Source organism: Pseudoxanthomonas sp. Root630 (assembly GCF_001427585.1).
Lineage (GTDB): Bacteria > Pseudomonadota > Gammaproteobacteria > Xanthomonadales > Xanthomonadaceae > Pseudoxanthomonas_A.
In genome coordinates, this window is sequence record NZ_LMGY01000012.1 from 361,346 (window position 1) to 417,619 (window position 56,274).

At 62.8% G+C, this 56,274-nt stretch carries 54 protein-coding genes and 1 pseudogene (1 of these 55 running past the window's edge); 27 read left to right on the forward strand and 28 right to left on the reverse strand.

Annotated features, from left to right (window positions below; all coding sequences use genetic code 11):
* Positions 1–2,062 precede the first annotated feature (2,062 nt).
* Positions 2,063–3,357 (reverse strand): annotated as a pseudogene (locus tag ASD72_RS20490) (winged helix-turn-helix domain-containing protein); the annotation flags it as partial.
* 510 nt (positions 3,358–3,867) lie between these two features.
* Here ASD72_RS20490 and ASD72_RS07790 point away from each other — a divergent pair.
* From ASD72_RS07790 to ASD72_RS07810, 5 genes are all read left to right on the forward strand, one after another.
* On the forward strand, positions 3,868–4,821 hold the full coding sequence (locus ASD72_RS07790) for a hypothetical protein (protein WP_162250362.1): 954 nt from the start codon (positions 3,868–3,870) through the stop codon (positions 4,819–4,821).
* Positions 4,799–5,617, forward strand: coding sequence for a hypothetical protein (locus tag ASD72_RS07795; protein ID WP_155944531.1), 819 nt, complete (start codon positions 4,799–4,801; stop codon positions 5,615–5,617). The genes ASD72_RS07790 and ASD72_RS07795 overlap by 23 nt, the downstream gene beginning before the upstream one ends.
* Position 5,618: 1 nt before the next feature.
* The gene (locus ASD72_RS07800; RefSeq protein ID WP_155944532.1) at positions 5,619–5,924 is read left to right on the forward strand and encodes a hypothetical protein; all 306 of its coding nucleotides are present in this window, start codon (positions 5,619–5,621) and stop codon (positions 5,922–5,924) included.
* A gap of 68 nt (positions 5,925–5,992) precedes the next feature.
* Entirely contained in the window at positions 5,993–6,265 is a 273-nt protein-coding gene (locus ASD72_RS07805; protein ID WP_056879360.1) for a DUF4282 domain-containing protein, read from the forward strand.
* A gap of 178 nt (positions 6,266–6,443) precedes the next feature.
* The gene (locus ASD72_RS07810) at positions 6,444–7,454 is read left to right on the forward strand and encodes a hypothetical protein (RefSeq protein ID WP_155944533.1); all 1,011 of its coding nucleotides are present in this window, start codon (positions 6,444–6,446) and stop codon (positions 7,452–7,454) included.
* A gap of 144 nt (positions 7,455–7,598) precedes the next feature.
* Here ASD72_RS07810 and ASD72_RS20495 read toward each other — a convergent pair whose 3' ends face one another.
* Positions 7,599–8,123, reverse strand: coding sequence for a GMC family oxidoreductase N-terminal domain-containing protein (locus tag ASD72_RS20495; protein ID WP_343123682.1), 525 nt, complete (start codon positions 8,121–8,123; stop codon positions 7,599–7,601).
* Positions 8,124–8,129: 6 nt separating this feature from the next.
* Positions 8,130–8,912, reverse strand: coding sequence for an alpha/beta hydrolase (locus tag ASD72_RS07820; protein WP_056879363.1), 783 nt, complete (start codon positions 8,910–8,912; stop codon positions 8,130–8,132).
* Between the two features lie 417 nt (positions 8,913–9,329).
* Here ASD72_RS07820 and ASD72_RS07825 point away from each other — a divergent pair, with 417 nt between their 5' ends.
* Positions 9,330–9,629 (forward strand): hypothetical protein, encoded by a 300-nt coding sequence (locus ASD72_RS07825; RefSeq protein WP_056879364.1) that lies wholly within the window; start codon positions 9,330–9,332, stop codon positions 9,627–9,629.
* A gap of 579 nt (positions 9,630–10,208) precedes the next feature.
* On the opposite strand, the gene cydX is transcribed toward ASD72_RS07825, so the two are convergent.
* The 4 genes from cydX to ASD72_RS07840 form a co-directional block, all read right to left on the reverse strand.
* A complete protein-coding gene (gene cydX, locus ASD72_RS20500; protein ID WP_081420215.1) occupies positions 10,209–10,322 on the reverse strand; it encodes a cytochrome bd-I oxidase subunit CydX in 114 nt (37 codons plus the stop codon).
* Between the two features lie 64 nt (positions 10,323–10,386).
* A complete protein-coding gene (locus ASD72_RS20880) occupies positions 10,387–10,791 on the reverse strand; it encodes a NifB/NifX family molybdenum-iron cluster-binding protein (RefSeq protein WP_155944534.1) in 405 nt (134 codons plus the stop codon).
* A 10-nt stretch (positions 10,792–10,801) separates the two neighbouring features.
* Positions 10,802–11,947: a cytochrome d ubiquinol oxidase subunit II gene (cydB, locus tag ASD72_RS07835; protein ID WP_056879366.1), complete on the reverse strand. Its 1,146-nt coding sequence runs from the start codon at positions 11,945–11,947 to the stop codon at positions 10,802–10,804.
* Positions 11,948–11,957: 10 nt separating this feature from the next.
* Complete coding sequence (locus ASD72_RS07840; protein WP_056879367.1) at positions 11,958–13,526, reverse strand: cytochrome ubiquinol oxidase subunit I; 1,569 nt, start codon at positions 13,524–13,526, stop codon at positions 11,958–11,960.
* Between the two features lie 256 nt (positions 13,527–13,782).
* On the opposite strand from ASD72_RS07840, the gene ASD72_RS07845 reads away from it, so the two are divergent.
* Positions 13,783–15,093 (forward strand): sigma-54-dependent Fis family transcriptional regulator, encoded by a 1,311-nt coding sequence (locus ASD72_RS07845; RefSeq protein WP_200948847.1) that lies wholly within the window; start codon positions 13,783–13,785, stop codon positions 15,091–15,093.
* On the opposite strand, the gene ASD72_RS07850 is transcribed toward ASD72_RS07845, so the two are convergent.
* Positions 15,090–16,067, reverse strand: coding sequence for a hydrogen peroxide-inducible genes activator (locus ASD72_RS07850; protein WP_056879369.1), 978 nt, complete (start codon positions 16,065–16,067; stop codon positions 15,090–15,092). The genes ASD72_RS07845 and ASD72_RS07850 overlap by 4 nt on opposite strands.
* 141 nt (positions 16,068–16,208) lie before the next feature.
* On the opposite strand from ASD72_RS07850, the gene ASD72_RS07855 reads away from it, so the two are divergent.
* The 4 genes from ASD72_RS07855 to ASD72_RS07870 all read left to right on the forward strand — a co-directional run bounded on the left by ASD72_RS07855 (position 16,209) and on the right by ASD72_RS07870 (position 19,155).
* Positions 16,209–17,102, forward strand: a complete 894-nt coding sequence (locus ASD72_RS07855) for an MBL fold metallo-hydrolase (protein ID WP_056879370.1) — start codon at positions 16,209–16,211, stop codon at positions 17,100–17,102.
* A gap of 91 nt (positions 17,103–17,193) precedes the next feature.
* Positions 17,194–17,937 carry a peroxiredoxin gene (locus tag ASD72_RS07860; RefSeq protein ID WP_056879371.1) on the forward strand — a complete coding sequence of 248 codons (744 nt, stop codon included), beginning with the start codon at positions 17,194–17,196 and terminating at the stop codon, positions 17,935–17,937.
* A gap of 88 nt (positions 17,938–18,025) precedes the next feature.
* A complete protein-coding gene (locus ASD72_RS07865; protein ID WP_056879372.1) occupies positions 18,026–18,367 on the forward strand; it encodes a TIGR01244 family sulfur transferase in 342 nt (113 codons plus the stop codon).
* Positions 18,368–18,372: 5 nt separating this feature from the next.
* Positions 18,373–19,155: a sulfite exporter TauE/SafE family protein gene (locus ASD72_RS07870; RefSeq protein ID WP_056879373.1), complete on the forward strand. Its 783-nt coding sequence runs from the start codon at positions 18,373–18,375 to the stop codon at positions 19,153–19,155.
* Positions 19,156–19,432: 277 nt separating this feature from the next.
* On the opposite strand, the gene ASD72_RS07875 is transcribed toward ASD72_RS07870, so the two are convergent.
* The 10 genes from ASD72_RS07875 to ASD72_RS07920 form a co-directional block, all read right to left on the reverse strand.
* Complete coding sequence (locus ASD72_RS07875; protein ID WP_081420216.1) at positions 19,433–20,380, reverse strand: TlpA disulfide reductase family protein; 948 nt, start codon at positions 20,378–20,380, stop codon at positions 19,433–19,435.
* Between the two features lie 54 nt (positions 20,381–20,434).
* Positions 20,435–21,184: an SDR family NAD(P)-dependent oxidoreductase gene (locus ASD72_RS07880; protein WP_056879374.1), complete on the reverse strand. Its 750-nt coding sequence runs from the start codon at positions 21,182–21,184 to the stop codon at positions 20,435–20,437.
* 97 nt (positions 21,185–21,281) lie between these two features.
* A complete protein-coding gene (locus ASD72_RS07885) occupies positions 21,282–22,409 on the reverse strand; it encodes an FAD-dependent oxidoreductase (RefSeq protein ID WP_056879375.1) in 1,128 nt (375 codons plus the stop codon).
* Between the two features lie 145 nt (positions 22,410–22,554).
* Positions 22,555–23,010 carry a thioredoxin TrxC gene (gene trxC, locus ASD72_RS07890; RefSeq protein ID WP_056879376.1) on the reverse strand — a complete coding sequence of 152 codons (456 nt, stop codon included), beginning with the start codon at positions 23,008–23,010 and terminating at the stop codon, positions 22,555–22,557.
* Positions 23,007–23,486 (reverse strand): OsmC family protein, encoded by a 480-nt coding sequence (locus ASD72_RS07895; protein ID WP_056879377.1) that lies wholly within the window; start codon positions 23,484–23,486, stop codon positions 23,007–23,009. The genes trxC and ASD72_RS07895 overlap by 4 nt, the downstream gene beginning before the upstream one ends.
* Complete coding sequence (locus ASD72_RS07900) at positions 23,483–24,169, reverse strand: DUF3365 domain-containing protein (protein WP_081420217.1); 687 nt, start codon at positions 24,167–24,169, stop codon at positions 23,483–23,485. The genes ASD72_RS07895 and ASD72_RS07900 overlap by 4 nt, the downstream gene beginning before the upstream one ends.
* Positions 24,166–27,420, reverse strand: a complete 3,255-nt coding sequence (locus ASD72_RS07905; RefSeq protein ID WP_056879379.1) for an efflux RND transporter permease subunit — start codon at positions 27,418–27,420, stop codon at positions 24,166–24,168. Before ASD72_RS07905 ends, ASD72_RS07900 begins: the two co-directional genes overlap by 4 nt.
* A 1-nt stretch (position 27,421) precedes the next feature.
* Positions 27,422–28,483, reverse strand: a complete 1,062-nt coding sequence (locus ASD72_RS07910; RefSeq protein WP_155944591.1) for an efflux RND transporter periplasmic adaptor subunit — start codon at positions 28,481–28,483, stop codon at positions 27,422–27,424.
* Positions 28,484–28,509: 26 nt separating this feature from the next.
* Positions 28,510–28,713: a DUF2892 domain-containing protein gene (locus tag ASD72_RS07915; RefSeq protein WP_056879380.1), complete on the reverse strand. Its 204-nt coding sequence runs from the start codon at positions 28,711–28,713 to the stop codon at positions 28,510–28,512.
* 30 nt (positions 28,714–28,743) lie between these two features.
* Positions 28,744–30,060, reverse strand: coding sequence for an FAD-dependent oxidoreductase (locus ASD72_RS07920; protein ID WP_343123678.1), 1,317 nt, complete (start codon positions 30,058–30,060; stop codon positions 28,744–28,746).
* Between the two features lie 58 nt (positions 30,061–30,118).
* On the opposite strand from ASD72_RS07920, the gene ASD72_RS20505 reads away from it, so the two are divergent.
* From ASD72_RS20505 to ASD72_RS07940, 5 genes are read left to right on the forward strand one after another with little or no spacing between them, the layout of a single operon-like run.
* The gene (locus tag ASD72_RS20505) at positions 30,119–30,514 is read left to right on the forward strand and encodes a rhodanese-like domain-containing protein (protein WP_081420218.1); all 396 of its coding nucleotides are present in this window, start codon (positions 30,119–30,121) and stop codon (positions 30,512–30,514) included.
* A gap of 2 nt (positions 30,515–30,516) precedes the next feature.
* Positions 30,517–30,873 (forward strand): metalloregulator ArsR/SmtB family transcription factor, encoded by a 357-nt coding sequence (locus ASD72_RS07925; protein WP_056879382.1) that lies wholly within the window; start codon positions 30,517–30,519, stop codon positions 30,871–30,873.
* Complete coding sequence (locus ASD72_RS07930) at positions 30,870–31,247, forward strand: rhodanese-like domain-containing protein (RefSeq protein WP_056879383.1); 378 nt, start codon at positions 30,870–30,872, stop codon at positions 31,245–31,247. Before ASD72_RS07925 ends, ASD72_RS07930 begins: the two co-directional genes overlap by 4 nt.
* Positions 31,244–31,876 carry a class I SAM-dependent methyltransferase gene (locus ASD72_RS07935; RefSeq protein ID WP_056879384.1) on the forward strand — a complete coding sequence of 211 codons (633 nt, stop codon included), beginning with the start codon at positions 31,244–31,246 and terminating at the stop codon, positions 31,874–31,876. Before ASD72_RS07930 ends, ASD72_RS07935 begins: the two co-directional genes overlap by 4 nt.
* Before the next feature lie 35 nt (positions 31,877–31,911).
* The gene (locus ASD72_RS07940; RefSeq protein WP_155944535.1) at positions 31,912–32,277 is read left to right on the forward strand and encodes a carboxymuconolactone decarboxylase family protein; all 366 of its coding nucleotides are present in this window, start codon (positions 31,912–31,914) and stop codon (positions 32,275–32,277) included.
* A 202-nt stretch (positions 32,278–32,479) separates the two neighbouring features.
* Here ASD72_RS07940 and ASD72_RS20885 read toward each other — a convergent pair whose 3' ends face one another.
* Positions 32,480–32,824 (reverse strand): hypothetical protein, encoded by a 345-nt coding sequence (locus ASD72_RS20885; protein ID WP_155944536.1) that lies wholly within the window; start codon positions 32,822–32,824, stop codon positions 32,480–32,482.
* 622 nt (positions 32,825–33,446) lie between these two features.
* Between ASD72_RS20885 and ASD72_RS07945 the strand changes: the two genes are divergently transcribed.
* The 5 genes from ASD72_RS07945 to ASD72_RS07965 all read left to right on the forward strand — a co-directional run bounded on the left by ASD72_RS07945 (position 33,447) and on the right by ASD72_RS07965 (position 41,464).
* Entirely contained in the window at positions 33,447–34,016 is a 570-nt protein-coding gene (locus ASD72_RS07945) for a sigma-70 family RNA polymerase sigma factor (RefSeq protein ID WP_056879385.1), read from the forward strand.
* A complete protein-coding gene (locus tag ASD72_RS20510) occupies positions 34,009–35,013 on the forward strand; it encodes a FecR domain-containing protein (protein WP_162250364.1) in 1,005 nt (334 codons plus the stop codon). Before ASD72_RS07945 ends, ASD72_RS20510 begins: the two co-directional genes overlap by 8 nt.
* Positions 35,014–35,043: 30 nt before the next feature.
* A complete protein-coding gene (locus ASD72_RS07955) occupies positions 35,044–38,475 on the forward strand; it encodes a TonB-dependent receptor (protein WP_162250365.1) in 3,432 nt (1,143 codons plus the stop codon).
* A 59-nt stretch (positions 38,476–38,534) separates the two neighbouring features.
* On the forward strand, positions 38,535–40,124 hold the full coding sequence (locus ASD72_RS07960) for an alkaline phosphatase D family protein (RefSeq protein WP_056879388.1): 1,590 nt from the start codon (positions 38,535–38,537) through the stop codon (positions 40,122–40,124).
* Between the two features lie 95 nt (positions 40,125–40,219).
* The gene (locus tag ASD72_RS07965; RefSeq protein ID WP_081420220.1) at positions 40,220–41,464 is read left to right on the forward strand and encodes a hypothetical protein; all 1,245 of its coding nucleotides are present in this window, start codon (positions 40,220–40,222) and stop codon (positions 41,462–41,464) included.
* 1,009 nt (positions 41,465–42,473) lie between these two features.
* Here ASD72_RS07965 and ASD72_RS07970 read toward each other — a convergent pair.
* Genes ASD72_RS07970 through ASD72_RS07985 form a run of 4 tightly spaced genes read right to left on the reverse strand, consistent with a single transcriptional unit; the run spans position 42,474 to position 45,129 of the window.
* Positions 42,474–42,926 carry a hypothetical protein gene (locus ASD72_RS07970; RefSeq protein ID WP_056879390.1) on the reverse strand — a complete coding sequence of 151 codons (453 nt, stop codon included), beginning with the start codon at positions 42,924–42,926 and terminating at the stop codon, positions 42,474–42,476.
* Between the two features lie 60 nt (positions 42,927–42,986).
* Positions 42,987–43,463, reverse strand: coding sequence for a hypothetical protein (locus ASD72_RS07975; protein ID WP_155944538.1), 477 nt, complete (start codon positions 43,461–43,463; stop codon positions 42,987–42,989).
* On the reverse strand, positions 43,460–44,041 hold the full coding sequence (locus ASD72_RS07980) for a nuclear transport factor 2 family protein (protein WP_056879392.1): 582 nt from the start codon (positions 44,039–44,041) through the stop codon (positions 43,460–43,462). The genes ASD72_RS07975 and ASD72_RS07980 overlap by 4 nt, the downstream gene beginning before the upstream one ends.
* Complete coding sequence (locus tag ASD72_RS07985; RefSeq protein WP_155944539.1) at positions 44,038–45,129, reverse strand: hypothetical protein; 1,092 nt, start codon at positions 45,127–45,129, stop codon at positions 44,038–44,040. The genes ASD72_RS07980 and ASD72_RS07985 overlap by 4 nt, the downstream gene beginning before the upstream one ends.
* A gap of 517 nt (positions 45,130–45,646) precedes the next feature.
* Between ASD72_RS07985 and ASD72_RS07990 the strand changes: the two genes are divergently transcribed.
* The 3 genes from ASD72_RS07990 (at position 45,647) to ASD72_RS08000 (ending at position 48,746) form a co-directional block, all read left to right on the forward strand.
* On the forward strand, positions 45,647–46,810 hold the full coding sequence (locus tag ASD72_RS07990) for a serine hydrolase domain-containing protein (RefSeq protein WP_081420222.1): 1,164 nt from the start codon (positions 45,647–45,649) through the stop codon (positions 46,808–46,810).
* Between the two features lie 83 nt (positions 46,811–46,893).
* Positions 46,894–47,997, forward strand: coding sequence for a histidine kinase (locus ASD72_RS07995; RefSeq protein ID WP_056879395.1), 1,104 nt, complete (start codon positions 46,894–46,896; stop codon positions 47,995–47,997).
* 14 nt (positions 47,998–48,011) lie between these two features.
* Entirely contained in the window at positions 48,012–48,746 is a 735-nt protein-coding gene (locus tag ASD72_RS08000; RefSeq protein ID WP_235577970.1) for a LytTR family DNA-binding domain-containing protein, read from the forward strand.
* 267 nt (positions 48,747–49,013) lie between these two features.
* Here the strand turns inward: ASD72_RS08000 and ASD72_RS08005 are convergent, their stop codons facing one another.
* The 3 genes from ASD72_RS08005 to ASD72_RS08015 form a co-directional block, all read right to left on the reverse strand.
* Complete coding sequence (locus ASD72_RS08005; RefSeq protein WP_056879397.1) at positions 49,014–49,853, reverse strand: helix-turn-helix domain-containing protein; 840 nt, start codon at positions 49,851–49,853, stop codon at positions 49,014–49,016.
* 288 nt (positions 49,854–50,141) lie between these two features.
* Positions 50,142–50,906 (reverse strand): alpha/beta hydrolase, encoded by a 765-nt coding sequence (locus ASD72_RS08010; protein ID WP_081420224.1) that lies wholly within the window; start codon positions 50,904–50,906, stop codon positions 50,142–50,144.
* Between the two features lie 126 nt (positions 50,907–51,032).
* Entirely contained in the window at positions 51,033–51,539 is a 507-nt protein-coding gene (locus ASD72_RS08015; RefSeq protein WP_056879398.1) for a hypothetical protein, read from the reverse strand.
* A 188-nt stretch (positions 51,540–51,727) separates the two neighbouring features.
* Between ASD72_RS08015 and ASD72_RS08020 the strand changes: the two genes are divergently transcribed.
* Positions 51,728–52,636: a helix-turn-helix domain-containing protein gene (locus ASD72_RS08020; RefSeq protein ID WP_081420225.1), complete on the forward strand. Its 909-nt coding sequence runs from the start codon at positions 51,728–51,730 to the stop codon at positions 52,634–52,636.
* A 64-nt stretch (positions 52,637–52,700) separates the two neighbouring features.
* Here ASD72_RS08020 and ASD72_RS08025 read toward each other — a convergent pair whose 3' ends face one another.
* A complete protein-coding gene (locus ASD72_RS08025; protein WP_056879826.1) occupies positions 52,701–53,573 on the reverse strand; it encodes a LysR family transcriptional regulator in 873 nt (290 codons plus the stop codon).
* 163 nt (positions 53,574–53,736) lie between these two features.
* Here ASD72_RS08025 and ASD72_RS08030 point away from each other — a divergent pair, with 163 nt between their 5' ends.
* Positions 53,737–54,645 carry an alpha/beta hydrolase gene (locus tag ASD72_RS08030; RefSeq protein WP_056879400.1) on the forward strand — a complete coding sequence of 303 codons (909 nt, stop codon included), beginning with the start codon at positions 53,737–53,739 and terminating at the stop codon, positions 54,643–54,645.
* Positions 54,646–54,688: 43 nt separating this feature from the next.
* Positions 54,689–55,723 (forward strand): aldo/keto reductase, encoded by a 1,035-nt coding sequence (locus ASD72_RS08035; protein WP_056879401.1) that lies wholly within the window; start codon positions 54,689–54,691, stop codon positions 55,721–55,723.
* 79 nt (positions 55,724–55,802) lie between these two features.
* Here the strand turns inward: ASD72_RS08035 and arsH are convergent, their stop codons facing one another.
* Positions 55,803–56,274, reverse strand: partial view of an arsenical resistance protein ArsH gene (gene arsH / locus ASD72_RS08040; protein WP_056879402.1) — the 3' portion only. The gene runs 227 nt beyond the window's last position; 472 of the gene's 699 nt are visible here — the last part of the coding sequence; its start codon lies off the right edge, out of view — the gene reads right to left on this strand; the stop codon is at positions 55,803–55,805.

Sequence of the window (56,274 nt, forward strand, 5' to 3'; positions counted from 1 at the left end):
CGCGGGAGCGCGTGGGCGCGTACGTTGTCGACACCAGCTTCTGGGACGAGGATTTTAGGGGAAGGTAGAAGGGCCTTGCGGCGGTCCGTTTGCCACGTTCGCTCAAAGTTTTGCTCCATAGTAGGAAAACTCATGCTGTCTACCGTTGCATCACGCCACAAAATCGCGAGATATCAAAGGAGCTAAGCAAGTGCTTAGCGTCCGGAATCGCGGCATGGCGCACGGTCAGATGAGTGTAAGGCACAGGGACGAGCGCTGAGGAGCTAGCCAAGCTAGTCGCCCACACACCATCCAGGTCTGAAACCGCCCTGAGTTCCCTGCGTAGACTTCCATGCCTGCTAATAGCTGCTAGCGGCGGTGCACTTCTTGAATAGGACGTTCCTGGGTATCTATGGGGATCCAAGCAACGTCTGCCATGTCTTGAGCTGTTCCTCATCGGCGACTTCTAGCTGTGCCAATGAAGTGACCGCGGAAGTTAGAAGGGGGCGACCCTCTACCTCGCGTCCGGACTGCATGAGGATCTGGCCACGCAGTGCTTGCAGGCGATGCTCCCAACCTGGCGTGGAGTCCCCGGCCGTCAGTGCCGGCACGCTCAATCCTTCGACCATCTCCAGCGCCTCGCCATATCGCCCCTGTTCGGCCAAGTTTCCTGCCAAGGCATATCGGAAGCTGTGGGCAGCGACGTTGTCTTGGCCGAAGTGCTTGCGAAGCCCGCTTTCGGCGAGATGCAGGTAGTTCAAGCCTGCGTCACGATCACCGCAGTCGTACTCCTTGAATCCGAGATTGCCCGTTTCGATCAGCGTGGCCTGGCGCTCCTCGCCATACCGCTTGGCCATGCGCTCGCGAACCGTGCGCGCGATCGGCAGCGCCTTGGTGCAATCGCCGGCATAGTCATGGATGCTCGCCACCAGCGACATCTGAACCAAGGTGGTGTAGTCGTCGGGGCCGAGGATGCGCTCGGTCGTTGTCGCAGCCGCCTCGGCGATAGGCAGGGCCTCGGCGTAACGCCCCAGATTGCGCAGCGCGCGTGCCAGCATCACGCGATAGCCCGCAACCGTGGACTCGCCAATGCGCTCTGGGCGAAGCAGGGGATCGGCCAGCAATTTCTGTAGAAGCGGAATGGCCTCGTTGGCCTTGTCGGATCTGAGCAAGCCGTCGGCGATATTGGAGCGGATCAACGCCGCCATCGAGGCGTCGTCCGGGCGCAGCGCCCGCTGCAGAACATCGGCCCGCCGGTGCGCCACCAGTGAGGGCTCTATCTGCAGTTGCTGGAAGTGAAGCTGTCCACGCGCAATGGCCGCATAGAGGGCTACCTCGTTCTCTCCGTCCAGCCTTCGCTTACCCGCCAGCCTGTCCGCTTCCTCCAGCTGACGCGCAGCCTCTGCGAATGATTCGGGCGTCCCAGCATAGGCCAGAGTGCGAATCAGTCCGTAACGCGTGATCAGCGTCTGCGTATCGTCCACACCAAAGGCGCGGCCATAGTCCTGCACGGCCTGACGCAGGTGGCCGGCAGCGCGCTCGCGATCTCCCAGCGTTCGCCACGCATCGCCCAGCGCGGCATGAATGCCGCCTCGCACCGCAGGATCCTGGTCGAATCGCTGTGCCAGGGGCTTGCCCGCCTGTTCAAGCATTTGCCGTACCGTCGGATCGCGCTCGAACCCGGATCCGCCCGGGCTCAGGGCGCCGATCAGGTCATCGCTCAGAAAGCGCGTCACGGCTTCAGCGCGCGCGGCTTGCATCTCGGCGTTGCGGCGTTGCTGCTCGCTTCGCCACCAGAGTGCCGAGCTGGCCAGCAGGCCTACGCTCAACATGGCGATCGTGGCGATCACCCAGGGCTTACGCGCTCGCGTATGCTCCAGCGCACGCTGCACCTGCTGCGCGGCGGCGGTGGCGGCGGCATGGTGCTCTGCCTGCGCTTTGCGTCGCTCCAACGAAGACAGCCGCTCGATCAGCTCCGCCACGCTGCCCATGCGCTGCGCAGGGTCGCCATCGGTAGCGCGGCGGATGTCCTCCACAAGGAGCGGATCCTCGATATCGCGTTCCCAGCCTGGGGCCATCGGGNCAGGGCCTACGCGCTCGCGTATGCTCCAGCGCGCGCTGCACCTGCTGCGCGGCGGCGGCCGCTGCGGCATGTTGCTCTTCCTGCGTTTTGCGTTGCTCCAACGACGACAGCCGCTCGATCAACTCCGCCACGCTGCCCATGCGCTGCGCAGGGTCGCCATCGGTAGCGCGGCGGATGTCCTCCACAAGGAGCGGATCCTCGATATCGCGTTCCCAGCCTGGGGCCATCGGACGTCGCAGATCGCCGGCCAGCCATTGATACAACAGCACGCCCAGTGCATACACGTCGCTGCGCACGGTTGCAGATTGTCCGGCAATGAGTTCCGGCGCCAGGTAAAGGGGTGTACCGGAACTGTCGCCGCTATGGGCTGTCGTGACCGTCATGCCCATGCCGGTGATGCCCAGCTCGGCCAGACGCTCGGGCTGAAGCAGGCGGCTGTTGCCGAAGTCCGTCAGGCAAGGCTGGAAGGCATCCTCACCCCGCGAGCGAACCAGTACGTTCGCCGGCTTGATGTCCTTGTGCAGCACGCCTACGCCGTGTGCGGCGTCGACCGCCGCCGCTATGCGCAAGAAGAATGCCAGCTTGCGCTCCCGATTCCAGGCCTGCAGTGCTCCGTGCTCCTCGGCCCATTCCGGCAAGGCCTGCCCGCCGTACTCGCACTCCAGGAAGAACGGCTCGCTCTCGAAGTTCCAATCAAGCACGCGGACGACGTCGTCCCGCTCACCCAGGGTGTCTCGCAGCACGCGCATCAGCGTGGCTTCGCGTTTGATGGCCCCCAGCCGCTCGCCGCCGATGCTGAACTTGAAGACGCGGCTGTCACGCGTGCGTGGCTGGCGTGCCAGCCAGACTTCGCTGCCCAGCGTGCGACCCAAGGGCCGCTCCAGTAGGAAGTGTTCCCGGCCGGGTACCGGTTGCCCGGGGGTAAAGGTCAGTGCGGCCTCCATCCGTTGGCCCTGGGCCACGCGCTCGACCGGACCCTCCAACCGGTAACCCACGCGCGGCACGGTGGCGATGCGGTCCTCGCCGGCGGCATCCAGTGCCTTGCGCAACTTGCCCACGGCCGTGGCCAGCACGTGGTCCACGGTGATCCGACCGGTCCAGACCTGGTCGAAAAGCTCCTCCTTGGTTACCACCTCGCCCACGTGGCGCAGCAGCACAGAGAGCACCTGCAGCGGCTTGTGCTCGATGTCGACGGCTAGGCCCGCCACATGCAGTTCATGGCGTGCCTCGTCGAACTCGACGCTGCCAAAACGCCACCGGTAGAGCCGGGCATCGGACGGAGGGGAGGCTGACATGGGGCCGATGATAACGCCGGTTACAGCGCCTTTTATGCCGTCCAAGGTGCAGGCGTGGCGTCCTTGAAGGTTTCTTGAAAGCTCCGTGAGGACGCGCGGCAGCCCGTGGCCTGAGGCTCTCTATATGCAGGTGCGGTGCCACGACAGCCGCTGACACCACTGGAACGGGGAAGCGCATGAGGAGCAGGGGACAAGGGGCTTCGCGAGGGGACGGCCGGGGTACGGCACGCTCTTGCTGGCCATCTGGCCATCTGGCCGGCTGCCGCGGGTACCGGGACTCACTGGCTTGGAGAAGAGCTGCACTGGGGCCGCGCCGCCCAGGCCAAGGCGCGGGTCCACCTTTATGCCGATCCGCGACCCCCGGATACCGACAGCTGCTTCAGGAAGACCGAAGCGTCCGGATGCACCGCGGACAGGTGGCAACCGTCGCGTGCATATCAGGCTCCTGGATTGAACGGCCTCGATGCGTGCCAAAGAAGTAAGTGACACATGCCCAATCTGGAGAGAGTAATGATGCGAATGAAGGTCCATCTAGCCCTGCTGGCATTGTCAGCCATGATGCTGTCGGCCTGCGGTGGCAACGAGCTTGCGGAGGGTCAGGAGGAGGGCGGCGTGCCCCTGGACGAGCTGGAGGAGGCTGCGATGGCGGGGCCTGAAGGGCCTGCGCCGCTGCGGTGTCCCGCCAAGGTGCGCAAGGAGCTCGGCGGCCCGGACATCATCGGGCTGCGTCTGGGCATGACACTGCCGGAAGCGATGGCGACGACACGTTGTAGCCTGGGTGAGGAGGCCGTCGTCACGGAAGAGAATCGGTGGCTCGATCGCCTTGACACGAACGGCGTCGCGTTGGGCACGCAATTCTTCACGGTCGAGAAGGGCAGCTACCGGCCCTGCAATTTTGCCAGCGAATGGCAGGAGTGCCGGGGCAAGTTCAAGTGGGAGCACACCGACGAAATCGTACGGGTCGCCACGCCGGGCGTGCCGGGCAAGGAGACTGCGATGGTTGTCTGGCGCACCCAGAAATTCCGCGACGGCCAGATGCCCTCGGCGGACGCCACGCTTCAAGCCCTGACCTCCAAGTACGGACAGCCGCAGGTCCGCGAGAACAGTGATTCGCCACGCGGCTACTCGGCGGGTACGCGCGACCTGCAGTGGGTCTACGACCGCTCAGGCAATCCATTGTCCGAAGCCAATCCCTTGTTCGGGCGCTGCCGCAATGGCGTCTATGCCGGGGGGGAGAACACAGGGGCCAGCTGGACCGACGGATGCGGACTCAACATCAGTGCAAGGGTCGTACTGAGCGGGAACAACCCCGGGCTGGTGATGGAGCTGCATACGGCGATGATCCAGCAGAGCAGTACCTATGCATACATCGAAGGCATGCAGGCTGAGCTGCAGCGCATCGGAAATGCAAGGCGCGAGGCGGAAGTGAAGGAGGCCGGCGATGCCAGCGATGTACGCCTCTAAGCCGTGCTGCTATCGCATCGTGTGTCTGGCACTGCTGTGTGCGTTCACGCTTGCCGCTTGCGAGGGCGAGCCGCCAGCGCGCGATGTGGGAGAGGCGACGCCGCAGCAAGAGGCTGCCGATTCATCGCCGCTTGCGGGACCCACTCAGCCCGCATCGCCTGCTGTTAGTGCCGCCGACGCTACGCCATCGGCAGCTCGATTTGGCGATGGCCAGCTGGATCATCCGGATGATCTGCAGATCCTCATGCTTGCCTACAGGCTGGAGGGTCGTACACCTCCGATCGACGAATGGGCGTCAGCGCAGTATCGGGTGAAGTATGCGGACGAGTTCAAACGACCGAGCCTGCTGAAGGAGGAGCAGGAACGCCTGCAAGGCATCTATGACGGCACCGCCGAGGTTGGCCGCCTGCGACTCAACGTCAATGCACAGTTCGGCGAGTACGATGCCGGCCGGGGAGGGTATTACCTGGATGCGTTCATGCCGGGCAGCGCTTTCAGTTTTGACGCGCAGCCATCGCCAGAGATCCAAAGGCAGCGGATCAGTCTCCAGGTCGACAATCCGGGGGAACTCAACTTTTGGCCACTGGATGCCGCGCGGGCGCAGGATGTACTGACGCGCAACAGTGGTCTGCGCAGCGTGGTCCTGGATAGCCGGTTTCTGATCACCGGAGTAAGTCGCCGTAGCGAGGGTCTGGTCATCAAGGCACGGCTACTGGGGTACGCGATCGGCAGCGATCACTACAACCGCCCGGCGACGTTTGGCGAGGTCAACTTTGATAGTCAAGGGGAGCGCTGAGATGACATGGCGAGCCAAGGGGTTATTGGTCGGTGTCGCACTGCTGCTGCCCGGGTGTGGCAACGGATTGGCAGGTACCTATGAAGACTCGATGGGCCTGACCCAGCTGCGCTTTGAGCGCGGCGGGGTGGTGGTGCAGTCATCGGATCTGGGCGGGGTTGAGCGGCAGATGCGATACGAGGTCGACGGCGACCGGATACGCATTCGACATCCCGATGTGGAAGGTGCGGCCTTGGTACTCACTCGTGTCGATGACAAGACGCTTTCCGGACCAATGGGTGTGACCTTCCGGCACGTCAGCGACTGAGACAGTGTTCGAATCTCATCGCTGCGAGCTATGCGAACAACTATGGACTTCAAAGAGGAGAACTGAAAATGCGGGACTGGCTCTACTTCGACACGATGGTGACGCCCAAGATCATCACCTTCATCTACTGGATCCTGTTGGCCGGCGCCGTGGTGTCCGGACTGGTGCTGATGGTCAAGGGCTTCGGCCTGATGCGGTACTCCGGGTTTGCGGGCTTCGGCATGATCGTGGCCGCCCCGATCCTGGCCGTACTTTCCGCCCTGCTGGCGCGCATCTACTGCGAAATCATGATCGTGCTGTTCAAGATCAACGAAGCGTTGCAGGACATCCGCCGCAAGTAGCACCCGCCCGACGATCCGGCAGCGGTCGAAGGTCCGCTGCCGCTTTTTCACCCAAGGGGACAGCACCATGGAAACAAGCACCCTGCACCGGGTCAGCGGATCATCGCGGCCGACCCAGGACATGAAGACGAAACGGACGGTGCGGCATGCACACCGCCTCTACGCACTGGCGCTGCTGATGCTGTTGCCGCTGCAAGGCCTGGCGGTGGATCGCGGCAGGCAAGTGGTGGTAACCAAGCCCGACGATGCCGCCCGGTTGATGGATGCGGTGGAGAATGCGGTCTGGGCGGCAGACGGCAAGCCTGCTTCCAAAGCCATCTATGTGGTCTACAGCACCGAATGCGCCTGGAGCAAGCGCCTGTTTGACGAAACACGCGCGCTGGTAGGCAACGCGCAGCTGCGCTGGATCCCCGTGGCGGGAAACACGGCCGCGTCCGTGGTGGCGGGGCGCGACAGTGCGAGCGTCGGCAATGCCTTCGACGGGAGAGCCGCGCGCGCCGCCGATGCTGCTGCGCAGCGTGGCGTGGTCTACAACCAGGGTGTGATGGACAGCATCACGTACCAACTGCGGCCCTACGATCGGTCGAAGACATTCGCATTCCCGACGCTGGTGTACCGCAGCGGCAAGAGCGTCAAGGTCGTCGCCGGCAATCCACGCAACCTCGCCACCCTGGCAACCGAGGTAGCGAGTGAGCCGCGCGCGGCATCCCTAGTGCCTGCAGGCATCGCGCTTTCTGCACAGGCACCCACGCTGCTTCGCAGTCGCAACCTGTCTAAATGGGCGCACCTCAATGACACGCCGATGATCTTCCGGGCGGCGCCCTCCCCGCTGGCGCCTGCCATTGACGATCTGGCCAAGGATTTTCTGGTCCCGGTAAGCGGCATCGTGGGCTCGACGGGTTGGATCGAGGTGGCGCCTTGGGGCCTGGACAAGCGCAAGGCCTACGTGCATGACCCGCTGATGGCGCGCATGGCCCTGCTGGATTATCGGGTCAAGCCGCAGGGTGGACAGTGGCAGGCTCAAGCGATGGTGCAGGTGAGGGAATTCCCTGATGCCGACGCCCATGTGCTGGAAACGCTGAAGCCCGGAGAGCGCTACCGGCGTAGCGGTGTTGTTGAGCATGGCGGACATGTCTGGGACCAGATCGTGCTTTACGCCGATGGTGCGGTGGGCTACGTGAAGCGGTGACGAACTTGGAGTGGAAGATCGGCGAGCGCCCATCGGACTTCACGATCGGGTCGTTGAGTGCATGGCCACGGGCTGCGGGTGCGGTTGTGTTTCCACATGCACGGGCCCGCCGGCGCCACGCCGGGTTGGATCGGGCATGCCGTGCTAGTCTTCGATGCGCCGGTAGATGTCGAGCAACGCACGATAGCGCCAAGCCTCGTCGCCGGCCTCCTCGGCGAAGTGATCCCAGTCGCTCTGATGACCGCGCGCCCACACCATCACTTTGATGCTGGAGCCGCCGCCCACCACCTTGCCCATGTTCAGCGGGATGGCGCGCCGATGGAGATGCGGATTGGGCTTGGCGACGAAGGCCCAGTTGCGATCAGATCCGAGGTTCGACGGCCACTGCGTCGGCTCGAGGCTCTCCTTCAGTTCGGTGCCGCCGCCCGGCTCGATCAGTAGCGCGCGCACGGCAGGACTTTTCGCGAGCCTGCCGGCGAAGGCACAGCAGGCGAGCCCTGCGCCGCAGACGATGAAGTCGTGGCGCCCTGGATGTTGCAGGTCGGTGGCGTAGGTGGGGACGGTGGGGGAAGAAATGGGGATGGCGGCAAGAAACTCTGGGCGACGTGGGGAACGTGGCGCAGGGGAGAGGTGCCGGACGCGACGGCGGCATATGCCGTCGCGTCCCAGAGGTGCTTACTTCGACGGCGTCGCGTCTTTCGCCGCGCGGTCGATGGTGTCGCCCACCACCTTGGGCTGGGTCATGAAGACCGCGTGGCTGGCGGAGACCTTGGTGATGCGCGCGTTGATGCGCTCGGCCATGTGGATGAGCATGGCCTGGTCGAAGGCCTTGTCTTCGGTGGCGATCACTGCCCAACTGGGCTTGCTGCGCCACGCCGCGTTCGTCAGCGTGGTGCCGAACGCGGACATGTTGATCGGCACCTGCGAGTCACGCAGAAACGCCGCGTCGGCATCGCTCGTGTCGTGCGCGAAGCCGGCCTTGAATTTGGCCGGGCTGATGACGCCGAAGCCGTCGGCGCTGGTCTCGATGACGAACGCCGGCGTTGGCGCGAAACCCTTGTATTGCTGCGCCGTGGTTTCACCCGCGTCCGGCGCCAGTGCCGACACATAGACCAGCCCGGCGACCTTGTCGTGCACGCCGGCTTCGGTGATCACCGTGCCGCCCCAGGAGTGGCCCACCAGGATGGCCGGACCGTCCTGACGGTCGAGCACGCGCTTCGTCGCGGCGACATCGTCGGCGAGCGAGGTCAGCGGGTTCTGCACGATGGACACGCGATAGCCGCGCGCGGTGAGGTCGTCGTACACCGGGCGCCAACCGGCGCCATCGGCGAAGGCGCCATGCACCAGCACGACGTTCTTCACTGCACCGCTGTCGCGGGCGGCCTCGGCGGCGTGGGCGGCGGGAGAGAGCGTGGTAGCCAGGGCGGCGGCGAGCAGGGCGGGGATGAGCTTGAACATGGTCGTGTCCTCGGGAAGTGGTGGGTGGCGTTCGGAGTGCGGCGTTGGCCGGCAGGGGTACTTTGCGGGCGTATCCAGAACCATCGGTCACGAAACGTCCTGATAAATTGATCGAGCGTACGAATTCGCCGCGATCTCCTGTCAGGGCGGCCCGCTGGAAGAGCCGGTGTGCGGCGAGGTCATCCGGGGGAAGTGGGCAGGGCCCTAACGCCGACTTGGATCCTCGCGCTGTGAGCATCACTCGACGTCACCCTTAACATTCTGATGCTCCCGTATCTGCTCAGGATCACTTTTTGCGCATGTGCTGAACTACGCTGTCTCGTGTAGTGAATGCGTAGAGAGCGTGCATGGCGGTGGGGCACACACAACCGTGTAAACACCTGATCGTGAGGACTGGCGGTATATGGCTCGTTCGTCGTGCTGGTGCTGCTGGAGGTGGCCAATCGTGCGGTGCAGCGTGGCATCACCCGGCCCGTACGCGAAGTGCTGTTCACCGTCGTGCTGCGAGAGGACAAGTACAAGGCAAAAGCCTTCATCGATACTTTCATGTACCGCGCCGGCGATGTCGCTGGTGCACAGGCCGAAGGCGTGCTCGGCCGTCTCGGCATGGCGATGGGTAGCCTGGTCAGCGTAGTGGTGCCACTTGCACCTGTGTGGGCAGGTCTGGCGCTATGGCTGGGCTGTATAAGCGGGAGAAGTGGAGGAAGGGCACAGTGAGTCCTCGTCCCATCCGGCGATCCTTGAGTTGGATGCCAGTGATCGAAAGCCCTCCCCACGTCCGTGCCTTGAGTCGCATCTGAGGGTAGGCTGCTGTTGGCGGGTGCAATGGGCCTGCACTCACGACAGCTCGTCGATTGAGGCATGGCCCCGACGGACGATGATCAGAGCCCCGGTGCCGGCAAGCAGGCGCCGGTGGCGCGGCCCCTTTGCGGCGCAAGCGCGATCCGGGCGTGCTTGCGCCACTGCGAACGGGTCTGTCAGTCCACTAGCTGCGACTTCCAGTCGTTCACGAGGGTCCATCGGATGGTGCTGAGCATGAGTCGTCGTGGTAGATGCCACGACAACGCCGTGGTCGAAATATTCTTTAGCGTTCTGAAGAAGGAGCGGATCAGGCGGAGGATCCGACAGGCACGGGCCACGGCGGCATCGGACGTGTTCGACCACATCGAGATGTTCCACACACGATTCGCTGTTATGGGCCTGCCGACGGCATGTCATTGGTAGAGTTTGAAAGGCGCTACCCGCAGAGCGACGACTGAATGTCAACGAAGCTCTGGCTGCTCCATGCAGAAATCCTCAATCCTCCATAGGGGCATTCAGACGTGCTTCCTCAAGCTCTCCCCACATTGCATTGAGGATGCCTAGCAGTACCCCAAAGCCAACACCTAGGGTCCATGCGAAGTACCACATGATTGCTTCTCCTTCTTCAGTTGGAACGTTTCAGGTCGCCAGGGTGCGAAGCTCGGTGACCGGGCTACGTTGCTTTTCCAGAATGTCCGACGCACTTGCAGGCGCCTCCGCAGCCGCTATTGGGTTGTGTCAGCGGGGATGCTGACAATGCGGTCAGTTTTCCTTCGCGCCATGCCGCCAAAGCCTGTTCTGGAAGTAGAATGTCGGCAATAACTACCTGCACGCCAAGTTGCATTAGGCGTGCCTGAAGTTTCCGGCCAGCGCCAGCGGTGACAAGCACGCCCACATCGCGCAATGCTTCAGGGAGGTCCTCTCCACACGAGAAAAGTGTTTGCTCCTTGGCTACGGAACGTAGCTCCCATTCACTTTCAATGTGGAGTCCGACTTGTTTCACCATGAAGTAGCGGCAACGTCCGGCATGCGGCGTGATATGGCGCCGGTTCTGAGTGGTAAGTGCGATCATAACCATGGCGTTAGTGTCAGTACGCCGAATGTTCGTTTGCGCGGATGTCAGCCACAGTTACCTTGCCGCGCATTACACGATAGGCCCAACTTGTGTAGAAGATGATGATTGGCATAAAGACCAGCGTGGCCCAGAACATCAAGGCCAGGGTCAGATGGCTCGAAGTGCTGTCCCATATCGTCAGACTGGAGCGGGGATCGGACGAGGAGGGCATCACGAACGGAAACAATGCCGCGCCAGCGGTGCCGATCACGCCGACGATGGAGATGGATGATGCCGTGAAGGCGGCCAGCGTGCGGCCACTGCGCACTAGTGCAGCTGCGGCCAGTGCTCCCAGTATGCCCAGTGCAGGTAGTAGCCAGATCAATGGCTGCACTTCGTAGTTCTCCCACCAGGCATTGGCATCACGAACGACAATTTTGGCGAGCGGATCAGGCAAGGCGTCCGGCGCGAGCGAGCTCTGGATGCTGTAGCCTTCGATGCCGCCGAAGCGGAGCCACAGGCCGGCGGCGACAAAGGCCGACACCATCACCAATGCTGCTCCGATGGCGCCAGTAGTGGCGCGTCGCTGGACATCGCCGACGGTACGATGCGTCAAATACATGCCGCCATGCATGGTGATCATCGCGCTGGAAACGACGCCGACCAGCAGTGCGAAAGGATTGAGTAGTGCCCAGAAGCTACCGGTATAGGTCGGCATCAGCACGTCGTTGAAATGGAACGGGACGCCTTGGAACAGGTTGCCGAAAGCAACGCCGAAGATCAGGGGGGGCACCGCGCCCCCGACGAATAGGCCCCAGTCCCACGTCTTGCGCCACACGGGATGGGCGATCTTGCTGCGGTAATCGAAGCCGACCGGCCGGAAGAACAGTGCCCACAGTACCGCCAGCATGGCCCAGTAGAAGCCTGAGAAAGCCGTCGCGTAGACCAATGGCCATGCGGCGAAGATGGCGCCGCCGCCGGTAATGAACCACACTTGGTTGCCGTCCCAGTGTGGACCCACAGTATTGATCACTACCCGTCGCTCTTCGTCGTTCTTGCCGACGAAAGGAAGTAGCGTGCCGACGCCCATGTCGTGGCCGTCCATGATGGCGAAGCCGATCAGCAGCACGCCGACCAAGATCCACCAGATGATTTTCAGGGTTGGGTAGTCGAAGATCATCGATTGGTCCTCAGTGATGTGCCAAAGCATCGGTTACGTCGCGGTCGTAGCGACCTGTCCCAAGGCTGCCGGGCCCTTGCCGCGCAAACTTGACCATCAAGTACATTTCCACTGCCAGCAGAACGGTATAGAACCCGACGAAGCCGGCCAGCGAGCCGTAGAGGCTAGCCACGGTCAGGTTGGATACCGACATGTGCGTGGGAAGCACGCCATAGATGGTCCAGGGCTGGCGTCCGTACTCGGCGACGAACCAGCCAAGTTCGCAGGCGATCCACGGTGCGGGCAGCATCCATAGAGCCCAATGCAGCAACCAGCGGCGCTCGGTGAAACGCCCCTTGACCGTCTGCCAGAAGGCCAGCGCGAATAGCACGAGCATCAAGAAGCCCAGCGCCACCATGAGGCGGAACGACCAGAACATCGGCGCAACGCGAGGGATGGTGTCATCCACCACGCGCTCGATTAGTTGAGGCGTGACCTGCTCCAGGTCCTGCACATATTGCCTGACCAGAAGGCCAAACCCGAGGTCCGCCTTGTGCGACTCGAACTGTGATTTGGCTGTTGCGTCATCGCGGTTCGCCCGCAGGCGTTCCAGTGCATCGACAGCTTGCATGCCGTTGATGATGCGCTCGCGGTTGCGGGCCTTGATCTCCTTGATGCCGGGGATCGTCTGGTCCGAGCTTCGCGTGCCGATAAGGCCCAGAACCCACGGAATCTTGATCTCCCAATCATTGCGCTGCTGCTGTTCGTTGATGTCCGCCACCAGGGCGAGACCGGCGGGTGCAGGCTGGGTCTCCCACATGGCTTCCATGGCCGCTAGCTTGGTCTGCTGCGCTTCGCCGACCGTATAGCCGGACTCGTCACCCAGCACGATTACCGAAGCCGTGGCGGCTAGGCCGAACGCGGCAGCAACGCGGAAGCTGCGCTTGGCAAACTCAATATTGCGACCACGCAGCAGGTACCAGGCAGAGATCGATAGCACAAACATCGCGCCGGTCACATAGCCAGCAGATGCAGTATGAACGAACTTGGCCTGAGCATCCGGATTGAAGACCACATCCCAGAAGCTGACCATCTCCATGCGCATGGTTTGGTAGCTGAACTCGGCACCGATGGGATACTGCATCCAGCCGTTCGCCACCAGAATCCATAGGGCCGAGAGGTTGGTGCCTACAGCCATAAGTAGAGTGACCAGCAGGTGCTTGCCCTTGCTCAGGCGTTCCCAGCCAAAGAAGAACAGGCCGATGAACGTCGATTCCAGGAAGAACGCCATCAATCCTTCGATCGCCAGCGGAGCGCCGAAGATATCGCCGACGTAGTGGGAGTAGTAGGCCCAGTTGGTGCCGAACTGAAACTCCATGGTGATGCCGGTGGTGACACCCAGCGCGAAATTGATGCCGAACAGCTTGCCCCAGAAGCGGGTCATGTCCTTCCAGATGACGTTGCCGGTCATCACGTACACACTTTCCATGATCACCAGCATCCAGGTCAGGCCCAGCGTGAGAGGCACAAACAGGAAGTGGTACATGGCCGTGACGGCGAACTGCAGCCGCGAAAGTTCGACCAGGTGTTCCGATATCACGAAGAGTCCTCCGGTGCGTAATAGAAGGGTGGAGCGGATGCGCCGATTGGCGGCGCATCCGCTCCCGCGGGGCGTTGCAAGTCCGCCCAGCGGCTTTCTAAACGCATGACCCGTGCCAATCGAAGATGGCAGGGGCACTCCTTGCTTATCAATGGGTTGTAATCCATCGGGCGCCGTCTGTGGCGCGGTTGCCGCCATTTGTGGCAGCATCGATGTGTCAGAAATGACAGTCGCGCCGCGCGAAGAGAGGTCCGAGATGAAGTTGCCCCCGCTGCTGCTTTCCTATCTGGAAAGCCTTCCCGAACCGCACGTCCTGTTTGATCGGCAGTACCAGATCGTGGCTGCCAACGCTGCCTATGCCGCCCTGTATGCGGGTGAAGCGCCGGTAGTGGGCCGTACCTGCCATCAGGTTTCCCACGGCTCGCCGATACCCTGTGACAAGGCGGGCGAGAGTTGCCCACTGGCGGCTGCCCTTGCCAGTGGGCAGCGCGAGCGTGCCGTACACCTGCACCACGTGCCTGGCGGGGAGGAGTACTTCAACGTTGAATTGACCCCGCTGCGAGGGGAGGGTTCGCGCAACGCCTATTTCCTGGAGAAGATGGAGCCACTGCGGATTTCCGGGCGACGGGGGGCGGAGCGCCACCTCGTCGGGCGTTCCGCGCCGTTCCGCGCCATGCTGGAACTGATCACGCGTGCCTGCGACGCAGAGGTAAACGTTTTGATCCAGGGTGAATCAGGCAGTGGAAAGGAGGTCGTCGCGCAGGCGCTGCATGATGCCAGTCCCAGACGCGCCCATCCGTTCGTGGTACTGGAATGCGCGAGCCTGTCCGAAACATTGTTCGAGAGCGAGCTGTTCGGACATGAGCGCGGCGCCTTTACGGGTGCGCTAAGTACTAAGAAGGGACTTGTCGAGATCGCGCACGGAGGCACGCTGTTCCTGGACGAACTTGGTGATATCCCACTTGCGATGCAGGTCAAGCTGCTGCGGCTGATCGAAACGGGATGCTACCGCCGGGTGGGCAGTACCGAATTACGGTTGGCGGACGTGCGCATCGTCTCGGCGACCCATCGCGACCTGCGCGCCATGGTCGAGGCCGGCAGCTTCCGCCAAGATTTGTACTACCGAGTCAGCACCTTTCCCATTCGCGTTCCGCCACTACGCGAGCGCTTGGACGACCTTGAGGGGCTGGTCCGCAACCTGCTTCAGACGATGGAGATGGGGCGTCAGCTGACGCTGGCGCCATCTGCCCTCGACGTACTTCGCCGGCACGACTTTCCTGGCAATGTCCGGGAGCTACGCAACCTGCTCGAGCGCGCAGCGATCTTCTGCGATGGGACCAAGATCTCCGAGCGTCATATCCAGAACGCCCTCGCGCTGACCGGCGACGTGGTGGTTCCCAGCGTGAAGCCGGCAGGCGTGGAAGCGCCAAAGAAGACACTAAAGGCCATGCAGGCCGACTTGGTGAAGTCGGCAGCGCGCGCGCATACGGGGTCTCGCAAGGCTTTGGCGGAGCGGCTGGGAATCAGCGAGCGCACGCTGTACAGGCGACTGCGGAGCAGCAATTAGTGCCCGCGCCGCCCAGGCTTTCGTCTGGCGTCAGCGTTTAGGGGTGGAGTCCACGGCCTGATGTGGTCGGATGCCCACGCGCGGATCAGTTCGCCCAGTTGCAGGAACGTGTCGGTGCGTGAGGAGTTCCGACGCCAACACAGTCCTATCGTGCGGGCGTTGGCCTCATCGGCCAGTGGCCGCACCACCAGGTTGGTCTTCTGCAGGATGCCGCCCATGATGGCCAGATCGGGCAGGAAGGTCGCTCCCATGCCCTCGGCGACCATGGCGACCAGTGTGTGCAGGCTGGTCGAGGAGAAATTGGCTCGCTCGATCTCGGCTGCGCGCTGCAGGGCGGGAAGCGCATGGCTGTGCAGGCAATGGTCGTGCTCAAGCAGAAGAAGGTTCTGAGTGTCGAAATCGGCTTGTACGGCGACGGTGCATGACGCGTCGCCCGGTGCCGCGGACGTCGATGCATTGACGTAGCGATAGGCGTCGTCGAACAGCATGAAGGTTTCCATGCCGGGGGTCTCGTAGGGAAAGGCCATCAGCACGAGATCCAGACGTCCCTCCGCCAGTTGGCCCAGCAGGTGTCGCGTCTTGTCCTCGCGCAGCGCCAAGCGCAGGCGCGGAAACCGTGCACCTAGGCGGCGAATCAGTTGAGGCAACAGGAACGGCCCGATGGTGGGAAGCACTCCCATTTCCAGCACACCCGACATTGGGCCGCCGTCGTCCTTCGAGATCGCAACGAGGGCTTCGGCATCGCGCAGCAGTAGGCGCGCCCGCGCGACAAGTCGCCGGCCAGACGCGGTGATGACCACCGACCGTTTGGTCCGCTCTGCCACCTGCACGCCCAGCGCTTCTTCCAATTCACGGATACCCGCGCTCAGGGTGGACTGGGTGACGAAGCAAGACTCGGCGGCGCGACTGAAATTCCCTTGGTCATGCAGGGCGACCAGGTAGCGCAGATGGCGCAGGTTTGGCAGCGGATTCATCGGAGTGTCCAGAGGGCCCGTCAAACGGGCGACTTATCGATATAGGCGATTGCAGAAACTATTTTAATTCGTTTCCCTCGACTTTTCCTTGGCAATAAGGTGGCTCCACGCGCAGGAAACGCCTGCCGGAGGAGTCGATGAATGATCTCTACGAACCTTCCCCTGCTTTCGGACAGTCGTCCCGAGGTCACTGCGTTCTTCGATGCGACGACCAACACCATCAGTTATGTCGTCCGGGCGCCCTCCAGCCGGGCCTGCGCCATCGTCGATTCGGTGATGGACATCGACTACGCCGCCGGCCGGATCTCGTTCGAGCATGCTGACCGCATCATCGACTACGTCCGTGAGCACGGCCTCGAGACGGAGTGGCATATCGAGACCCACGTCCACGCCGATCACCTATCCGCTGCGCCATACCTGCAGCAGAAGCTGGGCGGAAAAATCGGCATCGGCGAGCGCATCGTCCAGGTGCAGGACACGTTCGGCAAGGTGTTCAACGAAGGCACCGAGTTTCGCCGCGATGGGAGCCAGTTCGATCGCCTGTTCGCCGACGGCGACCGCTACCGCATCGGCTCGATGGAGGCGTTCGCGATGCATACACCCGGCCATACGCCGGCCTGTATGACACACGTGATGGGCGATGCCGCCTTCGTCGGCGACACGCTGTTCATGCCCGACGGCGGCACGGCGCGCGCTGACTTCCCGGGTGGCGACGCCCGCACGCTCTACCGCTCGACCAGGCGCATTCTCGAACTGCCCGACCACACGCGCTTGTTCATGTGTCACGACTACGGCCCAGGGGGGCGCGAGATTCGCTGGGAGACCACCGTCGCCGAGCAGCGCGCGAGCAACATTCACGTTCGCGACGGCGCTGGCGAGGGCGCGTTCGTGCGGATGCGTACCGAACGCGATGCTTCGCTGTCGATGCCGCGGCTGATCCTGCCCTCGCTGCAAGTGAACATGCGCGCCGGCCACCTGCCGCCGGCCGACGACGAGGGCCGGCGCTTCCTGAAAGTGCCGATCGACGCGCTGTAGTCCCACGTTCCCGCGCCAGCGGGGCCGTCATCTCTCTGCCTGGCCTCGTCGGCACCTTCCCCGCCCCAAACCACAACACAGGAGCATTTTCATGAGCTGCACCGATTCCGATCCAAAGGTCGTCGCCGCCGCGACAGCGGCCACCACCCTGGCCCCCCTTGCACCCGCGGTCGCCCCGGTCGTCCCCGTCCCCGTCCCAGTCCCTGTCGTAATGCCGCGGATCAACGAACCCGCGCCGGCGTTCAATGCGCAGACCACGCATGGCCCGCGCTCGAACGAGGACTACAAGGGCAAATGGCTGGTGCTGTTCTCGCACCCTGCCGACTTCACTCCGGTCTGCACCACCGAGTTCACGGCCTTCGCCCGTGCCGCCGGCGAGTTCGCCACACTCAACACCGAACTGCTCGGCCTATCGATTGACTCGGTGTTCTCGCATCTGGCTTGGGTGCAGAACATCAAGGAGAAGTTCGGCATCGAGATCCCGTTCCCGATCATCGAGGACTTGTCGATGAATGTGGCCCGCGCCTACGGCATGATCCATCCCGGCGCCGCGGATACCTCGGCGGTACGCGCGACCTTCATCATCGACGACCAGGGCATCCTGCGTGCGATGGTCTACTACCCGATGACCAACGGCCGCTCGGTGGCCGAGATCCTGCGCCTGGTGAAGGGCCTGCAATACAGCTTCGCCAATGGCGTCGCTACGCCCGAAGGCTGGCAGCCCGGTGAGAAGGTGCTGCTGGGCGCACCCAAGACGGTCAAGGAACTGGAAGCCCGCAGTGGGCAGGATCTGGAGACGACCGACTGGTACTTCTCGATGAAGCCCGCGATCTAATCCCCCCGCCGGCGACGGCACCGGCCTTGTGCCGGTGCCGTCGTTCCGTTCCGTCCCCTATCTTCCCGACAGGAAAAAGCCGGAAGACATGTCCATGCCCGCCATCACCGCCCTTTCGGACCGTTACCATGTCTGTCCGCAACTTGATCCAAGTGATGTCGCCGACATCGCTGCGCTGGGCTATGCCGTGCTGGTGTGCATGCGGCCCGATGACGAGGCGTCGGGACAGCCGCGTTGGAAGCAGGTGGAAGCGCAGGCGCACCGGCACGGCCTGACGTTCCACTTCATCCCGACACGCTCGGGCGCAGTGATGCCGGAACAGGTGGAACGCCTGCGCGAGGTGCTGGAACAGGCCGAGGGCCTGGTGCTGTCGTACTGTGCGTCGGGCAATCGCTGCACGCTGGCCTGGCGCATGGCCGTGGAGGCTTGAGCGCGATGGATGCCTGGCAGACGGTGGCGTCGCTATTCTCCGGCGGCGTGGTGGGTTTCGTGCTGGGACTGATCGGCGGCGGCGGCTCGATCCTGGCCACACCGCTGCTACTGTACGTCGTCGGCGTGGCACAGCCGCACATCGCGATCGGCACCGGCGCGCTCGCCGTATCGGCCAATGCCTATGTCAATTTCTACACCCACGCGCGCCGCGGCAATGTCTACTGGCGCTGCGCGCTCGTGTTCGCTCTGGTCGGCACGCTCGGTGCGCTAGGCGGTTCCAGCCTAGGCAAGCTGATAGACGGCCAGCAACTGTTGCTGCTGTTCGGCCTGGTGATGATGGTGGTCGGTGCGACCATGCTGCGCCCGCGTCGCGAGCGCCCTGCCGGGCACGAGATCACCAGCAAACGCACCTGTCTGCGCGCCGGTGCACTTGCGCTGCTGGCGGGCGCCGCTTCGGGCTTCTTTGGCATCGGCGGCGGCTTCCTAATCGTGCCGGCGCTCATGCTTGCGACCGGCATGTCTATGGGTAACGCGATCGGTTCGTCACTGCTGGCAGTGGGCACCTTCGGCTTGGCGACCGCGATCAACTATGCCTTGTCAGGACTAGTCGACTGGGATATGGCGGGGTTGTTCATCCTCGGCGGCGTGCTCGGCGGTCTGATCGGCACCCGGCTATCGTTGCGTTGGGCGCAGCGGCGGGTGCTGCTGACGCGGGTGTTCGCTGGATTCGTGTTCGTTGTCGCGGCCTACATCCTCTACCGCAGCGGAAGCGCATTGCCACATTGAGGTGCCGGTGCGTCATGGGCGGGGCCGAATACCGGGGCATGGCGCTGTCGTCTTTATGCACGCCACCCAGCCTTGCACGATGTTGTCTCTGTCGCGGTAGACCAGCGCGGGCGTGCTTGGAATCCCGGTTAGACCATCAAACTTACTTACGTTAGGGACAGTTGAAGGCACCAAAGGAATAGAGGTGCTGCCGTCACGGACCTAGGTCGCAGCTTCCAACTGCGCCAGATCCGCTCGCCCTAAGACTTGAAGCGCCCGTTCGTGCAGTCCCGGGGCGTCAGCCTAGTAACCGTCGACGGCGTGGCACGCGCTCTCCGACGGCACTAGCGCGGCGAGTAGGACGAGAAAGAAGCGGTTCGGCAAGATTATGTTCATTCCTGGGGGGGGATGGGGTGGCAGAACGCGCGTCGAAGTGTTTGTGCAGGGTGTCGGCCAGACTAGCGCGGGTCAGTTCGCCCATGTAGCTGGTAACCAGGCGGCCATCGGCGTCAAAGAACAGAGTGGTCGGCAGGCCACGGGTGTGGCTGGTGGGCATCGCCTGCGACTGCGGGTCGAGCAGCACGTGGTCGTGCAGTCGCAGTTGTTGCTGTTCGAGGAAGGCGCGAATGGTGTCCGCGTCTTCGCCCTGGTTGAGCAACACGATATCGACGTCCGGATAGCGCTGCAGGGCATCGACGAACACCGGCATCTCGCGCCGGCACGGCGGGCACCAGGTCGCCCAGAGATTGAGCAAGACGGGCTTGCCAGCAGAGGGCGCGAGCTTCACCGACGCGCCATCGAGCTTGGCCCCAGTGATAGCGGGAATCGGTGGCGCGGAGCGCTGCAGCAGGGCCAGCGCGCTGGCCAGTGCGAACCAAGCCAGCAGACCAGTGCCGATCCCGATAACCAGCGGCTTGCGCAACGACGGGTGTTTCCTGGTGCACCATCCTACGAACGCGAGTGCCGCAGGCAGGCCAGTCCACCACAGGAAACCGCCGTCGCCGATGGCCACGATCGACCACGGCGCTGCCGCGTACTCCGACCACCAGCGCAGCACATAACCCAGCCGCGCCACCAGCAGGCCGACGAAGAACGCATCGGTGAACAATGCGCCGGCCCGCTTGGGCGCCGCCGAGTAGACGGCGCCCCCCATGCGCCGGGCCAGTGCGAGCACCAACCACCGCGCTAGCAGCGCGACCACGATGACCAGCACCGCGTGCATCGGGAACGGACCGATCGAGGTCATCGAGCACTCCGCCCAGGTACTGCCGAACACGCCGGAGCGGTCGGCCGCAGCCAGTCAGGCCGAGGTGTAGGCGCCATCGACTACGTATTGGCTACCGGTCACGAAGGCTGCATCGCTGGAAAGCAGGAACGCGACCACGTCCGCCACTTCCTCCGCCGTGCCAAGGCGCCCGATGGGATGCAGGGCCTTCAGTCCGTCGTGGGTATCGCGGTCGAGGAAGTCGAGCAGCGGCGTGTCGATGTATCCCGGGTGCACGGAGTTGATCCGCACCCCCTTGGCCGAATACTCGATGGCAGCCGTCTTGGTCAGCCCCGACACGCCGTGCTTGGCGGCGACATAGGCGCTCAGGCCTGCGGTGCCGACCAGGCCGAGGATCGAGGCGGTGTTGACGATGGCACCGCCGCCGCTGGCGAGGATGGCCGGGATCTCGTACTTCATCCCGTAGAAAACACCACTGAGATTGATGTCGATCACGCGTTGCCAGTCGGCGATCTCCAACTCGGCTAGCGGCGCGGTGGAGCCACCGATGCCGGCGTTGTTGAAGGCCAGATGCAGGCCGCCGAAGTGCTTCACTGAGAATTCGACTGCGGCCTTTACATCCTCATGTCTGGCGGTATTGGCGACGTTGGCAGCGGCTTGACCACCGGCCTCGCGGATAGTGGCGGCGACCTTCTCGGCGGCCTCGCCATTGATGTCGCTGACTACGACCTGCGCGCCGCTGGCAGCCAGTCGCTTCGCGGTGGCTTCGCCGATGCCCGAGCCGGCGCCGGTGATCAAGACGACTTTTCCGGAAAAATCATGCATGTGGGTACTCCTGTGCGGGGGGGATTGTTTTGACGCGACCGGGGATGCCGCAAGATGCGATTTCGCGTCATCGTCAGCAGATCTCTGTCGACAGGACTTATCGATACGCTTTCAGGTAGCGGTCCTCGAACTTGCGCTTGAGCCAATGGAGCATGCGCGAATGAGGCGAGGTGAAGGTTCGCGATTCGCTGCGGTAGATCAGCAGACCACTGTCGAGGCTGTCGACGATGCAAACTAGTTCGGTATTGAAGCCGTGGTTGGCCGGTTCGCCGCGCAGGTCGGCGGCAATGTTCTTCGCCACCGCCTCGGCCTGGAGATCGGCCTGGTGTGCCTGTTTTGCCATCCAGTCCGGGCCGGGATAGCTGCCGATGTCGCCGGCTACATACACCTTGTCCATGCCGCGCGCGAGACAATGTTTGTCAGCGGCGACGAAGCCGCCTTCAGAGCGTGGCAGGTCACTGTCGTCCAGCCAGGCCGGGCCGGTGAGACCTGGCATGAACAGGATCAGGTCGGCGCCGAATTCGCCGCCTTCGGTCACCACCTTGCCGGCCTCGAAGCGCACCGGCTTGTGGCCCAGATGGGTTTCGATGCCGAGTTTTTGCATCCGCGCGAGCATCTTCTGCACCGCCGTCGGGCCGAGCCGCTGTCCCGGCTCCTTCGACGGATTGAAGAACACCAGCTTGAACTTCGCGCGCCGGCCTTGCCGCCGCAGCAGGGTGTCTATGCCAAACAGGAATTCGAACATCGGCCCACCACGCACCGCGCCGGGCTCCTTGGGGTTGGAGGCGAAGCCGATGGCGATCGTGCCGCCCTCCATTGCCGCCAGCCGGTCGCGGATGGCCTCGGCGCTGGCGATGCCTTCGCAGGGAATAAGCGCGTGTTCGATGCCCGGCAACTTGCGCAGGTACTGCCCGCCGGTAGCGACGATCAGGTAGTCGTTGCGCAACTCGCCATGGTCGGTGACCACGCGCCGGCCGCCGTCGAGCACTTGGAGCGCGCTGCCGACGTGCCAGGCCACCCGTTCGCGACGGAAGAAGTCCGCCAACGGAATGCGCAGGTCGTCGCTCGTCTTCTCGCCCGACGGTAGCCAGATCAGGCTGGGCAGGTAGACGAGTTCATTGCGAGGTGATACCACGGTGATGTCTGCGTCCAGACGTTGTTCGCGCAGCCGGCGGATGGCGGTGAGCGCGGCGAAGCCGCTGCCCAGGATGACGATGTGGGTCATGGTGTTGCCCAGTCCTGGCGAGTTGGCGGTGGTTGGGGAGACGGGTGGGGGTGGCGGGCCCCGGAAGCGCGCAGCGGCCAGCCCAAGTAGGCCTGCGCCGGTGGCCAGCCAAAGCAGCGCACGGCGGCGCGAGGTCTCCACGACGTCATCCTTCCCGTGCGAGTTGCGCGCGCGCCCAGCGCACGATCTCGCCCGTGGGAATGGCACCGGACATGCGCGCCAGTTCGCGGCCGAGGTTGAACAGAGCGAGCGTGGGAATGCTGCGGATGGCGAAGCGCCGAGCCAACTCTGGCTGCGACTGCGTATCGACTTTCGCCAGTCGCATGGCCGGCTCCAGTTCGGCAGCCGCGGCCTCGAAGTGCGCGGCCATCACGCGGCACGGGGCACACCAGGGCGCCCAGAAATCGACGAGCATGGGCAGATCGCTTCTCGACGCGTGCGCCTCGAACGCATCGACTCCCTCGATCACGGTCGGGTGGCCATCGAATAGCCGGGTGTGGCAACGGCCACAGGCTGGGGTGTCGTCGAGGCGCATGGCCGCCAGGCGATTGATGGCGTTGCAGCGAGGGCAGGCGACCTGGAGCGCGTCTGTCGTGCTCATGCGCCGGCCTCGAAGGTCTTGTCGCCCAGCAGTACCCGGCCTTCGCCATCAAGGACCTCGACCTCGACGTCGATACCCTGGCGCACGCTCTGGGTGACCACGCAGAAGTCCTCGAACTGCTCGAGCACGCGCTCGAGGTCGTGGTAGTCGGCATTGTGGCCGGGCAGGTGCAGGGTGGCCTTGGCCGAAGCGATGCGCCAGCGGCCGTGCTCATTGCGCGTCGGCAGTGCACAGATTTCGGCGCGCAGCGGCCCTGGTGCGTTGCGGTGCTTGCGCAGCGCGAACAGCAGGCTGGCCGCGAGGCAGTTGGCCACGGATGCCAGCAACAGGCGTGCCGGATTGGGTCCGCGGTCGTGGCCCAGCGGCGTTGGTTCGTCGGTCAGCAGTGGCTCCAGCGCGGTGTCGTCGAAGATCACGCGGAAGGCGTAGTCGCTGTCCTGTTCCAGGGTGATGCGGATCGGAGTGTTGTCGCTCATTGCATCCCTCCCGTGGGGTCTTCGGGTACTTCCACCCAGAGTGCGCCGCGTAGGTCGCCCACGTCGAAGCCGGTGGCCTGGTCGTCGGGATAGCGGGCGAGGATGGCGTTGCGGATCGGCGTGGCCACGTCCTTGCCGTGGCAGGCCAGGCAGCCCGGTTCGGTGGCGATGCCGCGCATCATCCGCAGTGCCACGCCATCGGGCAGGCCGTCACGGACCATGGACACCTGCTCGGACGCTAGCGCCCCTCCATCGACAGCCTGCTGGAACGCCTCCAGCGTCGCCAACTGCCAGTCGCCAGCTTCCTGCGCCGGGTTGCGATGGCGGCCGGGTAGCGCGACGCGGCCCATGCGTACACCGTGCTTGGCCATCACCGTCTCGGCAATGGCCGGCGCTTGCGCATGGCAGACCTCGACCGCTGCGGTCGGGCCGCCCTGCTGCATCGCGGCCTGCAGCTTGCCGCGTAGCCGTCCGCTGAATTCCACGGCGGCAGTCTTCGCGCGTTCCAGTGCCGGATCAGGGGATGGGGTGGTTGATGCAGACGAGGGTGGGGGAAGCGGTGCGCCCTGCGCCTGCAACGGTCTTGCGGGATTCGCGCCGCCCTGCGTGGCGGACGTGCAGGCGGTCGCCGCCAGTGTGATGCCGACGGCTAGCGCGGCGAAACCGAAACCACGGACGGTCATGCTGAAGCTTCCTTGGGGCTGCGTTGCAGCAGCAGCGTGTAGTAGAGCAACGGGATAACGACCAAGGTCAACACCGTCGAGACCAGGATGCCGAAGATCAGCGAGATCGCCAGGCCGTTGAAGATGGGGTCGTCCAGGATGAAGAACGCACCCGCCATCGCCGCCAGTGCGGTCAACGCGATCGGTTGCGCTCGCACCGCACAGGCGTCGACGACCGCCGATTCGAGCGTCTGCCCTCGCTCGACCAGATGGTTGATGAAGTCCACCAGCAGGATCGAGTTGCGCACGATGATGCCCGCCAACGCGATCATGCCGATCATGCTGGTGGCGGTGAACTGCGCACCCAACAGGGCATGCCCCGGCATCACGCCGATCACGGTCAACGGGATGGGCGCCATGATCACCAGCGGCACCACGTAATGACGGAAGTAGGCCACCACCAGCAGGTAGATCAACACCATGCCGGCGGCATAGGCGATGCCCATGTCGCGGAAGGTCTCGTAGGTGATCTGCCACTCGCCATCCCACTTGATGGCGAAACCCGACGTTTCCGCCGGTTGCCGGATGTAGAACTGCTCGATTTCCTGCCCGTCGATGGCCTCGTCGGACAGCTGCCCGACCAGATCGAACATGCCATACAGCGGGCTGTCGACTGTGCCGCTCTCGTCGCCCATCACGTACACCACCGGCAGCAGGTCCTTGTGGTGAATGGCACCGTCCCACCAGGTGGATCGCACCTGCACCAACTCCGACAGCGGCACCAGCTGGCCGTTGCCACCGCGTACCCGCAGCGCGAGCATGCCATCCAACGATGCCTGGTCGGCCACCGGCAGGCGCAAGCGGATCGGTCGCGGATACTTCGAACCGCCATCGATCATATGGGTCGCGTCCAGCCCCGAAAGGCCGGCGGCGATCGTCTCGGTGATCGCCGACTGCGGCACACCCAGGCGTGCAGCGCGCACGCGGTCGATCGCCAGGATGTCACGGCGCGCATCCGCCTCCACGCTGGAGTCCACATCGACGATGCCGTCGGTGTCCAGGAAGCGTTGCTCGAGCGCCCGCGCGACCTGCCTCTGGCGGAGGTAGTCCGGACCGTACACCTCGGCCACGATCGGCGACAGCACGGGCGGCCCGGGCGGCACTTCGACCACTTTCACCGACGCGCCATGGCGGCGGCCGATCGCATCCACCTGCGGACGCAACGCGACGGCGATCTCGTGGCTCTTGCGGTCGCGGTCGTGGCGGTCCACCAGGTTCACCTGCAGGTCGCCCACGTTCGCACCCTCGCGCAGGTAGTACTGCCGTACCAGCCCGTTGAAGTTGATCGGTGCGGCTGTACCGGCGTAGCCCTGGTAGTCCAGGACTTCCGGTGTGCGGTCCAATACGCCGGCCAGTTCGGACAACATGGCATTGGTGTCCTCCAGCGTTCGCCCTTCGGGCAGGTCGACCACGATCTGCAATTCGGACTTGTTGTCGAATGGCAGCATTTTCAGCACCACCAGCTTGAACACCGCCAGGCTGGCCGCCAGCGCCACCAGCGCGGCCATGGCTAAGAACAGCAGGCGTCGGCGGCGCGCACCCGCGCGGGCATCCAGGAAGGGCTTCATCCCGCGTTCGAACAGGCGATGCAGTCGCGCGGCCATGGTGCCGTCCGCATGCCCGTGGGCGGCGCCCTCACCCGTATGCGCGAACGCATGCCGTTTGAGCAGCTTCAGCGAGAGCCACGGCGTCACCACCAGCGCGATCATCAGCGACAGCAGCATGCCGACTGAGGCGTTGATCGGAATGGGCCGCATGTACGGTCCCATCAGGCCGCTGACGAAGGCCATTGGCATCAATGCCGCGATCACGGTGAAGGTGGCCAGGATGGTCGGACCGCCCACTTCGTCCACCGCGGGCGGAATGGCCTCGGCCAGCGACATGCCGCCCTGCGCCATGTGCCGATGGATGTTCTCGACCACCACGATGGCATCGTCCACCAGGATGCCGATGGAGAAGATCAGCGCGAACAACGAGACGCGATTGAGGGTGAAGCCCATCGCCCACGAGGCGAACAACGTGACGGCCAGCGTCAGCACCACCGCGCTGCCGATCACGATGGCCTCGCGACGACCCAGCGCGAACAGCACCAGCAGCACCACCGATCCGGTGGCGAAGACCAGCTTCTTGATCAGCGTCTGCGCCTTGTCGCTCGCCGTCAGGCCGTAGTCCCGAGTGGTCTCCACCTGGATTCCGTCGGGAATGACCGTGCCACGCAGGGCCTTCACCCGTGCCAGGACGGCGGAGGTGATGTCGGCCGCATTGCTGCCCGGCTTCTTGGCGATGACCAGCGTCACCGCGGGTGCGACGCCGCTGGCGGGTCCCGCGCGCGTGGCGGGCGCGCCGTGCCAGACGTAGCTCGATGGGGCGTCGGCCGCATCGCTGACCGTCGCCACGTCCTGCAGGCGCACCGGCTGGCCACCCGCCACGCCCAGCACCAGGCCGGCCACATCCGCGCGATCGGCCAGGAACTGGCCGGACGTCACCTGCACCACCCCATCCGCACCGACGCGCTCACCCGCCTGGCGCGCCAGGTTGGCGGCCTGCAGGGCCGCGGACAGATCGTTCACCGCCAGGCCATGGCTGGCCAGTCGCGCCGCATCGAGCTGGACCATGACGGCACGCTCCGGCGCACCGAGGGTGAACACATCGCGCGTGCCGGGGATGCGCTTGAGTTCGGTTTCCAGCGTGTGGGCCACTTCGGCCAGGTCGCGTGCGCCGCGCTGCGGATCGTCCGTCCACAGGGTCAGCGCCATCACCGGCACGTCGTCGATGCCCTTGGGCTTGATGATGGGCTGGCCCACGCCAAGGTTCGCCGGCATCGAGTCCTGGTTCGAGAACACCTTGTCGTACAGGCGCACCAGCGCGGGCTGGCGCTTCACGCCCACGTCGAACTCCACCGTCAGCACCGCCATGCCGGGCCGGCTGATCGAATAGGTGTGCTTGATCTCCTCGATCTCGGACAGTTTCTGTTCCAGCGGATAGGTCACCATCTGCTCGACCTGGTGCGCATCCGCGCCCGGGAACGGCACGATGACGTTGGCCATGGTGACGTCGATCTGCGGCTCTTCTTCGCGCGGCGTGATCATCACCGCCACCAGCCCCAGCAGCAGGCCGAGCAGCGCGAGGATCGGCGTCAGGGGGTTGGCCTGGAACGTGCGCGCCAGGCGACCGGAGATACCCAGTCGCGGTGGGTTCGGGAGCGATGCCATGTCAGTCGTCCTTGCGCGCCGCCACCAGCGCCTGCTGCGCGGCGACCGGATCGGTGGCGATCCTCTCGCCGGGCTTCAACCCTGAGATCACGTCCACCTGGTCGCCGGCCGCATCACCCAGCCTGACCTGACGCAACGACAGCCGCCCGTCGCTGAGCACATACATCGCCGTCACCTCGCCGCGGCGCACCAGCGCGCTGGTGGGAACGCGCGGGAATGCCGCGCCCTTCACGGCCGGGAACGCCACTTTCGCGGTCAGCCCGGGTTGCGGCGGCACATCGAGCGCCGGCAGCTGCACGCGGATCCGCACTGCGTGGGTGGACGCATCCGCGGCCGGAAAGACGGTGACGTCGGCGGCATCGATCCGGCGCCCATCGTCGAAGGTGACCACGGCCGCGGGGTTGGCCCGGACCGCTTCCGCTTCCGACTGCGGCACCGCCACTTCGATGCGCAGGGCGCCCGGTGCGAACACGGTCATCAGCGTCTGGCCGATGCCGACGCTCTCGCCGGGTTCGACATCGCGGGTGGCGACGATGCCCGCGTACGGCGCGCGGACCGTGGTGTAGTCGGTCTGCTGGCCGGCGTTCGCGACTTGGGCGCGGGCGGCATCGCGCGCGGCAGCCGCGGAATCGCGCGCCATGCGGGCCTGGTCCAACTGCGCCTGAGACACGAACTGACCCTTGGCCAAGTTGGCAAAACGCCGGTAGTTGGCTTCCGCTTCGGTTGCGGACGCTTCCGCCGCGCGCAGCTGGGCGCGGGCGGCTTCGACGCCGGATTGCTGCTCGACCGCACTGAGCCGCACCAGGACATCGCCCGCGACCACGCGATCGTTGATATCGCGCGACACGGCGACCACGCGCCCGTTCGTCTGCGCCGACAGCGTGGCCTGTTGCACGGCCTCCACCACGCCCTCCCAGGCACGGCCGCCCGCCGCATCGGCGGACTGCACCTGGAACGTCTGCAGCCCCTCGATGCGCGCCGGCGGGGCGGTGGGCCCTTCACGCCCGCACGCGGCAAGGGCCACCACCAGCAAGAGCGGCGACAGCGGACGCGACGACATCATGATGCGGATCACGGCAGGCCTCGCGCTCACTTGAATGCGCAGCCGGCGCGCACGCCCAGCTTGCGGAAGACGATGGCGGCGGGACAGAAGCCGGTGACGCTGGCCTGCAGGAGGTTCACGCCGATGAAGACGGTGAGCCACAGCCACAGCGGCGAGACGAAGTGGGCCAGCGCCAGGCTGGCGAGGATCATCACGCCGGCGAAGGCGAGGACGGCACGGTCGAGGTTCATGGGGGGTTCTCCGGACAGGGGGTGGGAAATTCAGCGGGTGCGCATGATGCCGAGCAGCTTGAGCACGTATTTCTCGTAGACCGGCTCGGTGTTGCCGGACTTCATCTTCATCAGGAAGTACTTTTCGAATGCGATCTTGGCCACGTGCACCCATTTGCCGACCTTGGCCCAGGTGACGTTGCGGGGCGGGATCTGCGGCAGTGCCACGAAGGCCGCGCCGGTGTCGCCCATGTCCGCCAGGCAGATCGCGTTCCAGGTGGCTTCCGCCATGGCAGGCGTGCCGGCCAGCTCGGCCTGGATGTTGTGCGCCACGGCAGTGACCATGGACTCGATCATGAAACCGGTCTTCGGTGCGCCTGTCGGCACCGGCGTGGCCTCGACCGGCGGGATCGCCACGCACACGCCTAGCGAGAAGATGTTGGGATAGGCCGGGTTGCGCTGATGCTTGTCGATCAGGATGAAACCGCGCGGATTGCAGAGCCCTTCGCCCTGGCGCACGGCTGGCACGCCGGTGAACGCCGGCAGCACCATCGAGTACTTGAACGGCAACACGTGCGCTTTCTTCGCCTGGCCAGCGTCGTCCATTTCGGACACATCCATCTCGCCGCTGCGGACTGCGGTGATCTTCGCGTTGGTGATCCACTGAATGTGGCGCTGGCGGAACTCCGATTCCATCAGTCCCTTGGAGTCACCGACGCCCCCCAGCCCCATGTGGCCGATGTACGGCTCCGGGGTCACGTAGGTAATCGGCACTTTGTCGCGCAGCCTGCGCTTGCGCAGGTCCCTGTCGAGGATCATCGCGAACTCGTAGGCCGGTCCGAAGCAACTGGCCATAGGCGCAGCACCGACGATCACCGGCCCCGGATTGTCGAGGAAGGTCTGATACGCCTCCCATGCGGAGGTCGCATGCGTCGTCGTGCAGATCGATTGCGTATGACCGTCTTCGGGACCGAGTCCGGGCACTTCGTCGAATGCCAGTCGTGGGCCGGTGGCGATCACCAGGAAGTCGTAATCGATGTGGCGGCCGTCGCGTAGCCGGACGCGATTGCTGTCGGGCTCGACCCGCTCGGCACCCGCGCCTTCGAACACGATGCCCTTCTTCGCCAGGTAGCGGGCGACCGGCATCTCGACATCGGATGGTTTGCGCCAGCCCACGGCGACCCAGGGATTGGAGGGGGTGAAAGAGAAGCGGTCCCCTTCACCGATCACCGTGATCGCCGGCCCGGGGCCCAGCGTGCCACGGAGTTCATAGGCAGCGCTCATGCCTCCTATCCCAGCGCCCAGTACGACGATACGTGCCATGTGTTCCCCTCCAGGTTCGATGGCGTGAACAGGCGTAATGCCCATCGCTTGACTCTAAATTAGAATAAGATTATATTAGAGTCAACTGATTATTGGAGTGGTGATGGCTGTGACGGTCGAACATCTGGTGGCGTCTGCTCGATCGCGGATCAGCGAAATCAGTCTTGAGACATTGATTGCTTGGCGAGTAAGGGTGCCCGCGTTGAACGTGGTCGATGTTCGCGAGCCGGATGAGTTCGCGCACGGCCATCTGCCTGGCGCAGTCAACCTTCCGCGCGGCGTGCTTGAGTTCCGGATTCATGCGCATATGGCCGCTGTGTGCACTACTGGCACAGCGCTGACTGGGTCCACCGCACCTTTGGTGCTCTACTGCTTGAGCGGAGGGCGGTCTGCGCTGGCGGCAGCTAGCCTGCAAAAGCTCGGTTTTGACTCGGTCCGCTCATTGGCTGCTGGATTCAATGCATGGTGCAATGCGGGTTTGCCCGTAGTGGAGGAGTAAAGATGCCAAGACAACAGAGGGCCACGACCACATTCGATCTGGAGGCCATGCAGGCCAATGCAGGGGATGCAGCGCAGTTGCTGAAAGCAATGGCGAATGAGCGCAGGCTACAGATTCTGTGTCTTCTGGCCACCGGTGAGCGGTCGGTAGGCGAGATCAATGAGATGTTGAATCTCAGTCAGTCCGCGCTCTCGCAGCACTTGGCGGTGCTGCGGGAAGAAGAGCTCGTGTGCACACGGCGTGAGGCACAGACCATCTACTACTCGATTGTGCCGGGTCCGGCTGCAACGGTAATGGAGGCCTTGCATGGAATTTTCTGTGGTCCCAATCCGGTGAAAGTCAGGCGAAGCCAGCAATGATCAGGTTTCTGAAGGTTATGTTCGGCCTTGGCGGTGAGGCGGTTGATCATAGAAATGCAGTGGCCCGACTGAACCGTGGCTCCATACTGGTCGATGTCCGTGAGCTTCAAGAGTTCAAGGACGGTCATGTCGAGGGTGCCTTGCACGTGCCCCTGGGAGAAATTCGTGCACAAGGAGTGCGCGCCATGGATCCGGACTCGGTACCGGCGGGCAGCGAGGTGCTGTTGCTCTGTCAGAGCGGCATGCGCTCCCGTATTGCCATGAGCATTCTGTCGCAGGATCGCACCCGTCGGTATGTCAACGTGAGAGGTGGCATGGTTGCATGGGCGAATGATGGGTTGCCCGTCACCCGTGAAGTGAAGGAGTGCCAATGACAGGGCATGCATTCAGTACCTCAGACGCGAAAGGCTGGAACGCGCGTTACGACCGGCCGGAGCATGTGTTCGGGACCGAACCCAATGCCTTTCTTGCCGCGCAGGCACCGCGCCTGGTGCCGGGAATGAAGGCATTGGCCGTTGCCGATGGTGAGGGTCGTAATGGCGTCTGGCTGGCAGGACAGGGGCTCAACGTTCTATCGGTGGATGCGTCGGAGGTTGGATTGGCCAAGGCGCAGCGCCTGGCTGCTGGATGCGGCGTTCACATCACGACAGAGTTGGCCGATCTGGCGGCATGGGAATGGGGTCACGCACGCTTTGATGTGGTGGTCGCGATCTTTATCCAGTTTGCGGGCCCAGCATTGCGCAAGGAAATGTTTGCGGGAATGCAGCGCGCGCTGAAGCCAGGCGGACTGTTGATCTTGCAAGGCTATCGCCCTGAACAGCTGACTTACGGGACTGGTGGGCCAAAGCAGATCGAAAACCTGTATGACGCGGAATTGTTGCGCGATGCCTTCGCTGGCATGTGCATCCTTCACCTGTCCGCGCACGATGACGTCCTTTGCGAGGGCGAGGGCCATCAAGGCATGTCCGCATTGATCGACCTCGTTGCGCAAAAGGACTCCTGACGTACCTTGCAACCTTCAATCACAAGGAGAAACTTGTGTCAGCCATTGATTCATATGCCGAACTGACGCGCGCGGTGTCGAAGAACTTGACGCCGTTGCGTTCGCGGAATGCCGATGTCATGGCGGGCTTTGGTGCATTGAGCAAGGCGGCGTTAGCGCCGGGCGCACTTGATGAAAAGACCAAAGAGTTGATCGCGATGGCGATCGGCGTGGCCGCACGTTGCGACGCGTGCTTGGGCTTCCATGCGAAGGCGCTGGTACGACTACATGTAACTCCAGAAGAGTTCCAAGAAATGCTGGGTGTAGCGGTATACATGGGTGGCGGCCCCTCCTTGATGTACGCAGCCAATGCGTTAGCTGCATACGAGGAATTCAAGCAGGCCGCAGGCCATGCCGTGTAGCAGGGCCGGGCACCTGGACTCACAGGTTTAAAGGTCCGGTGAAGGGTTGTCTGGACTTGTGGGGGGGAAGTCCTCCAGCGGTGAAGTTTGGCTCTTTAGGCGACTGGGCGAGATTCGGTGGTCAGCATTCGATAGGGGCTTGGAAGCGCCAACCGGATGACCCATGACGTCCTATTCCGTGAACCACTAAGCTGCTGCGACCTCATCCTTTATTCAGTGGTTGAGCAAGCTGTAGAGCTGCGATATCGGCGGTTTCGCTCACCAGGGCGAAGCTGGAGTCTGATGCGACCAGTACTTGTTTGCCTAACCCTTGGCCGGTAAGTGATTTCTCGATCGCGAAATGATTGATCACTGACGCTTTGCTAGATCGCGAGATACCGTAAATACAACCCAAACCCGAATGAAGGCCCCAGCCAAGATCGATGCCTTGGGGCTTGGCGGGGGTCAACAGCTCGCCGCCTTGGGTGTACAGGTGCTTCTCAGGGGGCAATAAAGGCCTGGCACGAAGAGATGGCGTCCAACTCTTCTTTGGAAACAGGCTGCTCACGTAACCACTCTATGATCTGCATCTTCCTGCGTCCTTGTTAGCTCGACATTCCGTGCCCAACTTTGAGCTTATTGGCACCGAGGAGTTGCAGACAAGAGTCTGTCTATCGGCCCATAATCGTACATATTGGGCGGACGGGCTGTTATCCCTTAAAAGCGAATTTTCTAAACGCTCTCCGGCCGGGTGTTCATCTCCAGTGATCTGGGCATCGCCCGAATCACTCTGGGCACGAGCGCCGTATGTGCACCGCACCGCCTCATTTTGCTGCGGTATCTCCCAGCCAATTGGGCGGGACCCCATTGCGAATGCATAGCCTGGCGGACTATCTCAGATCCTCTTCATCATCTGAAGTGGTGCAACTCTGTTAGGTGATGACGTCAGCTCAGGACGCAAAGCGGACATCTTCCATACCACCGAGGCTCCTCCGCGCTCCTTATGCTCCCTCCGGCAAGTATCTGTCTGACCCATGTCTTATTCAGACTTGCAAGGTGTGGATGCCGGTCGATAGTAAGTGTCACATCAACGTCATCTCGGCTTACCAGAATCTCCCGATGGTGCCGCCTTCCATGCGGGGCGGGCATGGGGATTTTTCTTGTCGCTTCAACATTCTTTCGAAGAAGTCGTGGCCGATGGCATCGGTCGCGAGCACTGGTTCGCTGTCAATATCCTGCCCCACGAAGCGTCTTTGAGACGTTGGCTGGGCCGCCTGCGCGTCCAAGACTCGGACGCGCTGGACATCGTCCAGGAGAGCTACGCGCTGCTGCTGGAGCGTGAGCGGCTGGATGACATCCTCAATCCCCGCGCCTATCTCTTCCAGGTGGCGCATTCACTGATGATGCGCAACATCCGGCGGGCCCGCATCGTACCCATCCTGGCCATCGAGGAGCTGGGAACGATCGAGATCGCCGACAAGGCAGCCACGCCCGAGCAGAAGGCGATCGGGTTGGACGATCTCCGCCACCTTTCCGAGATCATCGCTGACATGCCCGAACAGGCGCGCCAGGCGTTCGTCTTCCGCCGGATCCATACCCTCTCCCAGCGCGAGATCGCCCACCGGATGGGAATTTCCGAGAGCACCGTCGAGAAACACATCGCGCGGGGCATCCGATGGCTTGGAGAGAGGCTGGCGGATGGAGGAAACGGACCATCCCGATTCTCCAAGGAAGATGGACGGGATGCCAGGCGTGTCTGAGGAAGGTCGCGAAACAAGTCGGGCGATCGAGGAAGCGGCAGCGCAGTGGGTGGCGCGGCTTGATCGTGCGCCGCTGACGACGGCCGAGGACAGGCAGCTCCATGACTGGCTGCGCGGAGATCCTCGCCGGCGAGGAGCGTTCATGCGCGCGCGCGCGCTATGGCTGCGCCCCGATCTCATCGCGGCGGCGGATGCCCGGCCCACCCAACACCGGGCGCAACCGTCGCCTGTGCCCGCGGGCTCCCGTCGTGCTGCGCGAACACGCCCGCGTACGCGGAGCGCTCGCCTCAGGCAGTGGCTGGGCGCACTCGCCGCATCGCTGCTGCTGGTCGTGTTCGTCCTTGTCACGGTTCCCGTGCCGACGGCGTATGCAACGGCAAAGGGCGAAATGCGGCGGATACCGTTGACGGGTGGGTCTACGCTCACGTTGAACACTGACAGCCGGGTCGATGTCTACGAAGAGACCGACCATGTGCGCGTCAAGGTTCGTCGCGGCGAGGTACTTGTCGAGGCTGTCGGAGGCGAGCGACCGCTGACGGTGGAGATCGACGGACGTCATCTGGAGGCCGGTGCCGCGACTTTCGTCGTGCGGAAGCTGCAAGGGACGCGGACGCAGGTCGTCGTGCAGAACGGCACCGTCAACCTGCCGGCCCGGAGTGTGGGGCAAGGTCCACTGCTCGCGAACACGCGCGCATCGCTGGGGCGTGCGGTGGCTGATGTCGACGTTGCCACCTTGTCCGCCGAGCAGATGCAGCGGGAGCTGGCGTGGCGCGAGGGAAAGCTCGCGTTCCGTGGCGAGACGCTGGCCGATGCTGCCGCGGAGTTCGCACGCTACAACGACGCATCGATCGAAATCGCGGACCCGCAACTGGCCAAGGCCCCGATCACGGGCCTGTTCGCGGCCAACAATCCTGCCGGCTTCAGTCGCGCCGTTGCCGGCGTGTTCGGCGCGCGCGTTCGCCACGAAGCGAGGGGAAAGATCGTCATCGAAGATTAAATTTTCATGACGCATGGAGGAAGCATACGCATGACGTCTCTTGCATTCGAGGCCTGCAATTCCTGCGGCCATCCCCCGAGTGCAAGCCCGATGATCCGCTTCAAGAAGCTCCTGCTCGCCAGTGCCGTGACGATCGCGTTGGCATCCAATCCGAAAGCGATGGCGCAACAGCGCCAGTTCAACGTGCCGGCCCAGCCGGCGGTGAGTGCCATTCCCGAGTTTGCGCGTCAGGCGCAGGTACAGATCATCGCGCCCGCGGAATTCCTCGAGGGCGTCGAAACGCCCGCCGTGGTCGGCGAAGAAGATGTCCGCGATGCACTGCGCATGCTGTTGCGTGGTACGCCGCTAGGGATCCAGTCCGATGATGGCAGCGTGATCCTGCTGCAGGCGACGCAGGGCGATTCGCAGGGCGCAGGCACCGGTACGGTGACGGGCAGCGTGCTGGATCCGGCCACCGGCGGCTACCTCCGCGATGCCTTCGTGCGTATCACCCGGGGGAGCTGGACGCGCGTCGTGCATTCGGGCGAGCGTGGCGAATTCAAGCTGGCGGGGGTGCCGTCCGGTTCCGTCGTGGTGACGGTCACCTACACCGGCTTCGGCGAGCAGCGGAAGACCATCGAACTGGAGAACGGCGAGCGCGAACGCGTTGAATTCCAGTTGCGGAGCACTTCGACGGAATCCGGCGACACGCAGACGCTGGATTCGTTGAAAGTGATCGGGGTTCGTGAAGGCGATGCGCGCGCAATCATGGAGCAGCGTGCATCCATGAACATCACCAACACCTTGTCGGCGGACAGCTTCGGTGAGATAGGTGACGGGAATCCTGGCGAGTTTCTGAAGTACATGCCGGGCGTCGACTTCGACGTCGTCGCCGACGACGCCCCTCGCAACATCAGCTTGCGGGGACTGCCGGCGAAGTACACCGGCGTGACCCTCAATGGCGTGGCGTTGCCGGGCATCGATGCCAACTCGTCCAGCTCGCGTACCTTCAGTTTCGAACAGAGCGCGCTCGCGGGCGTGGACTCGATCAGTATCAACAAGACGACATCCGCCGACATGGACGCGAACGCGCCGGCCGGCACCATCGACATCCGGACCAAGCGCGCGTTCGACGCAAAGGGTCGGCGTGTGGTGGTGTCGCTCGGCGGCACGACCCATGCCGGCCTGTGGGACAGCCGGAACACCGGCTGGATGGAAGGTGGCTACGACAGCAAGTGGTTGCCCAGCAGCTCGATCACCTACTCGGATGTCTTCCTGGATCGCCGGCTGGGCATTGCAGCGGGTATCAGCAGTACGAACAACCTCGTCGAACAGTCCCAGATCACCGCCAACCGCAACTACGTGGCCACCGCCACCAGCCCGTACCCCTACGCGGTCACCTCCATCGCGGCGGGTGGCTACTCGCGCGAGTACAACCGCCGCGTCGCCTCCTTCAATGCGGACTTCAAGGCCACGGACGAACTGATCCTGTCATTCGCGGCGAACCTGAGCCGGGGCGACATCGATCCGAACAACATCGCGCCGACCTTCACCAACGGGCGCGCCACCGCCGCCAATCCGCATGAGGGCGATCCCTCGCTGGACTGGACGACCCATTTCCCGGCCACCACCAACACCCTCGCGCTGAGCCACGTCTATACCTACAAGGTGGGTTACTCGCGCAACTTCGTGCCGAGCTTCGTGTGGCAGAACGAGAGGTTCAAGCTGGACGGCAACCTGTTCTCGGCCGACTCGACCAGCAAGTACGACTCCGGCCGGAAGGGGCAGGTGTCCGGCCTGCTCAACACCGTGACTGCGCGGGGCAACTACAGCGCGTCGCGGAGCAACTGGATGACGCAGGACTGGCAGATCCAGCAGATCGACGGCATCGACTGGGCCAGCCCGGACGCGTTCACGCTGGGCTCCTATGCCGGTGCGCTAGGCGCGTCGACTCGTCCGTCGATCCGCACCACCAGCGGAAGCTCCGCCGAGTTGGACTATCGCGGAGGGAGCCTGAACTTCGAGTTCTATCAGGACGTCGGCAACGTGCCGGTCACATGGAAGATTGGCCTGAAGGTCACCGATGCCGGTTATGAATTCGGCAACACGTCCGACGCCAACATCTGGACCTACAACGGTCCGCTCACCAACGCGGAGTTCCTGCGTGCGGTACAGAGCCAGACCATGTGGCACGGCGGCGAGAGCGGCATGAATATCCGGACGCTGAGTGGAGGAGAACTCTACGTCTACAGTCTGACCAGGATGTACCAGATGATGCAGGCCAACCCTGAGCAGTGGGTTCGCAGCGAGACGGCCGCGCAGTGGTACGCCGCCAACATCGCCAACGTAAACAAGCTCGACGAGCGCATCAAGTCGCTGTACTTCATGGGGACCGCCGATCTCACCGACAAGCTCAAGCTGCAGGCTGGCCTGCGCTGGGAGAGGACAAGCGAGACCGGCCACGACTTCGATCCGCTGAGTCCCGATACCGTCCGCGCCGCCGGTTACGCCGTATCGGCAGCCACGGGCCGCGCCACGACAGTGGAAGGCCTGAAGTACCAGTACCTGACTAACCCGCGCAAGGAGACGGAAGGCAGCTACAACGACTTCTTTCCCAGCGCGTCACTCAAGTACAGCGTCACGGACAGCCTGGACATCCATGCCGGCTACAGCAAGACCATCATGCGGCCGGAGGTGAGCGATCTCTCGGGCGTCTGGTCCGTCGCCTACGGCACCGAGGACGGCAACGTGCTCACCGCGCCGAACGCAAGCCTCAAGCCGGAGTACTCAGACAATTTCTCCCTCCGAGCGACCCAGTACTTCGAACCGGTCGGCCTGGTTGCCTTCGGGTTGTTCCACAACAGGATCAGGGACCTGATCTCCGTCAGCACCATGACGGCCGAGGAGTTCGGTTACTCGGGTGACGAGCCGATCGACTTCGTCAGCACGGCCACCAATAGCCGCAACGACATCACCGTCAATGGCTACGAGTTCGAGTTCAACCACGCCATGGACTACCTGCCGGGTGCGCTGAGCGGCCTGACCATCCGCGGACACTTCACCAATACCAATCCGTCGGAACGGCTGTCGCGCGTGGCGCAGCAGGTGGCTGGTCTCGGACTTGGCTGGAAGTACGGACCCGTGCGGTTGAACCTCAACACCGTCTGGAGCGATGAGAAGGATCGCGGACCCACCAATCCGGTCAGTGTCAACAATGGCAATGGCGCGTACTCGGTGGTCCAGGAGCAGCCGTTCGACGACTACCTGGAAGTGAACCTGTCCGGCAGCTACACCCTCATTCCCAAGACCAGGAACAACTGGCTGGGGCTGGAGGTGTACTTCAGCGCCAACAACATCTTCGACCAGAACCGCCACACCGTGTACTCGAACGCGCCGGTGGGTCTGGGTACGAGTGGTCACCACAGCCAGATCTACATCACCAGCGGCCGCCGCGCCTCGCTCGGCATCCGCGCGCGCTTCTGATCGCTCCGCGTCGCAAACGCCGCCAACCGGCCAACAGAGAGCAACAAACGGATATCGTCATGCATCATCGTCTTGATCGTCGCAAGTTCATGTTGGCTGCCGGCGGGCTGGCCCTGTTCGCGGGGCTTGGACGCGCGGGGCGCGTATGGGCCTCGCCGAGCTTCGCCGCGTATCCGTTCCAGTTGGGCGTCGCCTCCGGCGATCCGATGCCGGATGGATTCGTCATCTGGACACGACTGGCGCCGAAGCCGCTGGAAGAGCACGCCGGCATGCCGATGCTGGCCGTGCCGGTCCGCTGGGAAGTTGCCGAAGATGAGAGGTTCTCGATCATCGTGCGAAAAGGCGAGGCGCTCGCGCGGCCGGAACTTGGGCACAGCGTGCACGTTGAAGTGGAGGGACTGCGGGCGCGTCGCCCGTACTGGTATCGCTTCCATGTCGATGGCCAGCCGCCCAGCCCCGTGGGCAGGGTCCGCACCGCGCCCGGCGCAGGCGATATGCCGGAACGCGTGCGCATCGGCGTGGCCGGCTGCCAGCATCACGAAGCGGGTCTCTACACCGCCTACCACCACCTGAGCCAGGAGCCGGAGCTGGATGCGGTGTTCCACTACGGCGACTACATCTACGAAGGGCCGGGCAAGGACGTGGCGGTTCCCGTGCGGGATGCGAACGGGAAGCCCATCGACCGTAAGCATGCCGGCGGCGAGATCTACTCGCTGGACGACTATCGCCGTCGTTACGCGCAATACAAGAGCGATCCGGACCTGCAGGCGGCGCATGCCGCTGCCGCCTTCCTGTCCACGTGGGATGACCACGAGTTCGACAACAACTGGGCGGCGGCGCAGGACCAGGACGGTACTCCACCGGAAATCTTCGCGCTCCGCCGGTTTTCCGCCATGCAGGCCTGGTACGAGAACATGCCGGTGCGTCGTGCGTTGTTCCCATCGCCGCAGCATGGCATCACGCTGTATCGTCGCCTGGACTACGGCCAGATGCTGCGCGTGCATCTTCTGGACACGCGCCAGTACCGCAGCAAGCAGCGTTGCGAAATCGGCACGATCCGGCCCTGCCGAAGCAGTGACGAAAGCGGGCCTGAGCAGATGCTCGGTACGGCCCAGGAACGGTGGCTGGGCGAAGGCTTGAACGCTAATCCGCGTTGGCACCTGTTGGCGCAGCAGGTGATGATGATGCCTTACCGGTATCCGGTCAGCCGCAAGTTGGGTCCCGTCAATGCGGATTCCTGGAGCGGCTATCCCGCATCTCGCGCACGAGTGATCGAAATGCTCAAGGAACGGAAACTGGGCAACGTCGCGGTCGCCACCGGTGACGTGCACAAACACCATGCCGGCGTGGTGCCCTCGCGGGATGAAGATCTCCTCAGTCGGCCTGTGGCCACGGAGTTCGTGACCACTTCGATCGCCTCCGGCGGTGACGGAAGCGACGTTCCGCCGACGTGGGAGCGCGTGCTGGCCGACAATCCGCACAACCATCTGCTCAACGATCGTCGCGGCTACCAGCTGTTCAACATCGGTCGGGACGTGTGGCGGGCCGATGTGGTTGCCGTCGACAAGGTGAGCACGCCGGGCGGCAGGAAGTCCGTCATCGCCCGTCTGGCCACCGAACGCGGCAAGCCGGGTATCGAAAGAGCATAAGCTTCATGACAACGAACCGACAGCCTGGCGCGTCACGGACGCGGGGTCCCGGGCACGACGAGAAGATGCGGGGAGAACGCCGCATGCGAGCAAGCATGCTGCGGCTGTCCGCGATCACGCTGTCGTCGTGGATCAGTGCGACGAGCGTTGCCGCGGCAACGGCGAGGGTAGGAGAGCCCCTGCCTCCGTGGCGCGAGGGAGAGCTGGACATCCACCACATCAACACCGGACGGGGCGAATCCCAAGTGCTGATCCTGCCGGATGGCACCGGCCTGCTGATCGACATGAGCGGAAAGACCAGCGAGCAGGCACCGTTCCTGCTTCCCAGCCGGCCGGATGCTTCACGTCCTCCGGGTGAATGGGTCGCACGGCATGTGCGCCGCGTGCTGCCCGCAGGCAGGGACAAGCTCGACTACGCGCTCATCAGCCACTTCCATGGCGACCACATGGGGTCGATCACACCGGACTCGCCCTGGTCGGCGAACGGCTACCAGCTCAGCGGCATCACCGAAGTCGCCGAATCGCTCCCGGTGGCCAAGGTCATCGACCGCGGTTGGCCCCGCTACGACTATCCGGTGCAGCTCAGCAACCCCACGATGGACAACTACTGCCGTTTCCTAGATTGGCAGATCAGGAACACGGGGCTGGTGGTGGAAGCGTTTCAGCCGGGCCGCAACGACCAGATCGCGCTGATGCACACGCGGAACGCGTATCCAAAGTTCGAGATCCGCAACCTGTACGCCAGCGGACGGGTTTGGACGGGCGAAGGCGTGTCGACACGTTCTCTGTTTCCTGCGCTGGACGATATCGCGCAGAACGACCATCCGGGCGAGAACAAGCAGAGCATCGCGCTGCGCGTTCGATACGGTGCGTTCGACTACTACACGGGCGGGGATCTGTCCGCCGTGGATGAGGAGACCGTGATCGAGCCGGTAGCCTGGAAGAACGTTGAACCGGTCGTGGCGAACGCTTGCGGACCGGTCGACGTGATGAAGGCCAACCATCGCGGAAGCTGGGACGCCAACAGCATCCCGTTCCTGGCCGCGCTACGACCACGGGTGATCGTTGTTCCCTCGCGCGCGGACGGTCATCCGGCGGTCAGTACGTACAAACGCATGACGTCGCAGGAGGTGTGGACGGGTGAGCGGGACATCTTCATCACCAATGTCTCGGATGCTACGGCCAGGACGACCTATGGCGTGGACAAGGCAGCTAGCGTTCAGGGGCACGTAGTTATCAGGGTCGAGCGGGGCGGTGCCCAGTATCGCGTTCTTGTATTGGATGATGCCGACGAAGCAATGCGGATAAAGGCCGTGCACGGGCCTTATATGTCCAACTAGCGTGTAGTTGGTTGACGCTGTCCGCTTCTGGCCGGAAGCGGACATCAGCCATCCGTGAAGCAAAGCTCCCTACTAACCAGATCACTAGTTCGATGGGCGAAGGCGCAGAGCGACCATGTTTAAAGAACTGCCGCAAGCGCACTGATGTCAGTAAATAGAGCGAACAGGTCTGGCATCCAAGCGGAACTCAGCCTTCGATTCTCAAGACTTCGCCCAATGGCATCCCAGTGCGGCACTCACGCATCCCCAATCACTTCCGCTTCAGCAATTAGTTGAATCACAGACTAATCGATCCTCAGCGTCAGAGACTGGATCGCTAGAGTACTCTCTCTGGAAGTGAGAGATTCGGCGGCCACGGATCTCCTTGCGACTACTACTGGACATGAGCAGGGAGCAATGTGCACGGCGACTTCATCACAAAACCACGCTCTACATTGCCATCAAATCCAAGTGACTCGTACATCCCGTGAGCTTCTAGACGGTTCGCGCCTGACAGCAATAGCAACTTGCCGCAAGACCTCTGCCACGCGTAAGAGATTGCAGCAGACATGGTAGCTCGGGCAAACCCCCGCCCGCGGAACTCATCTAGCGTTACCACATGTTCTATTACGCCGATAGGGCGTCCGGCTTTTGCAAAGCTTGGAATAACTGCAACCATGCATGTCGACACTAGCAGGCCATCCACTTCAGCAACAAAAATCGTTGATGTCCTGCTGTGAATAATCTTTCGCCATGAGAATTCGGTCTCCGAATTCGGCTCGGTCACATGATGCAAGTGCAGGCAGGCATATAACCGAGTAATTCCATCGAGATCTTTCTCTCTAGCCTTTCGCACTCGCATGTAGCTTGGCCTCGTGAAGTACTACGTGATGATTTGCTGCTCTACAGCGCCCGGGATTCGAAGCGACTGATGAGCCAAGCTTTGCCACGATAGAAGTCCAAGGCAGCGCCTAGATTACGTAAGGCAAATGCTGTAGAACTCCAAACGACCTTGTACGTGTAAGCTGCCTCAGTCATTGACGACGGCAATTCTTGTCATGAATCCGATGCACGCCGGATCCTCCTTGAACTCTCTGATCCGCCCTTTCTCCAGCCTCGCAAGGGCCACCACAAGAGCCCCAAGTCGCATGTCCCTCGCCCGTTCTGAATCGTCTCCGATCTGAATGAAGAGATGACAAGGGGGCGCCAACGCGTGCTTCGGAAGCGCGATGCCGCCATTGACCCTCGTGCCATTGGGCATGAGCAGAGCGCCGGGCTCGCCTAGGTAGTAGATGTGGTCCTTGCTCTGAAAAACAGCCTGGTAGCTCCCCTTTGCCAAGCCGGAAGATACTTTGTTGGCCATCATGACGTCCGCCTCAAGCACGAAGTGACTCGCGCTTGGCACGGGATCGAACGATTTCGGACTCTTGGTCATGCCACACGCGATCAAGATGATCGTAAGGGCGAGAACAAGCCTTTTCATATCTTCACCCTCATTTGAAACGCCGCACTCGGGACACTATGGAAGATCCATGCCCTGCTGTTAGGGCACGAGCTTACTGCGCAGGAGCAGATCATTCTTCTCCGAGGTCGGGAAGTCGAAGCTCCCGTAGCCCGCACGGATGATGCCATCGATGACTGCGCCATTGCCTTCATGCGGCGTCTCGGGCGTGCGTCGGACCACGAAGATCGCGGCTCCCTTGTTCGCATCCTTGGGGAGATACACGCCACAATCCCAGCGATCGGACCAACGCGCGTCCGTATTCCTGGGGGGCGCCACACTCATCTGGAAGCAGCCTGCTTGACCCATCAGATAGACCGCTTTGGCGTCTTCATACCTTTGGACATAGCGCCCTGCAAAGAGGGTGAACGTTGCAGCCTTCTCCTGGAAAACGTAGTCTTCCAGAAGCGTGTACGTTTGACCCGCATCCACGACCTTTAGGTTCTTTGGATAGACATGCTTTGCTACCGCGACCGAAGACATAAGGACCAGGGCAACGCCTATTGAGGTGCGCATCATGATCCGGCTTGGGCCAAGGGCGTGTAATGGGTGAGCAGGACTACCCACCTCCCTTGCCTCTTTTCCAGCATGAAAGTCACCCTTAGTGACGCATCCCGCTCGTTACCGTAGCGCGTCCGGGCGCTGTGCTGCAGGGCAATGATGATGACACCGTCCTTAGTCTCTTCGAAGGCGACCTCAGACAGGGCGACATCCGCGTGATCAGCGAGTCTCGTCGCCTCAGAAGCTCCGACACCAAGCAAGGGGCCTAGAATGTCGCTGCGAGTTTCAACCTCGCCTGCATGTGAGATTCGTAGATAATCCGGAGCAAGAAGTTCCTCCAGAATCCTCCGATCGCCTCTTGCTTCGGCAGCAAGCATCAACTTTGCGGCATCCAGTGCGCGTGTATTGTCGGTGATAGGATACTCGGCCCTAGCCGTCGCAATCATGCCGACTGCGAGCAAGTAGGAAAGCAAGGTCAGCAGGATATCTCGAGTACGCGTCCGCCGCGAAACCTTGGCTGCATGGCTGATGATCACGTCTGCCTCGATTGATTCCGCGGACGAGAACGAAGCGACTAAATATCCTTTTTCGCTCATCGCGAGCTCCTCTTCATGGTGGAAAGATTGCAGTTGCCTCCGGCCATCTGGTAGTCGAACAGGCGACCTCCATTTTTCTTGCCACCTTCGCGCAGAATGAACGTGAGCTCACATTCGCGCAGCTCTCCTGTGACGGCGACATGCCCATACTTGGACACGACGTTAGCCACTCGCTCGTCCTTCTCGCTGTAGTAAACCCAGAGACGGTCTCCGCCCACACGGCGCTCGCCATCGGGGTACCCCATGACCTCGATGATCTCCGGTTCAGTCAACCCCTTCATGCTGTGGACGAGATCTCTGAACTGTTTCGGGTACTTCTTGGCTGCGAAGTTCCGGTCGACTTGGGCCATGAATGCGTCTTCAGCTTGAGATGACTCGATGTCCTTGCGTAGATTCTGTTCCTTTCCACGCATTTCCGCCGACAGGGCGTCTCCACGCGCGATGGTCTCGCGCCTCAGGCGGTCGAGTTCGGCGGGTGACTTGCTCGTGGTGAATGCGGGCTCTGTTCCATCGCGCCAGAGCGTGGCGAACGAGAGGTCGTTGAGCCCCATCGGGAGGACATGGTCACCGACCACCACCAAACCCAGCTTGTTCAGTTCGTCCTGACCCTGGCCTCGTCGCCTATCGGCTTCGAGCGCCTTTTTCCAGCGGGCTTCATCGCAGGCCAGCAACCTGGCCTGGGCTTGCCAAGGTGCAGTGATGGCACTCCAGTCCAGTCCAGGCACTTGCTGCGACCTGCCGTTCTGCCGGTAGTGCTGCTCTTGCTGAGTGATACGCATCTGCTGGCTGCCGCATTGGAACTCAAGCGTGAACATCGTCAACCAAGGTCCTCCTGCGGCCTCGTGGATCTGATTGACGCGGATCTGATTGACCTTCGTGGCGGCTTCGGCCTTGAGGGGGTCGCCCGTACGCTGCAAAGCCTCGAGGAACGCCTCTGGCGAGGTCCGGCTCTGGACGTCGTCGAAGGCCGCGTAGTAAACGGTCCTGTCGGGTTTCTGCCCCTCGGCGTAGACCATCATCCACATGCCGGCATTGGCCGGCGCCACGGCAAGTAGAAACAGGAGGAGCGAGATAACGATGGATTTCATAGGTCTGACAAGCCTCGGAGCCGTGTTGGACATAGATGCCGCGCAGTGAGCCATGACATGCTTCTGCAGCACTTGGCTTCGCGGCTGACTGCACTTGAAGTCACTGCTCGGCAACCCGATGGCCGTTGCCGTCCTCGGGATGGACGATTCGCCACCGACTGCGAAGGAGGCTCCCAAAGCCGGGTATCCTTGAAGTGCCGTCAACAGCAGTGCCGCGCCCTGGATGCGTGTCCTTCCTGTCATCTGTTCTCCCCCTATCTCTGGATGACCCGTGGGTTGCCTGCGGGACCCTCCGCAAGCGGAGGCGAGGCGACATGCCGTTGGCTCGCTTGAGAACGTTTCGCCACGCGCCCGGGCTGGAAATATGGTCGCGTAAGTCGTCGCGGGGCGACGGCGTCCTGGCGCACGTAATGCACGGGTCAGCGCCAAGGCCGGGTTTTCTGAAGGTCGCGACGCCGACATCTGGCATCGTTAGGACCATCGGCACGACCAGACCTTTAACGCGAGAGGATAGGACATGAAGATCACAAGACGCCGCTTGATCGAAGCAGGTACAGGACTCACCGGGGGAATGTTGCTTGCCTCAGGCCCCATGGCACCTCTCGCGCGCGCACTTGCGCCTGCCGCGTCAGATTCGACCTTGAGGACCATTGTCGATGCGGCGGTGGCGTCCCGGCAGGTGCCAGGCGTCGCCTTGTCGGTCTGGCAGGGTGGCAAAGAGGTCAATTCGTACTATGCCGGGCAGGCCAACCTGGAGACGGCAACCCATGTAACCGCCGGAAGTGTCTTTCGCATTGGGTCGCTCACCAAGCAGTTCGTCGCCGCCTTGCTTCTGAAACTTGAGTCTCAAGGCAAACTTTCGCTGGGCGAGCCCGCACAGCGCTACCTGACCTTCCTCCCCCAGCATGCCCCGTTCTCGATACGCGAGCTTTTGCAGCACACGGCGGGTATAAGCGACGGCGAGTACGACACCGAAGGCGTATCGTCGCAACTCACCCAGGCCGAGCGAATCGCGCGTATGACGCCACTCTTCGATTTTGATCCCGGCACCGCTTGGCGTTACAGCAATGCTGGCTATATCCTGCTGGGCGCCATCGTCGAAAAGGTAACGGCACTCCCCTTGGCGACCGCTGCCTCCAAGCTGCTGTTCGAGCCACTCGGCCTGACCCACACCGCGTTCGACCAGTCTTCCGACGTTGTCATGGCACGCGCTTCGGGTTACACACCGACCGGCACAGAGACTCAACCATTCAACAATGCTGAGTACCTCGATGTAGCGCTGGCCGGAGCCGCAGGCGCGATGCGTTCAACAGCACACGACCTGTGCCGGTGGCTAGCAGCGTTGTTCGGCGGAGCTTACTTGCCTGCGTCAAGCGTGCAATCCATGCTGGTGCCAGCACGTCTTCGTGACGGCGCGCTGGCCGGGACGAAACGGCACGATCCCCAAGCGCAAGGCATGGGCGATACCCAGTATGGACTGGGCTTCATGTTGGACGCGCACACGATCGACGGGAAGCCCGTTGCCGGCCACCATGGTGGCATCAACGGATTCGCCGCCTACCTCGCGTGCCATCCATCCAGCGGCCTGGCATACGCCTGCCTGTGCAATGCTGACACCCATCCCGGGCTCCCTTTGCGTGATGTGCGCAGGCAGGTCCTAGGCCCGGTGCTGGCCAAGTAAGAGCCGCCCCCTCCGCCGTGACGCCTCGCCATGGCCCCTCTCGGCTCACGTATATTTGGTCGTTCGTTACGAGGCTCTTTGCGATGCCTATCCGCCATGCCAGATCCGAGGCCCTCCTTCCTCCCGTCTGGCTGCCGCTCGCGGCGAGCATTCCTGTCGGCTTGTGCATGGTGGTGTTGACCCTGCCATCGATCGGCGACGAAGTCGCGGAATGGCGACGTATGCTTTGCCTGGCGCTCTATCTACTACTATGTATACCATTGTTGTTTCTACAGCGCGCGCTCTGGCGCAAGCGAGTGCCCTGGTGGCTGCTGGTGCCCGCCCTTCTGGTCGCCAGCTATGTACTGTCCGTTGGCAGCAACATCGCGGACTTGCTGGTTGCGCGGTCGGCGGGCTGGATACCGTACCAAACCGTGGAACTGGCACGACTGGTCAAAGGCATCGATGCGTTCTGGCTTGCGTTGGTGGCATTTTGTGCACTCCACGCCGTGGTCTGCTACTACATCGAGCTCGGCCACGAGAAGGCCCGGAGCGCCGAAGCCAAGGCGCTTATGCATGAGGCGGAGCTTCGGGCGCTCAGATACCAGCTTCAGCCACATTTTCTGTTCAATACGCTCAATGCGATCTCTTCGCTGGTGGTTTCCGGCCAGGTGGAGCGTACCCAGCAGGTCATCTCGAGGCTCGCGGACTTCCTGCGGGCAACGCTCGACGAGCGGATATCGCATGAGGTCTCCCTCGCAGAGGAGATCGCTCTCACAGAGACGTATCTGGCGATCGAGAAGGCGCGCCTCGGGGACCGTCTGATCGTGCACTGGAACATCGGCGCAGACATTCTCGATAAGCGTGTACCGCACCTGCTGCTGCAGCCATTGGTCGAGAATGCGATCCGGCACGGCATCGCGCTGCGCAGCGAGCCCGGCACCCTGGAGATAGGGCTACTGCAGGAAAAGAAGATGCTGCGGGTTTTTGTCGGTAACGACGGGCAAGTCGGCAGCATGGGGGCGCCGCATAACGGATCTTCTCTAGCCGGTGGGATGCGCAACATCTCCGAGCGCCTGATCCGCTTGTATGGAGACGCGCACAAATTGCAAGCTGAGCCAAGAACGGACGCCGGGTTCAACGTGTCGATCGATATTCCCTTGCGCGACACCACAACGCCTGACGCCTACTGGGACTTTCATCGATGATCCGAGTTGCCGTCGTGGATGACGAACCGCTCGCCCGGAGCGGTGTACTTGCACGCCTGACACGACATCCGGACATGCATCTCGTAGGCGAGTACGCCGATGGCAAGGCGGCTCTCGATGGCATCCTCAATACTCCGTCCGACTTGGTCTTACTCGATATCCAGATGCCGAATCTGGACGGATTCGGGCTGCTCGACGAGATCCCGCAGGAGCGGCGGCCGTTGGTCATCTTCCTGACAGCGCATGACAACTTCGCAGTTCGTGCATTCGATCTGAAGGCGCTTGATTACATCCTGAAGCCGATTGACGACGACAGGTTTTCAGAATCGCTGGATCGGGCACGCGAAGCCATCGCTTCCCGCCATCACGGCGGAGCGACGACGTTGGATCTAAGCGAAGGCCGACACAGGCGAAGGTTCTCTATCCGAACCGGGCGACGCGTGACCTTCATCGATTCAGCTGATGTGGAATGGATCGAAGCCAGCGGCGACTACGCGATCCTGCACTGCCACAGGAAAGAGCATTTGCTGCGCGAATCGCTGGCAGACCTTGCCAAGCGGCTCGATCCCGCCATGTTCATCAGAGCGCATCGCTCTACGATCGTCCGCCTGGATTGCGTGGCAGAAATGCAGGCCCTGCCGAATAGGGATGCACTGATTCGCCTGCGGGATGGCACTCCCTTGCGAGTCAGTCGTACCTACATAGCGAACCTTCTCGAGAGGCTGCACGAGCGATCAATCCGTAGCTGAGGCATATGGAGTACCAGCGTGAACGTCGGCTTCGGACTAGGATGAGCTGTGTCTTCATCGAGAGGCTTAGAGGAAGTCACGGAGGAGCGGTCAACTCTGTAGGCTAAGGCAGCTATTCATGCAAGCCGACGCCACTTCGTGGCGTGGCTCAATTCAGAAGCTCTTCGAAGTCCGCTTTCTGGCTGATAGCCGCCATCCCCTGAGGGTGACGTCCGCTTCCGGCCAGAAGCGGACATAACATCCAACTTGATGCCGAGCGACATAAAACTACTGCTTGTAGACCCGACGCCATGCGCTAGGACCGATCCCCACCAGGCTCTGAAACACGCGCGTGAGGTGGCTCTGATCGGCGAAGCCGCACGTCGACGCGATGTCAGCAACACCAAGCCCGCTATTTGCAAGCAGTCCTTTCGCCTTCTCGATGCGTCGCTGTCGTTGCCAGGCGATCGGTGAAGCCCCAACCGACTCGCGGAACGCGCGTGTGAAATGACGGACAGATAGCTCGCATGCTGCGGCAAGCTCGCCAAGGGAAATGCTCCCGTCAAGTCGCTGATCGAGCATATCTTTTGCCAAGCGCTCTTGCCAGGGCGCCAAGCGGCCCGTGCCGAAGAGGGCGAAGTCATTCATGCCTCCGTACGAACGCGCCACATGGTACGCCAAGGCCATGGCCAGATGATCCACGAACAAGGCGCTCCTCTCCTCCGGCTTCGCCGCAAGTGTAGGTGCCATCGCTTGGAGCAGATTGGCCGCCACAGGGTCATGGACGACGCCCGCCGGTGCGTGTCGAAGCTCGTCGATTATCGGTGACCGTGCGTCCTCGGCAAGCGCATTAAGCGCCGTATGAGGCAGATAGAAGTCGATCGCGTGGAAGGACTCGTCGGGATTGTCCGACTTGCTTGGGCGCAAGTCATAGACCAGGTCCATGCGAAGATCGTAGATCGCGACAGCACCGGCCACGAATCCTTCATGCCTGTACGCGCGGCTCTCGGCATAAAGGTCGAAGTCGGGGCACTTCTTAAGCTGGACGGCGATCATGTAGGCGTCGTCGCGAACTGGCTCGCTGATGCCGACGCTATTGCGATCACCAATGAGCTCGACGAAGCCCATGCCTGATTTGCATCTGGCACCAGTGGGAATGGTCTGAGCACCGCGAAGGTGAAGAGAGTTCGGGACGATACTCAGTCCTGAAGCCTGGTTGCTCTCAGATCCGACCGGATTGGCATTGCACGACATGACAAGGCGCCTCGACTGGCGGTCACACTGGCTAGATCGGCCCAGGCAGTATGCGCCTCTGCGTGTCCGGCGTCTCCGCCTCAGGGCACGCTCGGACCCTAATCCCAAAACGGGCGAAGGAGCACCCGGAGTGCCCCTTCGCTCCATCCACCGCGGCTGCGGTTACTTCGATCCCTTGGCGGCCTGCCTGATGATCTCCACGACGGCCTGCGGCTGCGATACGTAGACAGCGTGGCTGCCGGGCGTCTCCGACACCTTGGCGCCTGCGCGCCCTGCCATCTGACGCTGCGCTGGCGGCGGGATCATCTTGTCATCCGTGGCCACCAGGTACCAGCTTGGCTTGCTCCTCCACGCCGGTACGGTGACCGCCCCGGCGAGCGCGTTGACGCCCCACGGGACCTGCGAGTCGGCCATGAACGAGGCTTCCTCCGGCGCGACGTCTCCGGCGAAGGATTCTGCAAACTTGGCCCGATCCAGGAACAGGAAGCCGTTCTGCGGCGGAAGGATCGGTGGCACCGGAGCACCCGGAGGCGGGTTGGCGATCAGGCTCTGCACCGACTCGCCCTTGTCGGGCGCGAAGGCCGCGATGTAGACCAACCCCTTTACTTTCGGATCCGTACCCGATTCCGAGATCACCACGCCCCCGTAGGAGTGGCCTACCAGGATGACCGGGCCATCCTGCTGCGCGATGACCAGCTTGGTGGCGGCAACATCATCGGCGAGCGAGGTCGTGGGGTTCTGGACGATCGTTACGTTGTAGCCATCCTTGCGCAAGGTCCGGTAGACGTGCGACCAGCCCGAACCATCCACAAAGCCGCCGTGAACAAGCACCACGTTCTTCACGCCGGCGGGATCGGCGGCATGGGCAGATGAGACTGCACCTGCGGTCAGGGCAACAGCAGCGGTAAGCGACAACAAAGCGTTCATAGCGGGAGTTCCTCGTATTGCGTGGTATGGATCAGGTGGTGCGGAAGGCGAAACTAGAATTGAGAACTACTTTATGAAGCGGATGCTCCTTCTAGACTGGTGGTGAGAGCTCGCAACAGGCGAAACCTATTCACTGACGGGCAGATGCGAGAGCTGGAAGGACCGCCTCTCCGCGTGTTCCAGAAGCTCGGTCAGCAGTCGGGCAGTAACGACATCACCGTGTGCATCAAGCTTGGCGTGCGCCTCATGCAAGTACTCGATCCATTGCCGACTGTCCTCGATTAGCCCTTTCAGGTCCGGGCCGCGATTTGGATTGGCCAAATTGGAGCTTCCTAACCGTTCAAAGCAGGCGAGATCTGAGGAGCTACATAGCTCGAGGTAGCTCGCTACTTGCGCTCGATCAACGAGTGCCGCGATCTGCCTCCCGACCGCAGCCAGTTGCTCATCAAGGATGCGCTGTGTCCTCACATCACCGGATTGCGCCACATTGGAGATGCACGTAAGTAGGACGAGGTGGAGCGTATAGAGGTCCGCGATGAGCGCATTGATCTCCTTTCCCGGCTCGTCATTAGGGAGGGCGAAATGGCATGGAGCCTCGCTACTCACGGAAGCGTCCTTCGGCGTCCCGGCCATGAAACCCTCGTTAGAACAGTTAGCGATATGCCGTCGAAGTCATTCTTTCCTTCGAGACGGCCTACGTCTTGAATGCCACGGCCATTTTTTGAACGTGACGGCCATGTCATGCTAGATCTGGAACGAGGGAAGAAGATCGCGGCGAGATGCGTTGACTCTGGCTAGCCGGGCACTACCATTCGCGCCCTATGAGCTTGCTTCCCGCTTATCGCCGGCTGCTGAGCCCGTTCCGTTCCGGAATGGAAAAAGTGGCTACGCGACGACTGACAAAAGGACCGCTAGTTGTCACCGAGACGGTTGGCGAAGCCAACTACGGGGTGACGAGTCCGGTCGCGTACGACGACGCGTTCATTGTCCAGATGCGCCTCATGGCCTGCCCAAGGTCAGAGTTTTTCGTTGACGGTGCGCACGTAGACGATATGGAACATGGCGAGAGATCAGTGCGAATCCACGATCTTCGAAGATCGCCCATGGCGGATATCGCAGACCCATTCCACCTTCTCTATTTCTACCTTCCCCGAGCGACGCTTGACGACCTATCTAACGAGCTTGGAATTGGAAGGATCGAGGATCTGACCGCTCAACCTCGTACGGCTGGCGCCGTCGATCCCATAGTCGAGCATATGATGCTCTCGATCTATCCGGCCCTAGAGAATCCGGATGAGATCAATAACGTATTCGCGGAGCACGTCATGCTCGCGCTCTCGGCGCATGTAGCGAGCCACTATGCCCTCGTCGCATCCAGCACAGCTAGGCCAACAGGGCTGCTTTCGGCAGGTCAAGAGAGGAGAGCTAAGGAGATGCTGGACGCCAACCTTACGGGATCCGTCTCTATTACAGATCTGGCACAAGAATGTGGACTATCGGTTCGTCACTTCAGTCGGGCATTCAAGCAATCTACGGGCATGCCACCGCATCGCTACTTACTCAAGCGACGTGTTGAGCAAGCTAAGTCGTTACTAGTCAACAGAGAGCTCAGCATCTCAGAGATTGCGCTCTTCTGCGGTTTTGCTGATCAGAGCCACCTCACTCGCGTGTTTGCTGCCTCGGAAGGCATCGGGCCGGCCGCTTTTCGTCGTGCGTTTGGAAACGAGTAGGCCTACAGCCTCCAGCTCGATTCTCTGAAGCCGCGACTGAGCATGGACATCACCCGGTCTGATACTAGGGACCAGCGAGTAGCTCTGCATCTTGATCGGCTGCCGCCTTCAGCCAGTCCGCAACGGCCCTAAACCTTGCAACTTGCGCGGCATCCTTATGGCTGAGAAGCCAGAGTTCGCGCTTGGACTCGATGCCGTCCTGCAATCTCGTCAGGCCAAGACGGCGGCCAACGACGCACGGCAGCAGCGCGATCCCCAGGCCGCGCTCGCAGGCTCGAGCGAGCATGGCAATGCTGCTGAATCTCAAGAAGCGTTGTGGGCCGATCTTCGCCAGCCACTGCATCTCCGGTAACCAGGACATCTCGGCTGGGAAAGACAGCCAAGTGAGCGACGCCCATTCTTTCCGCGTGGCGCCCGCAAAGGCGGCGGCGCCGTATACCGCGAATCCCAACTCACCCACTTTGCGCATGCGAAGCGCTGCATCGGCACTCGGCCGATTCAGTCGTAACGCCAAGTCTGTTTCCCTGCGGGTGAATGAGTATTCCCGCATGTCACCCAACAGATTGATCTCCAGTCGCGGATGACGCTCCATCAGCGATGGAACGTGCTCAGCTAGCCAGTGGCTGAGGACAACATCGATGCCTGTGATGTTGACCGGCCCGGCGATGTCCTCCTGCTCAGCACGCGCCTCCAAGAACATCGTCTCCACCCGGTCCACGATGCGATCAGCATGCGCCAGAAAAACCCGACCACTCTCGGTCGCCTTGTAGCCCGTCGGGTCACGGATGAACAGGCGCACGCCAAGCGCGTCTTCCGCTGCCGCCAACCGGCGGCTGACGGTGGACGTCACCAGACCCAGATTGCGCGCGGTCTGCGCCATCGATCCGGTCTGGGCCAGCGCCCGAAGCAGTGGAATGTCGTTCCAGTCGAAGTCCATCCGGTCCCCTCCGCGGGCCTGTCGGTAGACGTTGCATTTCTGCATTCATTGTTTGCCCGAATAGCTATTTTCGCAACGCCCAGGCAGGCGTAAAAAGTGCGCCACGGAGCAGGCAGACCACCCCGGTCTACCCCCGCCACTACCCACCACAGGAACCGCAATCATGAAAGCCATTCTTCTTGCTTCCGTCCTGACCGCTGCCGCCGCTTCGGCCCCGGCCTTGGCCAAGGACACCGCCGCCACCGTCAAGACCCAGTACGTCGAAGTCGACGGCAACCGCGTTGCCTACCGCTCCATCGGTACCGGCAGCCCCATCGTGCTGGCCAACCGCATGCGCGGCACGCTGGACACCTGGGACCCGGCCTTCCTGGACACCCTGGCCAAGCACCACACCGTCATCACCTTCGACTACCCCGGCGTGGGCTACTCCACCGGCACGTTGCCGGATGACCTGGGCAAGGTCGCCCAGTTCGTCGACCGCTTTGCCACGTCGATCAAGCTGGGCAAGTTCGCCATGGCCGGCTGGTCCTGGGGTGGGTTCACCACCCAGACACTGTTGCTCGACCAGCCCGAGCGCGTGACCCATGCCGTACTGATCGGCACCAACCCCCCGGGCGCGGGCCAGATCCCGATCCAGCAGGTCTTCATCGAGCGCGCCCTGAAGCCGGTCAACGATCTGGATGACGAGTACGTGCTGTTCTTCGAGCCCAAGTCCGCGTTCAGCCGCGCCGCCGCCAAAGCCTCACGCGATCGCATCTATGCGCGTCCGGACGTGGTCTCGAAGATCCCCAGCCGTGTCGAACAGATCCAGGTCTACCTGACCGCCGCGCAGGCCTTCGGCGAAGACAAGCTGGGCCGCCGCCAGGCGCTGACCCAGACCCGCACGCCGATCCTGGTAATCAGTGGCGATAACGACACGAGCACGGCGGGTCAGAACTGGTTCCCGCTGGTCGGCCAGATGAAGAACGCGCAGTTCGTGTTCTACCCCGAATCCGGCCACGGTCCGCAGCACCAGTATCCGGAACTGTCGGCCGAGTACATCACCGACTTCATCGCCCGCACCTCGAAGTAAATCACCCGGCGGCGCCCAAAAGCGCCGCCTCAGGAGAGCTGTCATGCGTTACCGCATTTTTGGCCACACCGGTCTTCGTGTCTCGACGCTGGCGTTGGGCGCCGGCAACTTCGGCAAAGGCTGGGGGTATGGCGCCGAGCAGGACGAAGCCCAGCGCATCTACGCCACCTACCGCGACGCCGGTGGCAACTTCATCGACACCGCCGACCAGTACCAGTTCGGCCAGTCCGAGACGATGCTGGGCCAGTTCATGGCCGGCCATCGCGACGAGATCGTGTTGGCGTCCAAGTTCTCGCTCGGTGACTCACCGGACGCAGGCCTGCAGCGCAGCGGCAACAGCCGGAAGGCGATGCGGACTTCCGTCGAGGCGAGCCTCAAGCGACTGAAGACGGACTATCTCGATCTGCTGTGGGTACACATGCCCGATGGCATCACGCCGATCGATGAGCTGGCGCGCAGCCTGGATGACCTGATTCGTAGCGGCAAGATCCTGCATGCCGGCCTGTCGGACTTCCCGGCATGGCGCATCGCCACCGCGGCGACCTTGGCCGACGCCAAGGGCTGGGCGCCGGTGTCTGCAGTGCAGTTGGAGTACAGCCTGGTCGAACGCTCGGCCGAGCGCGAGTTGCTGCCGATGGCCAAGGGCTTCAACCTCGGCACGGTGGCGTGGTCGCCGCTGGGCGGCGGTCTGCTGACGGGCAAGTACCGTCGCGGTGAGACCGGCCGAGCTCAAGGCCTGGGTGTGGTCATTCACGGTGAAGACGACGCGCGCAAGACGGCCGTGGTGGACGCGGTGCTGGCCATCGCCGAAGAAGCCGGCGTTGCACCCAGCCATGTCGCCATTGCGTGGGTCTTGGCCAAGGGCGTGCTGCCCATCATCGGACCCCGCACGCACGACCAGCTGACGGACAACCTGAAGGCGTTGGAGTTCGCACTTTCGTCCGAGCAACTGCTGCGCTTGGATCAGGCCAGTGCATTCAAGCTGGGGTTCCCGCACGATGTAGTCGCGGAGACCGCGCCGGCGCTGGCCGGCGGCAAACTCGAAATGATCGACTTCCCGGTGCGCTCGGTTCGTTGATCACGAGTGAATGATGTTCGCTTCCAGCCAGAAGCGGACATGGGCGCCAACCAGGAAGATCAGCGGGCTGCTTCCATACCTAGATGGCGCGGAGGCTGACCCGCTTGGCAAGCTCTTCTGCGCTTTCCTTTCGTTCGCTATAGCGATCGACCAGGTAGGGCGAGACATCCCGCGTCAGTAGCGTGAATTTCACTAGCTCTTCCATGACGTCCACGACGCGGTCATAGAATTCTTCCTCGAACTCGTTGAACGCTTTTGCGACAGAGGATTGGTTGGGGATCGTGATCATGCGCATCCAACGTCCAAGCACACGGAGCTGGTTCACTGCATTGAAGGACTGCGAACCGCCAGAGACTTGCATGACGGCTAGCGTCTTGCCCTGGGTTGGGCGCACGGAGCCTTGAGACAGTGGAATCCAATCGATCTGCGCTTTCATGATGCCGCTCATGGAACCGTGTCGCTCGGGTGAGCTCCAGACCATGCCCTCCGACCACTGCACCAGTTGCCGCAATTCCTGCACCTTCGGGTGCGTGTCGGGCTCTGCATCCGGA

Bases quoted from the DNA above. Each gene is read 5' to 3' on its own strand.
- ASD72_RS07790 (WP_162250362.1), top strand. From the start codon at position 3,868: ATGATGCGAATGAAGGTCCATCTAGCCCTGCTGGCATTGTCAGCCATG.
- ASD72_RS07795 (WP_155944531.1), top strand. From the start codon at position 4,799: ATGCCAGCGATGTACGCCTCTAAGCCGTGCTGCTATCGCATCGTGTGT.
- ASD72_RS07800 (WP_155944532.1), top strand. From the start codon at position 5,619: ATGACATGGCGAGCCAAGGGGTTATTGGTCGGTGTCGCACTGCTGCTG.
- ASD72_RS07805 (WP_056879360.1), top strand. From the start codon at position 5,993: ATGCGGGACTGGCTCTACTTCGACACGATGGTGACGCCCAAGATCATC.
- ASD72_RS07810 (WP_155944533.1), top strand. From the start codon at position 6,444: ATGCTGTTGCCGCTGCAAGGCCTGGCGGTGGATCGCGGCAGGCAAGTG.
- ASD72_RS07820 (WP_056879363.1), bottom strand. From the start codon at position 8,912: ATGTTCAAGCTCATCCCCGCCCTGCTCGCCGCCGCCCTGGCTACCACG.
- cydX (WP_081420215.1), bottom strand. From the start codon at position 10,322: ATGTGGTACTTCGCATGGACCCTAGGTGTTGGCTTTGGGGTACTGCTA.
- ASD72_RS20880 (WP_155944534.1), bottom strand. From the start codon at position 10,791: ATGGTTATGATCGCACTTACCACTCAGAACCGGCGCCATATCACGCCG.
- cydB (WP_056879366.1), bottom strand. From the start codon at position 11,947: ATGATCTTCGACTACCCAACCCTGAAAATCATCTGGTGGATCTTGGTC.
- ASD72_RS07845 (WP_200948847.1), top strand. From the start codon at position 13,783: ATGAAGTTGCCCCCGCTGCTGCTTTCCTATCTGGAAAGCCTTCCCGAA.
- ASD72_RS07850 (WP_056879369.1), bottom strand. From the start codon at position 16,067: ATGAATCCGCTGCCAAACCTGCGCCATCTGCGCTACCTGGTCGCCCTG.
- ASD72_RS07855 (WP_056879370.1), top strand. From the start codon at position 16,209: ATGATCTCTACGAACCTTCCCCTGCTTTCGGACAGTCGTCCCGAGGTC.
- ASD72_RS07860 (WP_056879371.1), top strand. From the start codon at position 17,194: ATGAGCTGCACCGATTCCGATCCAAAGGTCGTCGCCGCCGCGACAGCG.
- ASD72_RS07865 (WP_056879372.1), top strand. From the start codon at position 18,026: ATGTCCATGCCCGCCATCACCGCCCTTTCGGACCGTTACCATGTCTGT.
- ASD72_RS07870 (WP_056879373.1), top strand. From the start codon at position 18,373: ATGGATGCCTGGCAGACGGTGGCGTCGCTATTCTCCGGCGGCGTGGTG.
- ASD72_RS07875 (WP_081420216.1), bottom strand. From the start codon at position 20,380: ATGACCTCGATCGGTCCGTTCCCGATGCACGCGGTGCTGGTCATCGTG.
- ASD72_RS07880 (WP_056879374.1), bottom strand. From the start codon at position 21,184: ATGCATGATTTTTCCGGAAAAGTCGTCTTGATCACCGGCGCCGGCTCG.
- ASD72_RS07885 (WP_056879375.1), bottom strand. From the start codon at position 22,409: ATGACCCACATCGTCATCCTGGGCAGCGGCTTCGCCGCGCTCACCGCC.
- trxC (WP_056879376.1), bottom strand. From the start codon at position 23,010: ATGAGCACGACAGACGCGCTCCAGGTCGCCTGCCCTCGCTGCAACGCC.
- ASD72_RS07895 (WP_056879377.1), bottom strand. From the start codon at position 23,486: ATGAGCGACAACACTCCGATCCGCATCACCCTGGAACAGGACAGCGAC.
- ASD72_RS07900 (WP_081420217.1), bottom strand. From the start codon at position 24,169: ATGACCGTCCGTGGTTTCGGTTTCGCCGCGCTAGCCGTCGGCATCACA.
- ASD72_RS07905 (WP_056879379.1), bottom strand. From the start codon at position 27,420: ATGGCATCGCTCCCGAACCCACCGCGACTGGGTATCTCCGGTCGCCTG.
- ASD72_RS07910 (WP_155944591.1), bottom strand. From the start codon at position 28,483: ATGATGTCGTCGCGTCCGCTGTCGCCGCTCTTGCTGGTGGTGGCCCTT.
- ASD72_RS07915 (WP_056879380.1), bottom strand. From the start codon at position 28,713: ATGAACCTCGACCGTGCCGTCCTCGCCTTCGCCGGCGTGATGATCCTC.
- ASD72_RS07920 (WP_343123678.1), bottom strand. From the start codon at position 30,060: ATGGGCATTACGCCTGTTCACGCCATCGAACCTGGAGGGGAACACATG.
- ASD72_RS20505 (WP_081420218.1), top strand. From the start codon at position 30,119: ATGGCTGTGACGGTCGAACATCTGGTGGCGTCTGCTCGATCGCGGATC.
- ASD72_RS07925 (WP_056879382.1), top strand. From the start codon at position 30,517: ATGCCAAGACAACAGAGGGCCACGACCACATTCGATCTGGAGGCCATG.
- ASD72_RS07930 (WP_056879383.1), top strand. From the start codon at position 30,870: ATGATCAGGTTTCTGAAGGTTATGTTCGGCCTTGGCGGTGAGGCGGTT.
- ASD72_RS07935 (WP_056879384.1), top strand. From the start codon at position 31,244: ATGACAGGGCATGCATTCAGTACCTCAGACGCGAAAGGCTGGAACGCG.
- ASD72_RS07955 (WP_162250365.1), top strand. From the start codon at position 35,044: ATGACGTCTCTTGCATTCGAGGCCTGCAATTCCTGCGGCCATCCCCCG.
- ASD72_RS07960 (WP_056879388.1), top strand. From the start codon at position 38,535: ATGCATCATCGTCTTGATCGTCGCAAGTTCATGTTGGCTGCCGGCGGG.
- ASD72_RS07965 (WP_081420220.1), top strand. From the start codon at position 40,220: ATGCTGCGGCTGTCCGCGATCACGCTGTCGTCGTGGATCAGTGCGACG.
- ASD72_RS07970 (WP_056879390.1), bottom strand. From the start codon at position 42,926: ATGAAAAGGCTTGTTCTCGCCCTTACGATCATCTTGATCGCGTGTGGC.
- ASD72_RS07975 (WP_155944538.1), bottom strand. From the start codon at position 43,463: ATGATGCGCACCTCAATAGGCGTTGCCCTGGTCCTTATGTCTTCGGTC.
- ASD72_RS07980 (WP_056879392.1), bottom strand. From the start codon at position 44,041: ATGAGCGAAAAAGGATATTTAGTCGCTTCGTTCTCGTCCGCGGAATCA.
- ASD72_RS07985 (WP_155944539.1), bottom strand. From the start codon at position 45,129: ATGAAATCCATCGTTATCTCGCTCCTCCTGTTTCTACTTGCCGTGGCG.
- ASD72_RS07990 (WP_081420222.1), top strand. From the start codon at position 45,647: ATGAAGATCACAAGACGCCGCTTGATCGAAGCAGGTACAGGACTCACC.
- ASD72_RS07995 (WP_056879395.1), top strand. From the start codon at position 46,894: ATGCCTATCCGCCATGCCAGATCCGAGGCCCTCCTTCCTCCCGTCTGG.
- ASD72_RS08005 (WP_056879397.1), bottom strand. From the start codon at position 49,853: ATGGGCTTCGTCGAGCTCATTGGTGATCGCAATAGCGTCGGCATCAGC.
- ASD72_RS08010 (WP_081420224.1), bottom strand. From the start codon at position 50,906: ATGAACGCTTTGTTGTCGCTTACCGCTGCTGTTGCCCTGACCGCAGGT.
- ASD72_RS08015 (WP_056879398.1), bottom strand. From the start codon at position 51,539: ATGGCCGGGACGCCGAAGGACGCTTCCGTGAGTAGCGAGGCTCCATGC.
- ASD72_RS08020 (WP_081420225.1), top strand. From the start codon at position 51,728: ATGAGCTTGCTTCCCGCTTATCGCCGGCTGCTGAGCCCGTTCCGTTCC.
- ASD72_RS08025 (WP_056879826.1), bottom strand. From the start codon at position 53,573: ATGGACTTCGACTGGAACGACATTCCACTGCTTCGGGCGCTGGCCCAG.
- ASD72_RS08030 (WP_056879400.1), top strand. From the start codon at position 53,737: ATGAAAGCCATTCTTCTTGCTTCCGTCCTGACCGCTGCCGCCGCTTCG.
- ASD72_RS08035 (WP_056879401.1), top strand. From the start codon at position 54,689: ATGCGTTACCGCATTTTTGGCCACACCGGTCTTCGTGTCTCGACGCTG.